General features: G+C 58.7%; 48 protein-coding genes (2 of these 48 cut by a window edge). 27 read left to right on the top strand and 21 right to left on the bottom strand.

All coding sequences use genetic code 11. The features are described from left to right. Window positions 1-1,300, top strand: partial view of a Si-specific NAD(P)(+) transhydrogenase gene (sthA, locus tag E7738_RS14625; RefSeq protein ID WP_021506825.1) — the 3' portion only. The gene continues 101 nt to the left of window position 1, outside the view; the window shows 1,300 of its 1,401 coding nt (coding positions 102-1,401); the start codon falls outside the window, past its left edge; the stop codon is at window positions 1,298-1,300. Here sthA and oxyR read toward each other — a convergent pair. From oxyR to argC, 6 genes are all read right to left on the bottom strand, one after another. After that, entirely contained in the window at window positions 1,283-2,200 is a 918-nt protein-coding gene (oxyR, locus tag E7738_RS14620) for a DNA-binding transcriptional regulator OxyR (protein WP_021506826.1), read from the bottom strand. The two genes, sthA and oxyR, sit on opposite strands and share 18 nt — an antisense overlap. A 294-nt stretch (window positions 2,201-2,494) precedes the next feature. Then, a complete protein-coding gene (locus tag E7738_RS14615) occupies window positions 2,495-3,370 on the bottom strand; it encodes an Ig-like domain-containing protein (RefSeq protein ID WP_058781920.1) in 876 nt (291 codons plus the stop codon). A gap of 100 nt (window positions 3,371-3,470) precedes the next feature. Then, the gene (gene argH, locus E7738_RS14610) at window positions 3,471-4,850 is read right to left on the bottom strand and encodes an argininosuccinate lyase (protein WP_058758137.1); all 1,380 of its coding nucleotides are present in this window, start codon (window positions 4,848-4,850) and stop codon (window positions 3,471-3,473) included. Between the two features lie 74 nt (window positions 4,851-4,924). After that, on the bottom strand, window positions 4,925-6,142 hold the full coding sequence (locus E7738_RS14605; protein ID WP_021506829.1) for an argininosuccinate synthase: 1,218 nt from the start codon (window positions 6,140-6,142) through the stop codon (window positions 4,925-4,927). A 14-nt stretch (window positions 6,143-6,156) separates the two neighbouring features. After that, entirely contained in the window at window positions 6,157-6,933 is a 777-nt protein-coding gene (gene argB / locus E7738_RS14600; RefSeq protein ID WP_021506830.1) for an acetylglutamate kinase, read from the bottom strand. A gap of 18 nt (window positions 6,934-6,951) precedes the next feature. Beyond that, window positions 6,952-7,956, bottom strand: a complete 1,005-nt coding sequence (gene argC, locus E7738_RS14595; RefSeq protein ID WP_141496797.1) for an N-acetyl-gamma-glutamyl-phosphate reductase — start codon at window positions 7,954-7,956, stop codon at window positions 6,952-6,954. 167 nt (window positions 7,957-8,123) lie between these two features. On the opposite strand from argC, the gene argE reads away from it, so the two are divergent. Both argE and ppc read left to right on the top strand, forming a co-directional pair. Next, window positions 8,124-9,272 carry an acetylornithine deacetylase gene (argE, locus tag E7738_RS14590; protein WP_021506832.1) on the top strand — a complete coding sequence of 383 codons (1,149 nt, stop codon included), beginning with the start codon at window positions 8,124-8,126 and terminating at the stop codon, window positions 9,270-9,272. A gap of 250 nt (window positions 9,273-9,522) precedes the next feature. Next, window positions 9,523-12,174 (top strand): phosphoenolpyruvate carboxylase, encoded by a 2,652-nt coding sequence (gene ppc / locus E7738_RS14585; protein ID WP_031279588.1) that lies wholly within the window; start codon window positions 9,523-9,525, stop codon window positions 12,172-12,174. Between the two features lie 76 nt (window positions 12,175-12,250). Here the strand turns inward: ppc and metF are convergent, their stop codons facing one another. The 3 genes from metF to metB all read right to left on the bottom strand — a co-directional run bounded on the left by metF (window position 12,251) and on the right by metB (window position 16,957). Beyond that, window positions 12,251-13,147 (bottom strand): methylenetetrahydrofolate reductase, encoded by an 897-nt coding sequence (gene metF, locus E7738_RS14580; protein ID WP_021506834.1) that lies wholly within the window; start codon window positions 13,145-13,147, stop codon window positions 12,251-12,253. A gap of 214 nt (window positions 13,148-13,361) precedes the next feature. Next, a complete protein-coding gene (locus tag E7738_RS14575) occupies window positions 13,362-15,794 on the bottom strand; it encodes a bifunctional aspartate kinase/homoserine dehydrogenase II (RefSeq protein ID WP_021506835.1) in 2,433 nt (810 codons plus the stop codon). A 2-nt stretch (window positions 15,795-15,796) separates the two neighbouring features. Continuing rightward, entirely contained in the window at window positions 15,797-16,957 is a 1,161-nt protein-coding gene (gene metB, locus E7738_RS14570; protein ID WP_021506836.1) for a cystathionine gamma-synthase, read from the bottom strand. A 279-nt stretch (window positions 16,958-17,236) separates the two neighbouring features. On the opposite strand from metB, the gene metJ reads away from it, so the two are divergent. Then, window positions 17,237-17,554, top strand: a complete 318-nt coding sequence (gene metJ, locus E7738_RS14565) for a met regulon transcriptional regulator MetJ (protein WP_007885403.1) — start codon at window positions 17,237-17,239, stop codon at window positions 17,552-17,554. A 77-nt stretch (window positions 17,555-17,631) separates the two neighbouring features. On the opposite strand, the gene rpmE is transcribed toward metJ, so the two are convergent. Next, window positions 17,632-17,847 carry a 50S ribosomal protein L31 gene (gene rpmE, locus E7738_RS14560; protein ID WP_021506837.1) on the bottom strand — a complete coding sequence of 72 codons (216 nt, stop codon included), beginning with the start codon at window positions 17,845-17,847 and terminating at the stop codon, window positions 17,632-17,634. Window positions 17,848-18,123: 276 nt separating this feature from the next. Here rpmE and priA point away from each other — a divergent pair, with 276 nt between their 5' ends. The 6 genes from priA to E7738_RS14530 all read left to right on the top strand — a co-directional run bounded on the left by priA (window position 18,124) and on the right by E7738_RS14530 (window position 25,113). After that, window positions 18,124-20,322, top strand: a complete 2,199-nt coding sequence (priA, locus tag E7738_RS14555; protein ID WP_394515742.1) for a primosomal protein N' — start codon at window positions 18,124-18,126, stop codon at window positions 20,320-20,322. Window positions 20,323-20,488: 166 nt separating this feature from the next. Beyond that, window positions 20,489-21,526, top strand: a complete 1,038-nt coding sequence (cytR, locus tag E7738_RS14550; RefSeq protein WP_021506839.1) for a DNA-binding transcriptional regulator CytR — start codon at window positions 20,489-20,491, stop codon at window positions 21,524-21,526. Window positions 21,527-21,679: 153 nt separating this feature from the next. Continuing rightward, complete coding sequence (ftsN, locus tag E7738_RS14545; protein ID WP_071813585.1) at window positions 21,680-22,582, top strand: cell division protein FtsN; 903 nt, start codon at window positions 21,680-21,682, stop codon at window positions 22,580-22,582. 142 nt (window positions 22,583-22,724) lie between these two features. Continuing rightward, window positions 22,725-23,255, top strand: a complete 531-nt coding sequence (gene hslV, locus E7738_RS14540) for an ATP-dependent protease subunit HslV (protein ID WP_031279590.1) — start codon at window positions 22,725-22,727, stop codon at window positions 23,253-23,255. An 11-nt stretch (window positions 23,256-23,266) separates the two neighbouring features. Continuing rightward, a complete protein-coding gene (gene hslU / locus E7738_RS14535) occupies window positions 23,267-24,601 on the top strand; it encodes an HslU--HslV peptidase ATPase subunit (protein ID WP_021506842.1) in 1,335 nt (444 codons plus the stop codon). Between the two features lie 149 nt (window positions 24,602-24,750). After that, window positions 24,751-25,113, top strand: coding sequence for a YibL family ribosome-associated protein (locus E7738_RS14530; protein WP_021506843.1), 363 nt, complete (start codon window positions 24,751-24,753; stop codon window positions 25,111-25,113). A gap of 6 nt (window positions 25,114-25,119) precedes the next feature. Here E7738_RS14530 and E7738_RS14525 read toward each other — a convergent pair whose 3' ends face one another. The 3 genes from E7738_RS14525 to E7738_RS14515 form a co-directional block, all read right to left on the bottom strand. Then, the gene (locus tag E7738_RS14525; protein ID WP_394515741.1) at window positions 25,120-26,082 is read right to left on the bottom strand and encodes a VirK/YbjX family protein; all 963 of its coding nucleotides are present in this window, start codon (window positions 26,080-26,082) and stop codon (window positions 25,120-25,122) included. Between the two features lie 177 nt (window positions 26,083-26,259). After that, the gene (sodA, locus tag E7738_RS14520; RefSeq protein WP_021506845.1) at window positions 26,260-26,877 is read right to left on the bottom strand and encodes a superoxide dismutase [Mn]; all 618 of its coding nucleotides are present in this window, start codon (window positions 26,875-26,877) and stop codon (window positions 26,260-26,262) included. Between the two features lie 158 nt (window positions 26,878-27,035). Beyond that, window positions 27,036-28,061 carry a LacI family DNA-binding transcriptional regulator gene (locus E7738_RS14515; RefSeq protein ID WP_021506846.1) on the bottom strand — a complete coding sequence of 342 codons (1,026 nt, stop codon included), beginning with the start codon at window positions 28,059-28,061 and terminating at the stop codon, window positions 27,036-27,038. Between the two features lie 312 nt (window positions 28,062-28,373). Between E7738_RS14515 and E7738_RS14510 the strand changes: the two genes are divergently transcribed. The 4 genes from E7738_RS14510 to alsE are packed head-to-tail and all read left to right on the top strand — an operon-like array spanning window position 28,374 to window position 31,128. Beyond that, window positions 28,374-28,814, top strand: a complete 441-nt coding sequence (locus E7738_RS14510; protein ID WP_021506847.1) for a PTS sugar transporter subunit IIA — start codon at window positions 28,374-28,376, stop codon at window positions 28,812-28,814. Window positions 28,815-28,833: 19 nt separating this feature from the next. Continuing rightward, the gene (locus E7738_RS14505; RefSeq protein ID WP_021313417.1) at window positions 28,834-29,100 is read left to right on the top strand and encodes a PTS sugar transporter subunit IIB; all 267 of its coding nucleotides are present in this window, start codon (window positions 28,834-28,836) and stop codon (window positions 29,098-29,100) included. A 35-nt stretch (window positions 29,101-29,135) separates the two neighbouring features. After that, entirely contained in the window at window positions 29,136-30,398 is a 1,263-nt protein-coding gene (locus E7738_RS14500; RefSeq protein ID WP_150361695.1) for a PTS ascorbate transporter subunit IIC, read from the top strand. 49 nt (window positions 30,399-30,447) lie between these two features. Continuing rightward, window positions 30,448-31,128 (top strand): D-allulose 6-phosphate 3-epimerase, encoded by a 681-nt coding sequence (gene alsE, locus E7738_RS14495; RefSeq protein WP_021506849.1) that lies wholly within the window; start codon window positions 30,448-30,450, stop codon window positions 31,126-31,128. A gap of 92 nt (window positions 31,129-31,220) precedes the next feature. Here alsE and E7738_RS14490 read toward each other — a convergent pair whose 3' ends face one another. After that, the gene (locus tag E7738_RS14490) at window positions 31,221-32,561 is read right to left on the bottom strand and encodes an aspartate aminotransferase family protein (protein WP_394515740.1); all 1,341 of its coding nucleotides are present in this window, start codon (window positions 32,559-32,561) and stop codon (window positions 31,221-31,223) included. 173 nt (window positions 32,562-32,734) lie between these two features. Between E7738_RS14490 and E7738_RS14485 the strand changes: the two genes are divergently transcribed. Beyond that, window positions 32,735-33,508, top strand: a complete 774-nt coding sequence (locus E7738_RS14485; RefSeq protein WP_088516188.1) for a DeoR/GlpR family DNA-binding transcription regulator — start codon at window positions 32,735-32,737, stop codon at window positions 33,506-33,508. A gap of 51 nt (window positions 33,509-33,559) precedes the next feature. On the opposite strand, the gene E7738_RS14480 is transcribed toward E7738_RS14485, so the two are convergent. Both E7738_RS14480 and fdhD read right to left on the bottom strand, forming a co-directional pair. Then, window positions 33,560-34,675: a glycosyltransferase family 9 protein gene (locus E7738_RS14480; protein WP_394515739.1), complete on the bottom strand. Its 1,116-nt coding sequence runs from the start codon at window positions 34,673-34,675 to the stop codon at window positions 33,560-33,562. Window positions 34,676-34,879: 204 nt separating this feature from the next. Further along, a complete protein-coding gene (fdhD, locus tag E7738_RS14475) occupies window positions 34,880-35,710 on the bottom strand; it encodes a formate dehydrogenase accessory sulfurtransferase FdhD (protein WP_058758153.1) in 831 nt (276 codons plus the stop codon). 143 nt (window positions 35,711-35,853) lie between these two features. Here fdhD and fdnG point away from each other — a divergent pair, with 143 nt between their 5' ends. The 7 genes from fdnG (at window position 35,854) to selB (ending at window position 45,361) form a co-directional block, all read left to right on the top strand. Then, window positions 35,854-38,901 carry a formate dehydrogenase-N subunit alpha gene (gene fdnG / locus E7738_RS14470; RefSeq protein ID WP_394515738.1) on the top strand — a complete coding sequence of 1,016 codons (3,048 nt, stop codon included), beginning with the start codon at window positions 35,854-35,856 and terminating at the stop codon, window positions 38,899-38,901. Window positions 38,902-38,913: 12 nt separating this feature from the next. After that, window positions 38,914-39,813 (top strand): formate dehydrogenase subunit beta, encoded by a 900-nt coding sequence (fdxH, locus tag E7738_RS14465; protein ID WP_021506856.1) that lies wholly within the window; start codon window positions 38,914-38,916, stop codon window positions 39,811-39,813. After that, window positions 39,813-40,454 (top strand): formate dehydrogenase cytochrome b556 subunit, encoded by a 642-nt coding sequence (gene fdoI, locus E7738_RS14460; RefSeq protein ID WP_394516346.1) that lies wholly within the window; start codon window positions 39,813-39,815, stop codon window positions 40,452-40,454. The genes fdxH and fdoI overlap by 1 nt, the downstream gene beginning before the upstream one ends. Beyond that, a complete protein-coding gene (gene fdhE, locus E7738_RS14455) occupies window positions 40,454-41,380 on the top strand; it encodes a formate dehydrogenase accessory protein FdhE (RefSeq protein ID WP_058770768.1) in 927 nt (308 codons plus the stop codon). Before fdoI ends, fdhE begins: the two co-directional genes overlap by 1 nt. A gap of 131 nt (window positions 41,381-41,511) precedes the next feature. Continuing rightward, window positions 41,512-42,123 carry a glutathione S-transferase gene (locus tag E7738_RS14450; RefSeq protein ID WP_021506859.1) on the top strand — a complete coding sequence of 204 codons (612 nt, stop codon included), beginning with the start codon at window positions 41,512-41,514 and terminating at the stop codon, window positions 42,121-42,123. An 8-nt stretch (window positions 42,124-42,131) separates the two neighbouring features. Then, on the top strand, window positions 42,132-43,511 hold the full coding sequence (gene selA, locus E7738_RS14445) for an L-seryl-tRNA(Sec) selenium transferase (protein ID WP_241798569.1): 1,380 nt from the start codon (window positions 42,132-42,134) through the stop codon (window positions 43,509-43,511). Continuing rightward, the gene (selB, locus tag E7738_RS14440) at window positions 43,508-45,361 is read left to right on the top strand and encodes a selenocysteine-specific translation elongation factor (RefSeq protein WP_394515737.1); all 1,854 of its coding nucleotides are present in this window, start codon (window positions 43,508-43,510) and stop codon (window positions 45,359-45,361) included. The genes selA and selB overlap by 4 nt, the downstream gene beginning before the upstream one ends. Window positions 45,362-45,412: 51 nt before the next feature. Here the strand turns inward: selB and glyS are convergent, their stop codons facing one another. Both glyS and glyQ read right to left on the bottom strand, forming a co-directional pair. Further along, a complete protein-coding gene (gene glyS, locus E7738_RS14435) occupies window positions 45,413-47,482 on the bottom strand; it encodes a glycine--tRNA ligase subunit beta (protein WP_058781907.1) in 2,070 nt (689 codons plus the stop codon). A 9-nt stretch (window positions 47,483-47,491) separates the two neighbouring features. Then, entirely contained in the window at window positions 47,492-48,403 is a 912-nt protein-coding gene (gene glyQ / locus E7738_RS14430) for a glycine--tRNA ligase subunit alpha (RefSeq protein WP_021506863.1), read from the bottom strand. A 204-nt stretch (window positions 48,404-48,607) separates the two neighbouring features. Between glyQ and E7738_RS14425 the strand changes: the two genes are divergently transcribed. Next, window positions 48,608-49,603: an acyltransferase gene (locus E7738_RS14425; protein ID WP_058775591.1), complete on the top strand. Its 996-nt coding sequence runs from the start codon at window positions 48,608-48,610 to the stop codon at window positions 49,601-49,603. Here E7738_RS14425 and E7738_RS14420 read toward each other — a convergent pair. The 3 genes from E7738_RS14420 to xylA form a co-directional block, all read right to left on the bottom strand. Next, on the bottom strand, window positions 49,588-50,520 hold the full coding sequence (locus E7738_RS14420; protein WP_260642156.1) for a GlxA family transcriptional regulator: 933 nt from the start codon (window positions 50,518-50,520) through the stop codon (window positions 49,588-49,590). The genes E7738_RS14425 and E7738_RS14420 overlap by 16 nt on opposite strands. Window positions 50,521-50,659: 139 nt before the next feature. Further along, complete coding sequence (gene xylB / locus E7738_RS14415) at window positions 50,660-52,102, bottom strand: xylulokinase (RefSeq protein ID WP_215786916.1); 1,443 nt, start codon at window positions 52,100-52,102, stop codon at window positions 50,660-50,662. 17 nt (window positions 52,103-52,119) lie between these two features. Beyond that, window positions 52,120-53,442: a xylose isomerase gene (gene xylA / locus E7738_RS14410; RefSeq protein ID WP_058775593.1), complete on the bottom strand. Its 1,323-nt coding sequence runs from the start codon at window positions 53,440-53,442 to the stop codon at window positions 52,120-52,122. Window positions 53,443-53,800: 358 nt separating this feature from the next. On the opposite strand from xylA, the gene xylF reads away from it, so the two are divergent. The 4 genes from xylF to xylR all read left to right on the top strand — a co-directional run. Continuing rightward, window positions 53,801-54,793, top strand: a complete 993-nt coding sequence (xylF, locus tag E7738_RS14405; protein ID WP_021506868.1) for a D-xylose ABC transporter substrate-binding protein — start codon at window positions 53,801-53,803, stop codon at window positions 54,791-54,793. A gap of 27 nt (window positions 54,794-54,820) precedes the next feature. Beyond that, window positions 54,821-56,341, top strand: a complete 1,521-nt coding sequence (locus E7738_RS14400) for a xylose ABC transporter ATP-binding protein (RefSeq protein ID WP_021506869.1) — start codon at window positions 54,821-54,823, stop codon at window positions 56,339-56,341. Then, complete coding sequence (gene xylH / locus E7738_RS14395; RefSeq protein ID WP_021506870.1) at window positions 56,334-57,515, top strand: xylose ABC transporter permease XylH; 1,182 nt, start codon at window positions 56,334-56,336, stop codon at window positions 57,513-57,515. Before E7738_RS14400 ends, xylH begins: the two co-directional genes overlap by 8 nt. Window positions 57,516-57,608: 93 nt before the next feature. Continuing rightward, window positions 57,609-57,671, top strand: partial view of a D-xylose utilization transcriptional activator XylR gene (xylR, locus tag E7738_RS14390; protein ID WP_021506871.1) — the beginning only. Its footprint extends 1,116 nt past the window's final position; only the first 63 of its 1,179 coding nucleotides appear in the window; its start codon is at window positions 57,609-57,611; the stop codon falls past the right edge of the window.

Below are 57,671 nucleotides of genomic sequence, written 5' to 3'. Positions count from 1 at the left end.
GATCGAACGCTACCACAACATCGGCGGCGGTTGTACTCACTGGGGAACCATCCCTTCCAAAGCTCTGCGTCACGCTGTCAGCCGTATCATCGAGTTCAATCAAAACCCTCTCTATAGCGATCACACCCGACTCCTGCGCTCCTCGTTCGCCGACATTCTGAATCATACTGAGAACGTCATCAGCCAGCAGACTGCCATGCGTCAGGGCTTTTACGAGCGTAACCGCTGTGAGCTTTATCAGGGCGACGCCCATTTTGTTGATGCCAACACCATCGAAGTGGAACAGCCAGACGGCACGCGCGAGCGCTTAACCGCAGAGAAGTTTGTCATCGCCTGTGGTTCCCGCCCGTATCACCCGGCGGACGTCGATTTTACCCATCCGCGCATTTACGACTCCGACTCCATTCTCAACCTGCATCATGAACCCGGCCACGTCATCATTTATGGTGCGGGCGTGATTGGCTGTGAATATGCGTCGATTTTCCGCGGCCTTAACGTCAAGGTTGACCTGATCAACACCCGCGATCGCCTGCTGGCGTTCCTCGATCAGGAGATGTCTGATTCGCTCTCTTATCACTTTTGGAACAGCGGCGTGGTGATTCGTCACAACGAAGAGTTTGAGAAGATTGAAGGTGTCAGCGATGGCGTCATCATGCACCTCAAGTCCGGCAAAAAGGTCAAAGCCGATTGCCTGCTGTACGCTAACGGCCGTACCGGTAATACCGATTCACTGGCGCTGGAAAACGTCGGGCTGGAAGCTGATGGCCGTGGACTGCTGAAAGTGAACAGTATGTATCAGACCGCGCAGCCGCATATCTATGCGGTGGGCGACGTGATTGGCTACCCGAGCCTGGCCTCTGCCGCTTACGATCAGGGCCGCATTGCCGCGCAGGCGATCATCAAAGGGGAAGCCACCGCGCACCTGATTGAAGATATCCCGACCGGGATTTACACCATTCCGGAAATCAGCTCCGTCGGCAAAACCGAACAGCAGCTGACGGCGATGAAAGTGCCGTATGAAGTGGGCCGTGCACAGTTTAAGCATCTGGCGCGCGCGCAGATTGTCGGCATGCACGTCGGCAGCCTGAAGATCCTGTTCCACCGCGAAACCAAAGAGATTCTGGGTATTCACTGCTTTGGCGAGCGTGCGGCGGAGATCATTCACATCGGCCAGGCCATCATGGAGCAGAAGAACGGCGGTAACACGATTGAGTATTTCGTGAACACTACCTTCAACTACCCCACCATGGCCGAAGCCTACCGCGTGGCGGCGTTAAACGGCTTAAACCGCCTGTTTTAACGAACGGTCCAGGTAACCCTGCATGTGGGTTTTAATTGCTTCTGCCAGCTGCTCATAGCGGCTGCGCAGAGGCGATCCCGGACGATACACCAGCGCGATGGTGCGCTGCGGCACCGGTTTGTAACACGGCAGATAGCACACGCCATCACGTACGCGCTCATTCGGTACCGCCAGCGACGGCAGCAAAGTGATACCGCTGCCGGCTGCTACCATGTTGCGCAGCGTTTCCAGGCTGGTCGCGCGGAAATGGGTATCTTCATCAGCGCCGGCTTCGAAACAGAAGCCCATCGCCTGATCGCGCAGACAGTGACCATCTTCCAGCATCAGCAATTTCTCACCGGCCAGATCCGACATCGGCACACGATCGCGATCGTGCCACGGGTGATCCTGGTAGATCGCCAGCTTCATCGGCTCATCAAACAGCGGCACTTCAATAAAAGCTTCGCTCTCTTTTACCAGCGCCAGAATGGCGCAGTCGAGCTTACCGCTGTCGAGCTGCGCCAGCAGCTGCTGCGTTTGCGCCTCGTGCAGATACATCTCGAGTTTCGGGAAGGTCTGATGCAGCATCGGAATAATATGCGGCAGCAGATAGGGACCGGTGGTCGGAATCAGACCAATGTGCAGCGGCCCGGACATGGTTTCGCCCTGCTGGCTGGCCATCTCCTTCAGTACCTTCACTTCACGCAGCACGGTTCGCGCCTGATCCACCAGCAGCAGTCCAGCCTGAGTAAACAGCACTTTACGGCTGGTCCGTTCCAGCAGCATCACACCCAGTTCATCTTCCAGCTTGCGAATCTGCCCGCTCAGGGTCGGCTGGCTGACATGACAGGCATCAGCGGCACGACGAAAGTGGCGATGTTCCGCCAGCGAAACCAGATATTCCAGATCACGAATGTTCATTGATAGCCTCCAAACCACGATAGCCCGTGGCGATAGATAGAATAGCAATGAACGATTAGCCCTATCAAGCGGTGAACAGGAATAATACCGGCCATCTGATTAAGACCACAGATTGTTAAAGCGGCTAATGCAGACACGCAACAACAACAATCTGGAGCAGCACCTGCAACCTGCTCACGAAATCACTGAGTTGGCCGGGAGTGCCAGCCCTTTGATGATGTGCCTATAACTATATGTAATTCCGAAGCTAGAGGTTGGCGGGCTACTTAAAGCCCGCTTTTTTTTGCCTCTGCATCACAGTGGCACATCACCCAGCAACTGCTGCAAATCCTGCTCCGTCAGCATCAGGGAGTGGCCGACGATACCGGACTGCGTCAGCTCCTGCTGCAGATCGTCATTATTCAGCACCAGCTCATACTGCTGCGTGGCCGGGTTAAGCTCCGCGTCCTGGAACAGGTTAACCGGCACGCTGGCCAGCAGATCATGCAGATGCAGGCCGCTGAGTGCCTCCGGCCGGGCCACATCTCCCGTAACATCATCCGCAACGATCAGGCTGACCGGCGCACTGACATTCCCTGCGCCGCATGTCACCACGATCTGATGCTCGCCAGCGGCCAGCGCATGAGACGGCGTAAAGGTCCATTTGTGATCGCTATCGACCAGCGCACTGCCGAGCGGCTCATCGTTATCAAACAGCTCAACCCGGCTGCCGGGCTGGCCTTTACCGGAAAAGGTCGGCTGGGTTTGCGTGGTGCTCTCTTCCGGCCAGATAAACTGCGCGCCGCTGTGCATCGCGGTTAGCGTGACCGGCACAAAACCGGCGTCTTCGACGATCAGCGTGAAAGGCGCGCTGGCGCTCTGCGGCATTGCCGCCACCTGTGCCATGAACTGATGACTCCCGCCCGCCAGCGCGGCAGGCAGCGTAAAACTGAAGTAGCCGGTCTGAGCATCGCTGAGCGTGCTGCCCACTAACTCGCCGTTATGGTAACACTCAAGCGTGACGCCACGGCCGGCATAGCCGTTCAGCGCAGGGCGCGTATCGCGGGTGATTTCGCCATCGACAATAAAACCGCCGTCATTCACCGAGGCGGAATCGAAGGTGACAGGAACCTGGTTTTCAACGGCCGGCTCCAGAGGAAAGAAAGGGTAGCCAAAGCGTGAAGTGCTCATTTATGTTCTCCAAATTAACTGCGAGCACACTTTAAGAACTCTTCACGCCAGGCCGATCAAGAATTGTCTCTTTTTTGCGAAAGAAATTTCCTGGCGCGCATTACGCCAGGTTTAAGCGCTGCTTCGCTTCGCCGATCGCCAGCGCCACCTGCTGTGGTGCCACGCCGCCGCGCGCGTTACGCTTATCGAGACAAGACTGCAGCGACAGCACCGGATAAACATCTTCCCCGATCGCCGCGCTAAACTGCTTAAGCTGCGCCAGACTTAATGCTTCCAGCGCGACGCCTTGTTTGATCGCTTCCACCACGGTTTCGCCGACGATATGGTGCGCTTCGCGGAACGGCACGCCTTTGGCTACCAGATAATCGGCCAGTTCGGTCGAGTTAGCGTAACCCTGCTCGGCGGCTTCCTGACAGCGCGGACGCTTCACCTGAATGCCATCCAGCACCAGCGCTGACATATGCAGGCAGTCAAGCCAGGTATCGAGCGCATCGAACAGCCCTTCTTTGTCTTCCTGCATATCTTTGTTGTACGCCAGCGGCAGCCCTTTCAGCGTCATCATCATGCCGGTCAGTGCGCCCTGCACGCGACCGCACTTGCCGCGGATCAGCTCCAGCGCGTCCGGATTTTTCTTCTGCGGCATCAGCGATGAGCCCGACGTCACTTTATCGGACAGCTCAATAAAGCCGGCTTCACCGGTGTTGAAGAAGATCATGTCTTCAGCGAAGCGCGACAGGTGCACCATGCCAATCGAGGCATCAGACAGCAGCTCCAGCACGTGATCGCGGTCGGACACGGTATCCAGGCTGTTACGCGTGGCAGAGGCGAAGCCGAGCCAGCCGGCCAGCTGCTCACGGTCGATCTCATAAGCAGTACCGGCCAGCGCGCCGCAGCCCAGCGGGCTGACGTCCAGCCGCTTCAGCGTATCCTGCAGACGGCTCTCGTCGCGCGCCAGCATCTCAACGTAGGCCAGACACCAGTGGGCAAACGTCACCGGCTGCGCCCGCTGCAGGTGGGTGTAGCCCGGCATCACGGCGTCCTGATTGGCTTCAGCCGTGGCCACCAGCGCCGACTGCAGCTCGCGCGTGGCTTCCAGCAGCAGTGCCACCTGCGTTTTACACCACAGTTTGAGATCGGTCGCCACCTGGTCGTTACGGCTGCGCCCGGTGTGCAGCTTTTTACCCAGCGCGCCGACTTTGTCGATCAGCTTGCCTTCCACCCAGCTGTGAATATCCTCGGCATCGCTCTGCAGAATCTGCTGCGGATTGGCGCGAACCTCTTCCAGCAGCGCATTCAGCGCGGCTTCCAGCTGCTGCTGCTCTTCACTGCTCAGCACGTTTACCGTTACCAGCGCTTTTGACCAGGCCACCGAACCGATGATGTCCTGCTCCGCCAGGCGGTAGTCAAACCGCAGTGAGTCGTTGAACTGTTTAAACCGTTGATCTGCCGCCTGCGAAAAACGTCCGCCCCAAAGTGCCATCTGTTTGCTCCTGAATCTGTTAAACAAAGGGCGGCCCGAAGCCGCCCCTGCAAAATATGTCGCCTGCCGCGGTGTTACTTCTTCTGCTCGTTCAGCGCGCGAATGCGTGAAGAGAGCGAGAACAGACGGATAAAGCCGCCCGCGTGACGGTGATCGTACACTTCGTCTTCGCCGAAGGTGGCAAACTCTTCTGAGTACAGGCTGTTCGCCGATTTTTTCTGGATCGCCGTGGCCTGGCCTTTGTACAGCTGCAGTACCACTTCACCGTTCACCAGCTCTGCCAGCGATGCGGCAGCGGCCTGGATTGACTGACGCAGCGGTGCGAACCAGCGGCCGTCATACACCACGTAAGACATCTCCTGACCCAGCTGCTCACGCCATTTGAAGCTGTCGCGATCCAGTACCAGCTGCTCAACCGCACGCAGCGCGTTGACCATGATGGTGCCGCCCGGGGTTTCGTAGCAGCCGCGTGATTTGATGCCCACCAGACGGTTTTCCACGATATCAATCCGGCCCACGCCGTGTTTCGCTCCCAGCGCATTGAGTTTTTCCAGACACTGGAACGGGCTCAGTTTCTCACCGTTCACCGCAACAACCTGGCCTTTCTCCACGCTGACGGTGACGTTTTCGGGCTGATCCGGCGCTTCCAGCGGATCGACGGTCCACACCCAGCAATCTTTGTTTGGCGCGTTCCACGGGCTCTCCAGCACGCCACCTTCGGTCGAGATGTGCCAGGCGTTCTCATCACGGCTGTAGATTTTTTCCAGCGACGCGGTGGTCGGGATATTGCGCTCTTTCAGGTAATCCAGCAGCGCTTCACGCGAACGCAGGTTCCACTCACGCCATGGCGCCACCACTTTAAGCTGCGGTGCCAGCGCGGTATAGGTGGTTTCGAAACGCACCTGATCGTTGCCTTTACCGGTTGCGCCGTGGCACAGCGCGTCTGCGCCCACTTTCAGCGCCAGTTCAACCTGCGCTTTGGCGATGATAGGACGCGCCATTGAGGTGCCCAGCAGATAGGTGCCTTCGTACAGCGCACCGGTCTGCAGCACCGGGTAAACGTATTCGCTGATAAACTCTTCACGCAGATCGACCACGTGGCACTCAGACGCGCCCGACTGCAGCGCTTTCTTCTCTACGCCTTCCAGATCGGCCGGATCCTGACCAATGTTGGCCACGAACGCCACCACTTCACAACCACCGTAGTTCTCTTTCAGCCAGGGAATGATGGCCGAGGTATCCAGACCGCCCGAGTAAGCCAGAACGATTTTTTTGATGTTTTGCGTGCTCATGTCGTAATCCTTGATTATGCGAGAATCCGGGTGCCAATCGACACGCCGTTGAAAAGGGTTGGCAGCTGTTCAGCATGACGCCAGCTGGCGATATCCACCGGGCGGCCCAGCGTACGCGCCGCGTCGAGCGCCGCATGCACTTTCACAATCATGCCATCGGTAATAATGCCCTGGGCAATCAGCTGCTCGGCTTTGGCTGCGGTCATCTCGGCGATGCGCTGACCTTTGCCGTCGAGAATACCGCTGACGTCCGACAGCAGCACCAGATCGGCACCGATCGTCGCCGCCAGCGCGGTCGCGGCCTGGTCGGCGTTGACGTTCATCAGTTCGCCGCCGTCGGTGATGCCAATCGAGCTGATCACCGGCATATAGCCTGCATCCAGCAGCGTATTGAGCAGCTGCGGATTGCCCGGCGTGGCGTTGCCGACATGCCCCAGCTCCTCATCGAACTGTGCCACGTTCACCAGCCCGGCATCGCCGAGGCATAAACCCACTGCGCCAATGCCGTACTTTTTCGCCCATGCCAGCAGCGTTTTGTTGGCGGTGCCGGCCAGCGCACCGGTAATAATGTCGATCTGATCGGCTGGCGTCACGCGCAAACCGTTCTTCTTTTTCACCGGCAGCGCCAGTTTCTTCATCAGCTCGTCCACCAGGCAGCCACCGCCGTGGACGATGATCAGCGGACGCTGATACTGCGTGCGGTACGCCAGCAGGGCATCAAACAGACGCGCCAGCGCTTCTTCGCTATCCAGCAGTACGCCGCCCAGCTTAATGATCAGAGGATTGCTCATGGTCAGGTTATCCGTCCGTTAAATCAGAGACAGCGTTTCGGGGAAGCCGAAACGAATATTGAGACACTGCACCGCCTGTGAGGAGGCGCCTTTCAGCAGGTTGTCTTCCGCTGCGACAACAATCAGGTGCTCGCCCTGCACGGCAAAGCCGATATCGCAGAACGGCAGGCCAACCACCGCTTTCAGCGCCGGTACGCCTTTGTCGTACAGCCGCACCAGCGGTTTGTCGTGGTAAGCGCTGTGGTACGCCGCCGCCACATCCTGCTGACTCACACCGGCGTTCAGACGACAGGTGATGGTTTCCAGAATGCCGCGCGGGAAATTACCGAGATGCGGCGTGAAGATCACCGGCGTGCCGAGATGGGCCACAATCTCCGGATGGTGACGGTGATTGAAAAGGCCGTACGGCTGCAGGCTGACTTCACAGAAGCTGGTGGTGACGCTGGCTTTACGTCCGGCACCGCTGACGCCGCTGGTGGCATTGATGACCGGCCACTGAGCCGGATTAAGCAGGCCAGCCTTAATCAGCGGCTTAAGCGCCAGCTGCGCGGCGGTCGGATAGCAACCCGGTACCGCCACCAGCTGCGCGTCTTTAATCTGCTCGTGGTTCCATTCGGCCAGGCCGTAAACGGCTTTGTCGAGCCACGCCTGGTGCTGATGGCTGAAACCGTAATACTGTTGATAAAAGCCGTCGTCATTAACGCGGAACGCGCCTGAGAGGTCGAACACCACGCAGCCGGCTTTCAGGAATTCCGGGGCCAGATCGTGGCTGACTTCGTGTGCGGTGGCGAGGAACACCACATCGACCTTGCCGGCCCACTCTGCGGCATCACCCAGCGGCTGCAATGGCAAATCGACCCTGCCTTTCAGCTGCGGATGGAGATCGGAGAGTAACTTTCCGGCATCCGGGCTTTGCGCTGAAACCGCCAAAGCGGTTATGTTCATATGCGGGTGGCGATTCAGGTAGGTGGCAAGCTCTACGCCAGCATAACCACTGGCACCAACGATCAGCGTATTCAACATCAGGCTGTATACCTTATTACAGTCACACGTATCGGGTCGCGGCATTGCCCCGTTGCCCACGATGCCGTTTGCAGCTTTTTTCAGTTCACATGCAGACGACGTTAATGTATTTTTATTCACTATTAATGCATTAATATTGATACATCCTAACCCAGGGACCGTCAACAGTGAAGACAAAAATTCCACCTTTTATCGAACTCTACCGCCAGCTGATTGCAACACCGTCGATCAGCGCCACCGACAGCGCGCTGGATCAGAGCAATGAAACTTTAATCAATTTGCTGGCGGGCTGGTTCCGCGATCTCGGCTTCAGCGTGGAAGTCCAGCCGGTGCCGGGTACACGCCACAAATTCAACCTGCTGGCGCGCAGCGGCAGCGGCGCAGGTGGCCTGCTGCTGGCGGGCCATACCGACACCGTGCCGTACGACGACGGCCGCTGGACGCGCGATCCCTTCACCCTGACCGAACACGACAACAAGCTGTACGGCTTAGGCACCGCCGACATGAAAGGCTTCTTTGCCTTTATTCTCGATGCGCTGCGTGACGTTGACGTGACGAAGCTCAGCAAACCGCTGTACATCCTCGCCACCGCCGATGAAGAGACCACGATGGCCGGCGCGAAATACTTCTCTGAATCGACCCAGCTGCGGCCGGACTGCGCCATCATCGGCGAACCGACGTCGCTGAAACCGGTGCGCGCCCACAAAGGCCATCTGTCGCACGCCATCCGCATTCAGGGTCAGTCCGGTCATTCCAGCGATCCGGCGCGCGGCGTGAACGCTATCGAGCTGATGCATGAATCCATTACTCAGCTGATGCAGCTGCGTAATACGCTGAAAGAGCGCTATCACCATGACGGCTTCGCCATTCCCTATCCGACCATGAACTTTGGCCATATCCACGGCGGCGACGCGGCGAACCGCATCTGCGCCTGCTGTGAGCTGCATATGGATATCCGTCCGCTGCCGGGACTGACGCTGAGCGATCTCGACGGTTTACTCAATGAAGCGCTGGCACCGGTGAGCGCGCGCTGGCCGGGCCGTCTGACTGTGGGTGAGCTGCATCCGCCGATTCCCGGTTACGAATGCCCGGCCGATCATGAACTGGTCAAAGTGGTGGAGAAGCTGCTGGGCGTGCCGACAGAAGTGGTGAATTACTGCACCGAAGCGCCGTTTATCCAGCAGTTGTGCCCGACGCTGGTGTTAGGGCCTGGATCCATCAATCAGGCGCATCAGCCGGACGAGTTTATTGATACCGCATTTATTAAGCCGACTCATGCGCTTATCACTCAGGTTGTGCAGCATTTTTGCCATTGATGATTAAAAGATGGGGCATTTCACTGCGAAATCAGCAAATTGCCCCGTCATTATCCGGGATTTGATAATAAGAATAACTTATCCCACCTCCTGTCAATTAAATTCGATGAATTTCCGATAGTTAGCAGCACGATACCGGCAATTTAAGTCAATTGACGAACAGGAAGAACCGTGGCTAGATAAAAGACGATGTTATGCCCGTTGGGTATATGAGGTTTTATATTTAAGACGATAAGGGTGTCAGGGTCACATGAACGAACAATATTCCGCAATGCGAAGTAATGTCAGTATGCTCGGCAAACTGCTCGGGGATACGATAAAGGATGCACTGGGAGAGAACATCCTCGATCGGGTGGAGACCATCCGCAAGCTCTCTAAGTCATCCCGTGCAGGAAATGACACTCATCGTAAGGAACTGCTCTCCACGCTGCAAAACCTGTCTAACGACGAGCTGCTGCCGGTGGCACGCGCGTTCAGCCAGTTCCTTAACCTCACCAACGTGGCAGAACAGTATCAAACCATTTCGCGCAGCGGCGACGGTGCTAACCATCCGGAGCTGCTGAAAAAGACCTTCGAGCGCCTGAAACAGCAGAGCGATCTCAGCGAGCCGGCCATCCGCCAGGCGATTGAGGAGCTGTCGCTGGAGCTGGTGCTCACCGCTCACCCGACCGAAATTACCCGCCGCACGCTGATCCACAAGCTGGGCGAAGTGAACAGCTGTCTGCAACAACTCGACCACAGCGACATCACCGACTACGAACGCAACCAGGTCATGCGCCGTCTGCGTCAGCTGGTGGCGCAGGCGTGGCACACCGATGAGATCCGTAAATATCGCCCGACGCCGGTAGATGAAGCCAAATGGGGCTTCGCGGTGGTGGAGAACAGCCTGTGGGAAGGCGTACCGGCGTTTCTGCGCGAGCTGAACCAGCAGGTGGAAGAGAGCTTCGGCATCCAGCTGCCGGTGGATTTCGTGCCAATCAAATTTACCTCGTGGATGGGCGGCGACCGTGACGGTAACCCGAACGTCACCGCACCGATTACCCGCCACGTGATGCAGCTAAGCCGCTGGAAAGCCGCCGACCTGTTCCTGCGCGACATCGGCGTGCTGGTGTCCGAGCTGTCGATGTCCGAGTGCAGCGACGAAGTGCGCGAACTGTGTGGCGATGCGGAGGCGCTGGAGCCCTATCGTGTAATTCTGAAACGTATCCGCAGCCAGCTGATGAGCACCCAGAGCTATCTGGAGCGCCGTCTGAAGGGTGAGCGCCTGCCGCGTCCGGCCGATCTGCTGGTTTCTAACGATCAGCTGTGGCAGCCACTGTTTGCTATTTACCAGTCGCTGCAGCAGTGCGGCATGGGCATCATCGCCAACGGCCAGCTGCTTGATACGCTGCGCCGCGTGAAGTGCTTCGGCGTGCCGCTGGTGCGTATCGATATCCGTCAGGAGAGCACCCGCCACACCGAAGCGATTGCCGAAGTGACGCGCTATCTCGGACTGGGCGACTACGAAAGCTGGTCAGAAGCCGACAAGCAGGCGTTCCTGATCCGTGAACTGAATTCCAAGCGGCCGCTGCTGCCGCGGCAGTGGGAGCCCAGCGACAACACGCGTGAAGTGCTGGATACCTGCAAAGTGGCGGCAGAAGCGCCGCAGGGCTCGATTGCCGCCTATGTGATTTCGATGGCCAAAACGCCGTCTGACGTGCTGGCGGTGCACCTGCTGCTGAAAGAGGCCGGCATCCCTTACGCAATGCCGGTGGCGCCGCTGTTTGAAACCCTCGACGACCTCAACAACGCCAATGACGTGATGAGCCAGCTGCTGAATATCGACTGGTATCGCGGCTTCATCAACGGCAAGCAGATGGTGATGATCGGCTATTCCGACTCGGCAAAAGATGCCGGCGTGATGGCAGCCAGCTGGGCGCAGTATCAGGCCCAGGATGCGCTAATTAAAACCTGCGATAAAGCCGGCATTACCCTGACGCTGTTCCACGGACGCGGCGGTTCGATTGGCCGCGGTGGCGCACCGGCGCATGCAGCCCTGCTGTCACAGCCGCCGGGCAGCCTGAAAGGCGGCCTGCGCGTGACCGAACAGGGCGAAATGATCCGCTTCAAATATGGCCTGCCGGAAGTCACCATCGCCAGCCTGTCGCTTTACACCGGGGCGATTCTGGAAGCCAACCTGCTGCCACCGCCAGAACCAAAACGCGAATGGCAGGAGATCATGAACGGCCTGTCAGCCTATTCGTGCGCCATGTACCGCGGCTACGTGCGTGAAAATCCGGATTTCGTTCCCTACTTCCGCTCGGCGACGCCAGAGCAGGAGCTGGGCAAACTGCCGCTCGGATCGCGCCCGGCGAAACGGCGTCCGACCGGCGGCGTTGAGTCGCTGCGCGCCATTCCGTGGATCTTCGCCTGGACGCAGAACCGCCTGATGCTGCCCGCGTGGCTGGGTGCCGGCGCGGCGCTGCAGAAAGCGATGGACGAAGGCCATCAGGATCAGCTGGAAACCATGTGCAGCGAATGGCCGTTCTTCGCCACGCGCCTCGGCATGCTGGAGATGGTGTTCTCGAAGGCTGACCTGTGGCTGGCGGAGTATTACGATCAGCGTCTGGTGGATAAATCGCTGTGGCCGCTCGGCAAACAGCTGCGCGATCAGCTCGATGCCGACATCAAAGCGGTGCTGACCATCGCGAATGATGCGCATCTGATGGCGGACCAGCCGTGGATCGCCGAATCCATCGCGCTGCGTAACGTCTACACCGATCCGCTCAACGTGCTGCAGGCGGAACTGCTGCAGCGTGCGCGTGCGCAGGAAGAGCGCGGCGATGAACCTGATGCGCGCGTAGAACAGGCGCTGATGGTCACTATCGCTGGCGTCGCGGCCGGCATGCGTAACACCGGCTAACGGCTGGCGGCGCATCACGCCTCGCACAGCAAAAAGGGGGCCCTGAGGCCCCCTTCTCTTTTTTATCCTTTCACGCTTATGCCGCCAGCGTCGGGCGAACACCCAGCGTGTGGCAGATGGCGTAGCTCATCTCTGCGCGGTTCAGCGTGTAGAAATGAAAGTCCTTCACCCCTTCGCGCGACAGGATTTTCACCATGTCCATGGCGATGTTGGCACCGACCATTTTGCGCGTCTCCGCATCATCATCCAGCCCGTCAAACATGGCGTTCATCCAGCCCGGTACGCGCACGTTGGTCATGGTGGCGAAACGCTGCAGCTGTTTAAAGTTGGAGACCGGCAGAATGCCCGGCACGATCTCCACGTCGATACCGGTGGCCACACAGCGATCGCGAAAGCGCAGATAGCTCTCCACATCGAAGAAAAACTGGGTAATCGCGCGACTGGCGCCGGCATCAATTTTTCGCTTCAGGTTGATCAAATCCGCCTGCGCACTCTTCGCTTCCGGATGCACTTCGGGATAGGCCGCTACCGAGATGTCGAAATCACCGACCTCTTTCAGCAGCGACACCAGATCGCTGCCGTACATGTCCGGTTTGCCGCCACCCGGTGGTAAATCGCCGCGCAGCGCCACGATATGGCGAATGCCGTTATTCCAGTAGTCACGCGCAATGGCGCGCAGTTCATCGCGCGTCGCATCAATACAGGTGAGATGCGGTGCCGCTTCCAGTCCGGTGCGCTCTTTAATGCCTTTGATGATGCTGTGAGTGCGGTCGCGCTCGCCGGAGTTGGCTCCGTAAGTTACCGAGACGAATTTGGGTTTCAGGCTGCTCAGGCGGTCGATGGAGTTCCACAGGGTTGCTTCCATTTCGCTGGTACGGGGCGGGAAAAACTCAAAAGAGACATTAATTTGCCCGTTCAGCTCAGCCAGGCTCTGGTTCAGCGCTTCGCGCTGATTGGCATGAAAGAAACTCATCCTGTTACCTCATCATCACATATCGATTAATTTGCGAACCGCGAACATCCATACGTTTAGACGTCCAGATGCACAAAATGAACGATCTTCAGCTTAGCGTCAACATAAAATTGCTTGCCGGGCGTGACAAATATTCAACCAAAGTGAAAGGGATTCACCTGACGGGGAAGCAGAGGGAAAAACGCAGACAGCGGACGCCGTCTGCGCAGCAGGTTTACAGCAGTTGGGCGAGACGATTGATATCAGACTGGAGCGCACCGGCGGTGACATCCCGGCCGGCGCCCGGCCCGCGGATCACCAGCGGATTGTCGCGATACCAGCGGCTTTCGATAGCAAACACGTTATCGCACGGCAGCAGCGCCGCCAGCGGATGCTCCGGACGCACCGCTTCCACGCCGACGCGCGCTTTACCGTTGGCATCGAAACGCGCCACGTAGCGCAGCACCAGCCCCATCTCCTGTGCGGCTTCGAAGCGCTGCAGCATCTGCTCGTTCAGCTCGTCGGCGTTTTCAAAGAAGTGGTCGATGGATTCGCCTTCGCACTGTGACGGCACCAGCGATTCAACCCGCACCTGATCCGGTTCGATGTCGTAACCGGCTTCGCGCGCCAGAATCACCAGTTTGCGCATCACGTCCTGACCGGAGAGATCAACGCGCGGATCGGGCTCGGTTAAGCCCTGCTGCCACGCCTGATCGACCAGCTCGCTGAATGGCACCGTGCCGTCAAACTGCAGGAACAGCCACGACAGCGTGCCGGAGAAGATACCGCTGATCGCCAGAATGCTGTCGCCGCTTTCGCGCAGATCGCGCACCGTATGATTGACCGGCAGTCCGGCACCCACGGTCGCGTTATACAGCCAGTGGCGACCGGTTTTGGCGAAGGCATCGCGTACCTGACGCCAGCTCTGGCCGCTGGCAGCGCCGGCCACTTTGTTGGCGCTGATGACGTGGAAGCCGTGGCTGGCAAAATCGTGATACTGCTGCGCCAGCGAATCACTGGCGGTGACGTCCAGCACCACCAGATCGTCAAACGGGTGCGCGCGCATCCACAGGAACAGCGACTCTTCGTCGCGCGCTTCGGCTTCATCATCAAAGAAGGCCAGCGCCCGACTGGCGTCGAGACCGTCGTAGCTCAGCAGGCTGCGGCTACTGTCCGCCACGCCCGCCAGCACAAATTCAAACCCGGTACGCGCCGACAGCGTCTCCTGCTCGCGCGCGAACAGCTCCAGCCAGCGTGAGCCGATATTGCCTTTGCCGAACAGAATCAGGCCGATGCGCTTCTCGGCGCGGAACAACGACTGGTGCAGTCCCTGAATCAGATGCTGGGTCGGGCCGACGCGCAGCACCGCTACCAGGCTGATGTGATCTTCTGACTGCCAGACGAATTCGACCGGCTGGTCTTTGATCTGCTGCCAGAAGCGATGGCTGTGCAGCGGATTACGCGTCACGCCAGCACCGACCAGCGCCACCAGCGCCAGACCGTCACGCAGCTGCAGATGACCAGGCAGCGCCGCGTCCTGCAGCAGGTTAAAGGCGCTGTTGACCACTTCCGAGGTGTAACACAGCTGCAGCAGGCGACGATCCGGATGGATACCCATCGCCAGCGGACGCAGCTGCGCGCGCTTCAGCAGCAGATCGATCTCTTTCTGCTGGGTAGCAAAATCGTGGCTATCGGGAATCTGAATCTCAACCAGGCAGACATCGTCGTGGCTGGTGACAATGCGCGCGCCGGTGCCGGACGCCAGCACGCGCTCAATGCGCGTTGAGCCCTGCTCCGGCTGATAGCTGCAGCGCAGCTGTAAATCGATGTCGCTATTGGAGACCGGCTGCAGCGTACGCGTGTGCAGCACCGGCGCCGCCAGACGCGCCAGCTCGCTGGCCTCATCCAGCCGCAGCAGCGGCAGCAGGCAGGCATCGGAGACCTTGCGCGGGTCCGCGCTGTAAACGCCAGCCACGTCGCTCCAGATGGTGACGCGGTTTACGCCCGCCAGCGCGCCAATCTGCGTTGCCGAGTAGTCAGAGCCGTTACGGCCGAGCAGCACGGTTTCGCCCGCTTCGCTGCGGCTGATAAAACCCGTCACCACCAGACGCTTATGCGGATGCTGCGCCAGCAGCGCCTGCAGCAGCGGCCAGGATTTGCCTTCATCTACCTGCGGCTGCGCCGCACGTTCGGCACGCAGGAAGTCGCGCGCATCCAGCCACGCCGCTTCGATATCGCGCTGGCTGAGCACCGCCGCCATCAGGCGCGCCGACCAGATTTCGCCGTGGCCAACCACTTCGGCGTACACCGCATCGGTGATGGCGCCGTCAAGCAGCGCCGCCAGGCGTTCAAGATCGCGGATGAAGGCTGCGGTCAGGGTTTCTGCATATTCAGCAGGCAGCAGTGCAGCGATCAGCTCGCTGTGAAAACGGCGTAACGCCTGTTGCACCTGATGGGCCGATAAGCGATCGCTCTGGCTCAGCTTGAGCCAGCTAATCAGCTGGTTAGTGGTGCTGCCTGCGGCAGAGACCACCATTAAGTCGCCCGGCTGGCTGTAATCGGCCATGATACCGGCGACGCGCTGATAACAGCGCGCGTCGGCCAGGCTACTGCCACCAAATTTATGCAACTGCTTGATCGGCGTTCCCGCGCCTGCTGAAATCGTCATGGTTACCCCTCGGCTGCGATCCTGAATGCATTATCCAGGTCGGCGATTAAATCTTCGTGATCTTCAATTCCGACAGAAATACGCAGCAGCGAGTCGGAAATGCCCGCTGCGGCACGCGCGTCCGCCGACATGCCGGCGTGCGTCATGGTGGCGGTGTGCGAAATCAGACTTTCCACGCCGCCCAGCGACTCCGCCAGCGTAAACAGCTGCAGCGCCTTCAGGAAGCGGCGCAGCCGCGCCTCATCGGCGTCGAGTTCAAAACTGAGCATGGCGCCAAAACCGCGCTGCTGACGCGCGGCAAACTGGTGTCCGGCATTCTCTGGCAGAGACGGATGATACAGCTTTTTCACCAGCGGTTGTTGCTTCAGGTAATCAACAATCGCCAGTGCGTTACGCTGCGCCGCCGCCATGCGCGGTGCCAGGGTGCGCAGGCCGCGCAGCAGCAGATAGCTGTCAAACGCCGCGCCGGTGACGCCAATGTTATTCGCCCACCAGGCGAGTTCCGTGACCAGCGCCGGATCTTTAGCGATAACCGCACCGGCCACCACGTCCGAGTGACCGTTCAGGTATTTGGTGCAGGAGTGGATCACCAGGTCGGCACCCAGCGCCAGCGGGTTCTGCAGCGCCGGGCTGAGGAAGGTGTTGTCCACTACGCTCACCGCACCGGCAGCACGCGCGGCGGCGCAGATGGCCGCAATATCCACCACGCGCAGCAGCGGATTGCTCGGGCTTTCGACCAGCACCAGCTTTGGTTTTTCCGCCAGCGCCGCCGCCAGCGCCGCTTCATCGCCCTGATCGACAAACTTCACGCGGTAAGCGCCGCGCTTGCTCAGGCTGTCAAACAGACGATAGCTGCCGCCGTAGCAGTCGTGCGGCGCCACCAGCAGATCGCCTGGCTTCAGGAACACCGTCGTCACCAGATGAATCGCCGACATCCCGGTGTTGGTCAGCACCGCGCCCGCGCCCCCTTCCAGCTCAGCCAGCGCGCGCTGGACCACATCGCGCGTCGGGTTACCACGGCGTGAATAGTCATGCGCGCGCGGCTCGTTGAAATCGAGGAAGTTATAGGTGCTGGAGAGGTGAATCGGTGGGACAACGCAGCCATATTGCTCGTCATCATTCAAACCGCTGCGTACTGCGATGGTTGCCTGTTTACGCGTCATGGTGCTTACTGTTCCTGAAGTGTAATAAAAAAGTGGCAACAGAATAACATTCCGCGACTGGACGTCAATACATCTGGACATCTAAATGTCTTTGCGTATAGATTGAGCAAAGCCGCAATACCCGCTAAAATTACGCGTCATCGCCTGGTGTTCAGCGCGCTTTCCTGTGAAACGCGATGTGTAAGCATAAAACCGGCAGTTTAAGCGGTCAGGCATCGAAAAATCGGGCATAATCAACGGATTTCCCCATATTCAACTTTTTATTGATTAAGGTAACCCATGGCTGAATGGAACGGCGAATATATCAGCCCTTACGCTGAACACGGTAAGAAGAGCGAGCAGGTTAAGAAGATTACAGTTTCTATCCCGCTGAAAGTGCTGAAGATTTTAACGGATGAGCGTACCCGCCGTCAGGTGAACAATCTGCGTCACGCCACCAACAGCGAACTGCTGTGCGAAGCCTTTTTGCATGCCTTCACCGGGCAACCGCTGCCGAATGATGTTGATCTGCGTAAAGAGCGCAGCGACGAGATTCCGGAAGAAGCAAAACAGATTATGCGAGAGATGGGCATCGATCCCGACAGCTGGGAATACTGAGGCCAGAAATAAAAAAACCCAGCCGAGGCTGGGTTTTTTCTTGCAACCGAATCGTGAAGATTCGCCGGCAAATAATCTTATTTCTTGCTGCCTGGGATGCTGAAACGCTTGTTGAAGCGATCAACACGACCACCAGAGTCAACAACACGCTGCTTACCGGTGTAGAACGGGTGGCATTTGCCGCACACGTCCAGGTTCAGGGTACCAGTCATGGTTGAACGGGTGTTGATCACGTTGCCGCAAGAGCAGGTGATGGTCACAGCTTCGTATTTCGGGTGAATACCTTGTTTCATGGGAGAACCTCATAAAAGGCCGTGTCGCTCTCCGTGCCAGGCGAACCTGCACAGCACCACACGCGGTTAATAAATGGTGTATCTTTGACGAGTCATCTCATCAAAGGCGGCATAGTATACAGAAAATGAGCGCATTGATCAAATCCGCGCAATGCGCCGCGCTCTGCCATGCCGGGGAAACGCCTGCAGCCAGCGCCGCCGCGCGCTGAAGTATGACGGGGGTGACGCCAGCGTGTACACTACTTCTCCTTTTTACAGAACCGGATAGAGATCGACATGCCCGTTGTTCAGGTTGCCCTGCCCGTTCCGCTGCCTCGCCTGTTTGACTACCTGCTGCCCGCCGATGCGCCGCAGCCGGTAACCGGCGCGCGCGTCAGCGTGCCGTTCGGCAACCGGAAAATGACTGGCATCGTGGTTAGCACGCGCGCCACCAGCGATCTCCCCCTTGCCCAGCTGAAACAGATTGATGCGTTACTCGATGACCGCTCGCTGTTTTCGCCGGCGCTGTGGCGCATCCTCAACTGGGCCGCCGGCTACTATCACTCTCCGCTCGGCGAAGTGCTCAGCCATGCGCTGCCGGTGCTGCTGCGTCAGGGCAAGCCGGCCCAGGAAGCGCCGCTGTGGCAGTGGGTGGTGAACGAAGCCGGGCGCGAAGTGGCGCTGGAAAGCCTGAAGCGCGCGCCGAAACAGCAGCAGGCGCTGGCGGCGTTGCGTCAGCGGCCGCTGTATCGTCACCAGATCGGCGAGCAGGATTTTACCGATGCCGCGCTGCAGGCACTGCGTGCCAAAGGGCTGTGCGACCTGCGTGAACATGCGCCACAGCAGCACGACTGGCGCGCCAGTTTTGCGGTGAAAGGTGAACGGCTGCGGCTGAATACCGATCAGGCGATGGCGGTGGGCGCCATTCGCAGCGAGGACGAGCATTACGCCGCGTGGCTGCTGGCAGGCATCACCGGATCGGGTAAAACCGAGGTCTATCTCAGCGTGCTGGAGAATGTGCTGGCGCGCGGCAAACAGGCGCTGGTGCTGGTGCCGGAAATTGGCCTGACGCCGCAAACCATCGCCCGTTTCCGTGAACGCTTCGATGCGCCGATTGATGTGCTGCACTCGGCGCTCAATGACAGCGAGCGTCTGGCGGTCTGGCTGCGCGCGCGCAGCGGCGAGACCGCCATTGTTATCGGCACACGATCCGCGCTGTTCACACCGCTGGCGCGGCCGGGCGTGATCATCATCGATGAAGAACACGACAGCTCCTACAAACAGCAGGAAGGCTGGCGCTACCAGGCGCGCGATCTGGCGGTATTCAGCGCTCACGAAGAAGATGTGCCGATTGTGATGGGATCGGCGACGCCGGCGCTGGAGACGCTGCACAACGTGCGTGTCGGTAAATATCGCCAGCTCAACCTGACCAAACGTGCCGGTAACGCCAAACCGGCGCTGCAGCAGCTAATCGATCTCAAGGGACAGCAACTGAAAGGCGGTCTTGCGCCGGCGCTGCTGGGCAAGATGCGCCAGCACCTGCAGGCGGATAATCAGGTTCTGCTGTTTCTCAATCGCCGCGGCTTTTCGCCGGCGCTGATGTGCCACGACTGCGGCTGGCTGGCGGAGTGTCAGCGCTGCGACAGTTATTACACGCTGCATCAGCAGCATCGTCAGCTGCGCTGTCACCACTGCGACAGCCAGCGTCCGCTGCCGCATCAGTGTCCGGGCTGCGGTTCCACCCATCTGCTGCCGGTCGGCGTGGGCACGGAACAGCTGGAGCAGCAGCTCAGCACGCTGTTTCCTGGCGTACCGGTGTCGCGCATCGATCGCGATACCACCAGCCGCAAAGGCGCGCTGGAACAGCATCTGGCCGATGTGCATCGCGGCGGGGCGCGCATTCTGGTCGGCACGCAGATGCTGGCCAAAGGCCATCACTTCCCGGACGTGACGCTGGTATCGCTGCTGGATGTTGATGGCGCGCTGTTTTCGGCGGATTTCCGTGCCGCCGAGCGCTTTGCCCAGCTCTACACACAGGTCGCCGGCCGCGCCGGCCGCGCCGGTAAGCAGGGCGAAGTGTTACTGCAGACGCACCATCCGGAGCATCCACTGCTGCAAACGCTGCTGCATCGCGGCTATTTTGCGTTTGCCGATCAGACGCTGCTGGAGCGTCAGTCAGTGCAGCTGCCACCGTGGACCAGCCACGCACTGTTTCGCGCTGAAGATCTGGATAACGCGCAGGCGGCGGAGTTCCTTACGCAGCTACGTAACCTGCTGGAAGCCAGCCCGCTCAAAGATGAGGCGATGTGGCTGATGGGGCCGGTGCCGGCGCTGGCACCGAAGCGCAGCGGACGCTGGCGCTGGCAACTGCTGCTACAGCATCCATCGCGCAAGCGGCTGCAGCAGTTGCTGAGCAGTTCACTGCCGCTGGTCACCACCCTGCCCGCCGCGCGCAAAGTCAAATGGACGCTGGATATCGACCCCACCGAGAGTTAAGCCGCGCCACATCTGCGAGCCAGATCGAAAAAAGTCGCACAAGTCACAATTTTTATGCAAATTAAGTAACAACCTCACACGGCGTTGGGTTAACAATAGTGCCCGTCCCGGCACTGGGCCGGCTATGTGTGAATATCTATGCGCTGTACCGCGTCAGGAGTTAACGTTGGATCAGAAGCAACCCTCATCGGCAGCCACCATGAAAGATGTGGCCGAGCAGGCTGGCGTCTCCACCGCCACGGTTTCGCGCGCGCTGATGAATCCGGAAAAAGTCTCCGCCGCGACCCGGCAGAAAGTGGAACAGGCGGTGCAGGCCGTCGGCTATGCGCCGCATGGTCTGGCGCGCAACGCCAAACGCGGCGACACGCAAACCATTCTGGTGATTGTGCCGGACATCTGTGACCCTTTCTTCAGCGAGATTATCCGCGGCGTGGAAGTGACCGCCGCGCAGGAAGGCTATCTGGTGCTGATTGGTGACTGCGCCCATCAGGATCAGCAGGAGAAAACCTTCCTTAACCTGATGCTGACGCGCCAGATTGACGGCATGGTACTGCTGGGTTCGCAGCTGCCGTTTGACGCCGGCATTGAAGATCAGCGCAATCTGCCGCCGATGGTGATGGGAAACGAGTTCGCGCCGGAGATGGCGCTGCCCACGGTGCATATCGATAACCTGACCGCGGCCTTTGAAGCGGTGAATCATCTGTTACAGCTGGGCCATCGGCAGATCGCCTGCATCACCGGACCGGAACATATCCCGCTCAGCCAGTATCGGCTGCAGGGCTACATCCAGGCGCTGCGCCGCAGCAATATCGCCATTGATCCCACGCTGATTGTGCACGGCGACTTCACCTTTGAAGCCGGTGCCAGCGCGCTGAAGCAGCTGATGAGCCTGCCGCAGCCGCCGAAAGCCCTGTTCTGCCATAGCGATCTGATGGCGCTTGGCGCGATGAACCAGGCGCGCAAGCTGGGAATGCGTATTCCGCAGGATCTGTCGGTGGTCGGCTTCGATGATATCGAGCTGGCGCAATACTACGATCCGCCCCTGACCACCGTGGCACAGCCGCGTTTTGCCATTGGCCGCGAAGCGATGCTGCTGCTGCTGGATGAGCTGCAGGGCAAACGGGTCAACAACGGTTCACGCCTGCTCGACGCCGAACTCCGCGTCCGCGGCAGTACTGCACCGGCAGCAAAACGCGAAAAATGAATGCGGGAACCCTGCATTTTCAGCAGATTCTGAAGGCAGACTGTGCTGGTCAAAGTTCCAGCCCTTGAGTAACATGACGCATTCCTTGCCGGGCAAAATTAACACCCCATTTACACGCCCAGTGGCATTTTTTTGAAGGGTATCAGAACGAAAGTGGCACAGAGAGATTACGTAGGCCGCGGGCGTTCAACAGGGACGCGTCGCAAAAAACCCGCAGGCCGCAGCAAGAAAAGCAAAGGCGGCTCCGGCACTTCAAAGCTGATGATAGTACTGGCCGTGGCAGTGCTGGTGACCTTTGCCGGTGGTTTATGGTTCATCTCGCATCACAAAAAAGAAGAAACACCGGTGATTCCGAATCATAAAGCCAACGGTAATGGCCTGCCGCCGAAGCCGGAAGAGCGCTGGAAGTACATCAAAGAGCTGGAAAATCGTCAGGTGACCGTGCCGTCGCCCACCGAGCCGTCTGCCGGGGGCGAAATCAAGTCGCAAACTCAGCTGACCGACGAACAGCGTCAGCTGCTGGAGCAGATGCAGGCCGATATGCGCCAGCAGCCAACCCAGCTGAATGAAGTGCCGTGGAACGAACAAACCCCGGCTCAGCGCCAGCAAACGCTGCAGCGTCAGCAGCAGGCACAACAGCAACAACAGCAGGTGCAGCGTCAGCAGCAGCAGTTACAGCAGCAGCAGCGCCAGCAACAGTTGCAGCAGCAGCGTCAGCAGGAATTGCAGCAGCAGGCGGCACGCCAGCAGCAGCAACAGGCCGCGCCGATCACTCGCGAGCCGGCGAAGCCGCAGGAGAGCGCCAAAGCCAAAACGGAAGAGAAAGCGAGCACCCAGCGCTGGATGGTGCAGTGTGGCTCGTTTAAAGGTACCGATCAGGCGGAATCGGTACGCGCCGGTCTGGCGTTTGAAGGTTTCGAAAGCCGCATCACGACTGGCGGCGGCTGGAATCGCGTGGTGATTGGGCCGTTTAAAGACCGCAGCAGCGCAGACAGCACCGTGAAGCGCCTGCACAGCTCCGGCCACAGCAGCTGTATTCCGCTCGCCCTGCCTTAACCCTCCCTGCTCGCCCCCGGCAATTTGCAGCATCAGATATTGCCGGGGGTTGAAACCCCACAGGATTACCCCATATCTGGTTGCATGATACGCCGCGCCCGCTGCGCGGTGTCTTTTTTCCACTGCAACAAGGGGTCTGCCCGTGACAACAATAGTAAGTGTACGACGCAACGGCCGGGTCGTGATCGGCGGTGATGGCCAGGCGACGCTCGGCAATACCGTAATGAAAGGCAATGTTAAAAAGGTGCGTCGTCTTTACAACGACAAAGTGATCGCGGGCTTTGCTGGCGGCACCGCAGATGCCTTTACCCTGTTTGAACTGTTCGAACGCAAACTGGAGATGCATCAGGGCCATCTGGTGAAAGCCGCGGTCGAACTGGCGAAAGACTGGCGTACTGACCGGATGCTGCGCCGCCTTGAAGCGCTGCTGGCGGTTGCCGATGAGAACTCCTCGCTGATCATCAGCGGTAACGGTGACGTGATTCAGCCGGAAAATGACCTGATTGCCATCGGTTCCGGCGGGCCTTACGCCCAGGCAGCCGCCCGCGCGCTGCTGGAGAACACGGAGATGGGTGCGCACGATATCGTAGCCAAAGCGCTGAATATCGCCGGTGATATCTGCATCTACACCAACCACAACATTAACTACGAAGAATTACCGTCTAAGGCGTAAGGACCAAAACCATGTCTGAGATGACTCCACGCGAGATTGTCAGCGAGCTTAACCGCTTCATCATCGGCCAGGACGGCGCCAAAAAAGCGGTCGCCATTGCGCTGCGTAACCGCTGGCGCCGCATGCAGCTTGACGAAGAGCTGCGCCATGAAGTGACCCCAAAAAACATCCTGATGATCGGCCCGACCGGCGTCGGTAAAACCGAAATCGCCCGCCGTCTGGCGAAGCTGGCCAATGCGCCGTTCATCAAAGTTGAAGCCACTAAATTCACCGAAGTGGGCTATGTCGGGAAAGAAGTGGATTCGATTATTCGCGATCTGACGGACTCCGCCATCAAGATGGTGCGCAGCCAGGCGATCGAGAAAAACAAATACCGCGCCGAAGAGATGGCAGAAGATCGCATTCTGGATGTGCTGATCCCGCCAGCGAAAAACAACTGGGGCCAGCCGGAGCAGAGCGCTGAGCCGTCCGCTGCGCGCCAGTCGTTCCGCAAAAAATTGCGCGAAGGCCAGCTCGATGACAAAGAGATTGAGATCGATCTGGCTGCTGCGCCGATGGGCGTTGAAATCATGGCGCCTCCGGGCATGGAAGAGATGACCAGCCAGCTGCAGTCGATGTTCCAGAACCTCGGCGGCCAGAAGCAGAAACCGCGTAAGCTGAAAATCAAAGACGCGATGAAGCTGCTGATTGAAGAAGAAGCGGCCAAGCTGGTGAACCCGGAAGAGCTGAAGCAGGACGCCATCGACGCGGTTGAACAGCACGGTATCGTGTTCATCGACGAAATCGACAAAATCTGTAAGCGCGGCGGCCAGTCGTCGGGCCCGGATGTGTCACGTGAAGGCGTACAGCGCGATCTGCTGCCGCTGGTGGAAGGCTGCACCGTGTCCACTAAACACGGCATGGTTAAAACCGACCATATCCTGTTTATCGCCTCCGGCGCGTTCCAGGTGGCCAGCCCGTCGGATCTGATTCCGGAGCTGCAGGGTCGTCTGCCGATTCGCGTTGAGCTGCAGGCGCTGACGGTCAATGATTTCGAACGCATCCTGACCGAGCCGAACGCGTCCGTGACCGTACAGTACAAAGCGCTGATGGGCACCGAAGGCGTTAACGTTGAATTCACCGAAGACGGCATTCGTCGCATCGCCGAAGCGGCGTGGCAGGTGAACGAAACCACCGAGAACATCGGTGCACGTCGTCTGCACACCGTGCTGGAGCGCCTGATGGAAGATATCTCCTACGACGCCAGCGATCGCCACGGCGAATCGATCACCATCGATGCCGAATACGTTGGTCAGCATCTGGATGAACTGGTGGCCGACGAAGATCTCAGCCGCTTCATTCTGTAATTCCAGTCAATACCCAGCCTTGCGCTGGGTATTTTTTTGCCCGCCCGCCGCGCTGTACCCGATTATCCCGTTGCCTCTGTTGTCGCTGCGCTGCAAAAGCGGGCGGATTTGATGTATCCTTTGCCTGTTTTCCTTAATGAGTTTTCCCAATGAAAGAACAAGAAAAAGCCGAGATTAAACGTCTCAGCGACCAGCTGGACGCGCTGAATCGCAAAGAACCGCAGCTGCTGGAAGCGGGCGATGCCGAAAAGCTTGGCGCGCTGCTGAAAGAGAAAGAGACGCTGGTGCAGGAGATAGAGCGTCTGCGCAACGTGCGCGAAGAGAAGCTGAGCAAAGAAGCCCAGCAGCTGAAAAAGCTGCCGTTCAGCCGTGAAATCACCAAAAAAGAGCAGGCGAACATGGGCGCGCTGAAGAAAAGCGTGCGCGGCCTGGTGGTGGTACACCCGATGACCGCGCTGGGACGCGAGATGGGGCTGAAGGTGATGACCGGCTACGCAAAGCAGCCGTTCTGATTGCCGTTACGCGGCGTGGACCACGTCGCGTTCTGCACCGGCAGCCTGCAGCACCTGCTGCGCCAGCGTATCCAGCAGGGCATAGCGGCGGCGATACTCCGCGCGCTTCTTGCTGGCAATCTCTTCCAGATCTTTACGTGCCATGCTCAGCGGCAGCGTAAACAGCTCATCACCCCGCATTTCCCCGCCCAGTGACAGCCAGAACTCGCTATAGCTGGCAAAGAATTTATCACCTTTGCTGTGACGGTAGCGCAGGCTGCGGAAAACATGGGTGGTATCACCGACGGCGGTAATGGCCTGTACGCCGCACTGTGCCGCCAGAATAAATACCGCTTCCATCAGCAGACGCTTAGGAAATACGCCGTGCGCGGCTTTGGTGGCATCGCGAATAACGTCACTGGAAATATGTTTCCGCGGCCCCTGCAAGCCCCCAATTAATAGCGTGCGCTGCTGCTGTTCCTGAATAATAGAGAATGACAGCGAGGCCAGCGTCATATCCTGATAATTAAGCAGCAGCGTAATTTCCCCTTCCCGGTCGTAATGGCCGGAGCAGCAATAAAGCGCAAATTGCTCCTCGTTTTTGCCGGTGAAACGGGCAAGGAGATTACCGCTCGGGCTCAGCAGCAACTGGCGCAGCTGATTATTCGCCAGCCGATCCATTAATTGATAATGATCGAGAATCGCCTGCGCACGCTGCGCCACGCTGAAACCGGCGCGCAAATACGGGCGATGCGGCTTAGCCGGCAGTAAGCCCTGGCTGCTTAACAGCTGCGGCAGAAAAGAGAGTTTGGCCAGCTGATGGAGATAATTAAAAGTGGTCAGTGGAAATACCGCTGACCTTAAGGCAAATTTCAGGCGAAATTGCTGGCTATTCCACAGCTTATTTGGCCGCAGCTTTCCACTGACTAAAGGTATAAACAGCGCGGCCGACGAAACGGAGTCCGGCTCAGAATGTGTAATAATAGACATGATTATTTTTACGTCGCGAGATAACTGAAGGCTACTGTATGCCCCAAATTATCAACGGCGCGTTAATAACCACTTTAGCCTGGTCATGACGTGGAGTTTGTTGAGCTGCGGTTTAGGATGGTGATAAAAAAACCGGTGCACGCAGGCACCGGTTATTCACATAGCGTAAGCCAGAACTTATTTTGCCGAGGCGAAACGTGCCGCTGCTTCGTCCCAGTTCACCACGTTCCAGAACGCTTTGATGTAGTCAGGGCGCTTGTTCTGATACTTCAGATAGTAAGCGTGCTCCCACACATCCAGACCGATGATTGGGAAACCAGACACGCCGGCGATGGCTTCACCCATCAGCGGGTTGTCCTGGTTAGCGGTTGAAACGACCGCCAGCTTATCGCCTTTTTTCACCAGCCACGCCCAGCCAGAGCCAAAACGGGTCGCAGCCGCTTTCTCGAACTCTTCCTGGAATTTCTCAACGCTACCGAAATCTTTTTCGATTGCCGCTTTCAGGTCGCCCTGCAGCGTGGTGCCGGTTTTCAGGCCTTTCCAAAACAGGCTGTGGTTAGCGTGGCCGCCAGCGTTGTTACGCAGTGGGCCTTTTTTGTCTGCTGGCAGCTGATCCAGTTTGGTGATCAGTTCATCAACCGGCAGGTTTGCGAATTCGGTACCTTCCAGCGCCGCGTTGGCGTTGTTAACGTAGGTCTGGTGATGTTTAGTGTGATGGATTTCCATCGTCTGCTTGTCGAAGTGCGGTTCCAGTGCGTCGTAGGCGTACGGCAGGGATGGCAGTGAATAACTCATGTTCTTCCTCTCCATTTAGTGTTTGGCAGCACAACCTTGCTGGTGTGCCGCATAAGCAGTCGGATCATTATAGTTAAAATCATGATCCGGAAAAGGGTTATCAATGCCTTAGTAATGATAAGGATTTGATCAATCTGGCAAAAGGTGCGCACACACGGCTACACCTTGTGCGTACTGGCGCGCAGCTTAAGCTGCACTGGCAGCTCATTGATGGCAGGCGGCTCGTCGCCGTTGAGCGCCGCCAGCAGGCGTTTACCGGCCATGCGTCCCATCTCCTCGTACGGCAGCACAATGCTGGTCAGCGGCGGCGAACATACCGCCGCCAGCGGGCCACCGCCGATGCTGGCAATCGCCAGCTGGCTGGGCACCGAGACGCCGGCTGCGTGACAGGCCATGATGGCGCCGCACGCCACTTCATCGCTGGTACAGATCAGGACGTCCAGTTCCGGCCAGGTGAGACGGATCTCTGCCAGCAGGCTGTGGCCAGCGGCAAAGGTGGGCATTTTTGGTGAGGTCACTACGCGGTGCGGTGCCAGATTCAGCGCCAGCATCCCGCTGTGCCAGCCATTGAGCAGCTGACGGAAAATAGTGCTATGCGTTTGTGTGCACAGCAGGCCGGGATGGCGATAGCCGCGCTCTACCAGGCTGTTTACCAGCTGACGAATGGCTTTCGCATAGTCCACGCCGATGCTGATGCCGGCAGAATCCTGATGCACGCCACCGATGTCCATCACCGGCAGGCCGGAGTTGCTCAGCAGGCGCTGCGCTTCGGCGGCATTGTCGAAATTGAAGTGCACCATCGCGGCCGGGTTGTAAGAGAGCAGCATCTCGATCAGCTCGCTCTCCTCCGCCGCCGAATGATTGGCTTCGGCCAGCATCATGTTATAGCCCTGCGGCCGCAGCACCTCCTGCAGCGCCTCTGACACAATCGCGCTGCCCGGCGTAGCAAAAGAAGGTACCACCATGGTGATCAGCCGCGACGAGGCTGACGCCAGGTTACGCGCCTGCACGTTGGGCACATAGGCCAGTTCCGCGACGGCCGCGTCGATCCTTGCGCGAATTTCGGGCGACACTTTCTCCGGCATACGCAAAGCGCGCGACGCCGTCATGGCGCTGACACCGACCAAACGGGCAACATCGGCCAGCGTGCTTTTGCCGGTACTGCGCCGTCGTTTTTCTGTCATGCGTTCTCCTGTCTCTACCCTGCTGGTTCCGGGTAGCGCTCGATTTATCCGCACGCAGCTTAAAACCAAAAGCAAATTGGTGCCATGTTAAAAACCACAGAATCGGGCATGTCTCATTGGCTGCGTGATTTTCGCTGGCCTGAGCATGTCACCCCGGCCTCAGCGTGACAAACCGCGCGCGCAAAAATGTTATCGCTAACACACTTTTTAACATCATTCGTGTTAGCGCTAACTTTTGCGAGCAACATCACAGAACCCAGGCGATAAAATCACCTACAGTGCACCGCATCGACGAATAAACAGGAATTACTGATGCTCACTCAATGGCTGACACCGCAACATATCCGGGTAATAGACGACGTTAGCGACTGGCAGGAAGCGGTGCGTTTATCGGCCGAGCCGCTGCTGGCGGAGGGGGCAATTACCCCGGCTTATCTGGATGCGATCTTTACCTCGCATGCTGAGCTGGGTCCCTATTATGTGCTGGCGCCGGGTCTGGCGATGCCGCATGCGCGTCCGGAACAGGGTGCGCGCAAAAACGGCCTGTCGCTGCTGCATGTAAAACAAGGCGTGAATTTTGCCGCCGATGAAAACGACCCGGTATTTGTCGTTATTATGCTGTGCGCCCTGTCTGGCGACGATCATATTCAGATGATCACCGCGCTGGCTGAGGTGTTCAGCGACGAATCCCGCCTGCAGCAGTTGCTGTCGGCATCGACCCTGCCAGCGATTGAAGCTGTCATTAAAGATTAATCACCAGAGAAACCTGAAAATGAAAAAAGTACTGATTGTGTGTGGAAACGGTTTAGGCAGCAGCTTCATTGTGGAAATGAACGTGAAGAAAATTATTAAGGAGCTGGGTAAAGAGGCTGAAGTGGGTCATACCGATTTAACCTCTGCCAAATCTGAGCAGGCCGATATTATCATCAGCGCTAAAGATATCGCTGACCAGCTGTCGAGCCACAGCGCACAGGTATTTGGCCTGAGCAATTTACTGGATAACGCCAGAATCAAAGAAATTCTCGCCGACAACCTGTAATTGACCCGACGAAATTTACTCACACGGAGTAATTTATGCTGCAGTTTATAATTAAGGATGTTCTTGGAACACCCGCTATACTTGTCGGCCTTTTTTCCCTGATTGGTTTATTACTGCAAAAGAAACCGGTATCCGATGTGATTTCCGGTACGCTAAAAACCATCATGGGTTTTGTTATTCTTATCGCCGGGGCCAACTTAATTGCGGCCACCCTGACCATCTTCAGCCAGCTATTCGAGCACTCGTTCAATATTCAGGGCGTAGTGCCGAATACTGATGCAATGGCCGCGCTGGCACAGAAAAACTACGGTACCGAAACCGCGATGATCATGGTGTTCGGTATGCTGGTGAATATTGTGCTGGCGCGCATCACGCCGCTGAAATACATCTTCCTGACCGGGCACCATACGCTGTATATGTCGGCGATGCTGGCGGTGATCCTGTCAGTGGGCGGCGTGCACGGCTTCTGGCTGGTGCTGATCGGCTCGCTGATTCTCGGCACCATGATGGTGGTATGTCCGGCGATTCTGCAGCCGTTCACCCGCAAAATCACCAACTCGGACGACCTGGCGCTGGGCCACTTTGGCTCCACCGGCTACCTGTTGTCAGCGCTGGTTGGCAAAGCGGTGGGCAAAGGCAGCCCGTCAATTGAAGAGCTGAAAGTACCGAAAACCCTCAACTTCCTGCGCGACTCGTCCGTGGCAATTTCGCTGACCATGATGATTCTGTTTATCGCGCTGGTACTGGTCGCCGGTAAAGAGTTTACCGAAAGCCAGGTGAGCGGCGGCCAGAACTTCATCGTCTTTGCCATTATCCAGTCAATCACCTTTGCTGCGGGTGTTTACATCATTCTTGCCGGTGTACGCATGGTGATTGCCGAGATCGTCCCGGCGTTCAAAGGCATCGCCGATAAACTGGTGCCGAACGCAAAACCAGCGCTGGATTGCCCGACGGTCTTCCCGTTCGCGCCGAACGCCGTGATCATCGGCTTCCTGTGCAGCTTCGCCGCCGGTCTGATCAGCATGTTCCTGTGCCCGCTGTTCGGTCTGAGCGTGATTGTGCCGGGCCTGGTGCCGCACTTCTTCTGCGGCGCGACCGCTGGCGTCTACGGCAACATCACCGGCGGACGGCGCGGTGCCATCATCGGTTCCTTTGTCCAGGGGCTGCTGATCTCCTTCCTGCCCGCCATTCTGCTGCCGCTGATGGGTGACCTTGGCTTCGCGTCCACCACCTTTGGTGATGCGGACTTCGGTATCGTCGGCATTGTGCTCGGCCACATTATTTCGTTCTTCCATTGATGTCACAGACAGCGCCTGCGGGCGCTGTTTGCGTAATGAGGAAATCAGCATGAACGCCCGCTTTTCACCGTCCCTGATGTGCATGGATTTGACCCGCTTCCGCGAGCAGATCGAAGCGATGAACGCCAGCGCCTCGTTCTATCATGTCGATATTATGGATGGCAGCTATGTTAAGAATATTACGCTGTCGCCGTTCTTTATTGAGAACCTGCGTAAAATTACCGATGTGCCGATTGATGTGCATTTAATGGTGAACCACCCGGAAGATATTATTCCGATGTGCATTGATGCCGGCGCGGATATTATCAGTTTCCATCCGGAGACGGCGAATAACAAAATTTTTCGTCTGCTGACACAAATTAAAGAGGCTGGCCGTCGCTGCGGCGTGGTGCTGAATCCGGCTACGCCAGCCGATAGCATTCGTGAATATGCGCATCTGCTGGATAAAGTGACGGTGATGTCAGTCGATCCCGGTTTCGCCGGACAGAAATTTATTCCGGAAACGCTGAACAAAATTCGCCAGCTGATCGCCATGCGGGAAACGCACGGTTATCACTATCTGACCGAAATCGATGGGTCGTGCAACGCGCGCACCTTTAAGCAGATTGCCGCCTCGGGCGTCGACGTGTTTATTGTCGGCACCTCCGGCCTGTTCAATCTCGACGATGATGTGGCACAGGCGTGGCAGAAGATGGAGCAGATTTTTGCGCAGGAAACTGCCGCGGCGTGATGTCCTTTCGCGCCCTGCCAGATGCGCATCAACGCGCATCTGGCACATTATGCTGACGGGTTGCCATTCATGGCGACCTGATATCTGAGTAATTAACGCCCCAGCTCGGTCAGCGACTTATCCAGCGCTCCCACCAGCCAGTCGATATCACCGCTCTGGAACGCCAGCGGCGGACGCAGTTTCAGCACGTTGCCGTACGGCCCGGCCACCGACGTCAGCACATGGTGATCGCGCAGCTTCTCGATCAAATCCAGCGCCAGCGCTTTGTCCGGCGTCTTACTGCTGCGATCCTGCACCAGCTCAAACCCAATAAACAGCCCGGCACCGCGCACATCACCAATGCAGTCATGGCGATCCATCAGCTTCTGCAGCTCCGCCAGCAGCTGTGCGCCGACCACGCGGCTATGCTCCTGCAGCCCCTCTTCCTGAATCACCGTCAGCACCGCCTGCGCAGCGGCCATCGCCACCGGATTGCCGCCGAAAGTATTGAAATAAGGGATCTCGTCGCTGAACGCGGCCAGCACGTCGCTTTTCGCCAGCAGGCCGGAAACCGGAATACCGTTGCCCATCGGCTTACCGGTGGTGACCACATCCGGCACCACGCCGTGACGGGCAAAGCCCCAGAAGGCATCGCCGGTGCGGGCAAAGCCGGGCTGCACTTCATCAGCGATAAAAATGCCGCCGTTAGCATGCACCACATCCACCGCTTGCTGCAGGAATCCGCGCGGATTAGGCAGCACGCCGTCGGAGGAGAAGATCGAGTCGGCGAGGAAACCGGCGAATTTAATGCCGTGCGCTTTCATGTCATCAATCTGCTGCTGAATCTGATCGGCGAACCATGCACCAAGGTCGGGCGCATCGACACGATAAGCATCTGGCGGTGGCACCAGGCGGGTGGTCGCGGCCAGCGGCTGACCGCTACCCAGCGCCGGTGACGCGCCAGAGGTCAAATCACTGGTACCGTGGTACGCCTCCTGCGAGACAATAATGCCGGTGCCGCCGCTCCAGGCGCGCGCCACGCGAATCGCCAAATCGTTGGCTTCTGAGCCGGTACACATATACATGGCGCGGTCGATGGCTTCCGGCGTGGTCGCCAGCAACGCTTCGCTGTAGTCAAGAATGCGCTCGTGCAGATAACGCGTGTGCGTGTTCAGCATCTTCATCTGCTGATTCACCGCCTCAATGACCGCCGGATGGCAGTGGCCGATACTCGCCACATTGTTATACACATCCAGATATTTGTTACCCGCCGCATCCCACAAATACTGCCCTTCGCCGCGCACCAGATGCACCGGCTTGCGATAAAACAGACGATACGATTCGCCCAGCATTTTGCTGCGCTTATCCGTCAGAGTGCGGGTGGCCGGATCCAGCGCGTCGGCGTGTTCGGCGCGAAAACTGTTGGTATCCATGATGGTGGAACGTGTAACCATGGTAACTCCCGTTGCGAAGGTGAAAGGGGTGTTTGCAGCCTGATCTCTGCGAACATCATGCCTGCTTTAGTGAAAAATGCAACCAAATACACAAATACAACCAAATACACATGACGCCACGATGACACTCAGGTAAGCTTAGGCCCAGCTTCGCTCTGCCACAGGGAAACGTCATGCTGCAGGAAACCCGTTTACATCGCATCCGCGCGCTGCTGAGCACGCAACATCAGCTCAGCACTGAACGCATCATCAAAGAGCTGGGCATTTCGCGGGAAACGGCACGGCGCGATATCATTTCGCTTGAGGCGCAGGGGCTGGCGCGCCGCGTACATGGCGGTCTGGTGGCGCTGGAGAGCCCGCCGGAGCCACCGCTGCAGGTGCGCCGTAACGCACAGGCGAGAGAGAAACGCGCGATTGCCGCCGCGGCGGTACAACATCTGCAGCCCGGCCAGACGCTGTTCCTCGATGCCGGCACCACCACCACGCTGCTGGCTGAAGAGCTGCGCACCATGTCCGGCCTGACCATCATCACCAACAGTCTGCAGGCGGCACTGGCGCTCAGCGCGGCCGAAGAGCATGAAACCCTGAATAACCAGGTGCTGCTGCTGGGCGGCATGATGATGGCCGGCGCGCAGCAGACGCGGGGAGAAATGACGGTGGGGGAAATTTATCGATATCGCGCCGACGTGGCGCTGCTGTCACCGGTCGGCATCGATGCCCGAAACGGCGCCAGCAGCTTCCATCCGCATGAAGCCGCCATCGCGCACGCCATGGTACAGCAGGCCAGCCGCACCCTGCTGCTGGCGGATCACAGCAAACTCGGCGTGATCAGCCGTACCCAGTACGCCCCTGTCGGCGATATCGATCTGTTGATTTGCGACGGCGGCGCGGCAAAGCCCGGTGCGCTCAGCGCTCTGCAGCAGGCGTTAGCGGTGCAGGTGGTGTAAGGAACTGCCCGATGCACGGTCACCGTACTGACGGCACAGTGACCTCATCGATTATGGCTGAACCAGCGTGTGGATTTTTTGGCTTATTTTCTCAACCAGCCGTCCGTCATTTTTAAAAACAAACTCATCGGAAAATATCTGATGGCCGTTACTGTAGCCAGGCGACCACAGCTGATTATTTTTCAATGAGTCCTGATAGATGCCAACCAGGGCTTTGTTATAAGCCGCCGAGATATGCACCACGGCGGTATCGGGAGTAATCACGCAATCACTTTGCTTAACCGCAGCGAAAGCGTGATACAGCGAGGGAACGCGGTATAACTTCGCGGGGTGCAGCGACGCCTGTTCCAGCGCGCCTTTGTGATCGAGCACCACGATATTGGTGGCCGCATTGTGCCTGACAATCGCCCCGATTAGCTCATTCAGCTGCTGCTCAGAGAGGTCACGATCGGCATGACTGGCATAAATATTGATTAAAATATTGTGCTCATCAGCGGAAAACATGCCGGACTGGTGAATTTCGGCATCAATGCGCTCAGGGTAAAATATTTCATAATTCAGCCCATCAACCGTCTCAACCTGAAGATAGTCAAGAACCGCACGATAGATATTTTTAACGTGGTTATTAAGGTGATCGAACTGAATGTTAATATCGTAGGGTTTAAGCCAGCCAGGCTTGTTGAAACCCAGCGTCATTTTAGGATTGATATCGGCAATCATTTTGGGCATATACAGCGCGGTTTGCCAGATAGCCGTATCGATCAATAAATCGTAAGCATTGTCTCTCAGGAGGGTAACGACCTCACTCCCAATGGCGGTGTCATATTTATCGCGCTGATGACAATCGCTGAAACTCTCCGAGAGATAGATGTTGTGAATATACGGATTATGTCGGAAAAGGCTCTCATTCTCCTTTACCGCCAGAATATCTACACGATACCCGGCTTCAAACAGCGCTCTGAGAAAACACGTAGAAACGATGGCATCGCCGATTTTACCTTCATTGCGAACCAGCAGAATGGATTTGATATCCTGTCTATTCGGTTTGTGGCATGAAGACTTTTTCCATTTCCTTGCTGCAAAATAAAGATCAAGAGAGTATTTAATCTCTTTCTTTAAATAATTACGCCTGCGATTCAGCTGTCGCAGCTTTTTAATTAAAGCCATAATGAGTATATTATTATTGATTGAGACGTTAATGATAGCGCATCAACTTCTTCATTCCTATCAAAAGAATGTCACATTAAAAACTATTGCATGCATATTATTTAGCAGGCTAACCAGAAAAAGCGCAGCGTAATAAAAGATTGCCTGACACCTCCCGGTACGCCGCATGCCGCGAACGGTGAGATTCCCGGCATATATCGCACATCAACCGTTGATCAGACGCTGCGGATGGCTGTACACCGTGGCGCGTCCCGGTTTAGAAAAACCCACCAGCGTCAGGTTACAGCGCTCGGCCACCTCAACCGCCAGCTGGGTGGCGGCCGAGACGGCAAACAGGATCTCTACGCCGCACATGGCAGATTTTTGCACCATCTCATAGCTGGCGCGGCTGGAAACCAGCACCGCGCCCTGCTGCCAGTGCTGCTGGCTGCGCTGACCCAGCAGCTTATCCAGCGCCACATGGCGACCCACGTCTTCGCAGCCGCCCTGCAGTTCGCCCTGCGGCGACATCCACGCGGCGGCGTGCGTACAGCCGGTCAGATTGCCGATGGGCTGGAAATCGCGCAGCTGTGCCAGGCCGTTATCGAGGCAGGCCAGATCGAAGGTCTGCGTAAACGGCAGCGGCTGCACCGGCTTGCCGATTTGATCCAGCTGCTCCACCCCACATACGCCGCAACCGGTGCGGCCCGCCATGGCGCGACGCTGCGCCTTCAGCGCCATAAAACGCCTACTGGAGAGTTCGATCTGCACTTCGAACCCATTGCAGCCCGGCACCACATCCATGCCATAGATCTCGCCGGGTTGCTCAATAATGCCTTCGGAGAGCGAAAAACCGAGCGCAAAAGCCTGCAGATTATCCGGCGTTGCCATCATCACCACGTGTGAAATGCCGTTGTAGACCAGCGCCACCGGCACTTCCTGCGCCAGCCAGTCGCTTTCCGCTTCAGTAATCGCGTGGCGCTGCCATACGGTAGTCTGGCTCAGTCCTGCGATCTCATTCACATTCTGGTTACTTTTTTGCTGTTTCGCTTTCACTTCTCTCGTCTCGCATAACAACCACATTAAAGTAGTGGTAATATCAGGTCGCTTTTGACGCAATCCTGCGTGGAGCCATTCTGAACCCCGGCTTCATCCAGCGCAAAAAAATTATTACAGCAATGTCGACTCAAGGATTACCCATGAACGTCAGCCGAAGAAAATTCTTCAAGATCTGCGCTGGCGGTATGGCAGGAACCACGGCAGCCCTGCTCGGCTTTACGCCGGAAGCCGCGCTGGCGGAAACACGGCAGTATAAGTTGCTGCGTGCCCGCGAAACCCGTAATACCTGCACTTACTGCTCAGTCGGCTGTGGCCTGTTAATGTACAGCCTCGGCGATGGCGCGAAAAACGCCAAAGAGACCATTTTCCACATCGAAGGGGATCCGGACCATCCGGTGAGCCGCGGCGCGCTCTGTCCGAAAGGCGCGGGCCTGCTTGATTTTGTCCACAGCGACAGCCGTCTGAAATATCCGGAATACCGTGCGCCAGGCTCCGACAAATGGCAGCGCATCAGCTGGGATGACGCCTTTACGCGCATCGCGCAGCTGATGAAAGCCGATCGCGACGCCAACTTTATCGCGCAGAACGCCGCCGGCGTGACGGTAAACCGCTGGCTCTCCACCGGCATGCTGTGCGCTTCGGCCTCCAGCAACGAAACCGGCTACTTAACGCAAAAATTTACCCGATCGCTCGGTATGCTGGCGGTCGACAACCAGGCACGCGTCTGACACGGACCAACGGTAGCAAGTCTTGCTCCAACATTTGGTCGCGGTGCGATGACCAACCACTGGGTCGACATCCGTAATGCCAATCTGGTTGTGGTGATGGGCGGAAACGCTGCTGAGGCGCATCCGGTCGGTTTCCGCTGGGCGATGGAAGCCAAAATTCACAACAAAGCCAAACTGATTGTTATCGATCCGCGCTTCACGCGCACGGCATCGGTGGCAGATTTTTACACGCCGATTCGCTCCGGTACCGACATTGCCTTCCTGTCGGGCGTACTGCTGTGGCTGCTGCAGAATGACAAAATCCAGCATGAATATGTACAGGCGTACACTAACGCCAGCCTGATCGTGCGGGAGGATTATCATTTTGATGACGGCCTGTTCAGCGGCTACGACGAAGCCAACCGCAAATATGACAAAACCAGCTGGAACTACGAGCTGGGCGACGACGGCTTTGCCAAACGCGATGACAGCCTGAGCCATCCGCGCTGCGTGTGGAACCTGCTGAAGCAGCACGTCAGCCGCTACACGCCGGAAATGGTCGAACGCATCTGCGGCACGCCAAAGGCGGATTTCCTGCACGTCTGTGAGCTGATTGGCGAAACCAGCGCGCGCGACCGCACCACCTCGTTCCTGTATGCGCTAGGCTGGACACAGCACTCCGTCGGGGCGCAGAACATCCGCACCATGGCGATGATCCAGCTGCTGCTGGGCAATATGGGGATGGCCGGCGGCGGCGTCAATGCGCTGCGCGGACACTCCAATATTCAGGGTCTGACCGATCTCGGCCTGCTGTCGCAAAGCCTGCCGGGCTATATGACGCTGCCGTCGGAAAAACAGACCGATCTCACCAGCTATCTGGCGGCGAACACGCCGAAGCCGACGCTGCCGGGCCAGGTGAATTACTGGGGCAACTACCCGAAATTCTTCGTCAGCATGATGAAAGCCTTCTTTGGCGATAAAGCGCAGGCGGAGAACAGCTGGGGCTTTGACTGGCTGCCGAAGTGGGACAAAGGCTACGACGTGCTGCAGTACTTCGAGATGATGTCGCAGGGCAAGGTCAACGGCTATCTGTGCCAGGGCTTTAACCCGGTGGCGTCGTTCCCGAACAAGCGCAAAGTGATCGATTCGCTGTCGAAGCTGAAGTTCCTCGTCACCATCGACCCGCTCAACACCGAAACTTCGACCTTCTGGCAAAACCACGGCGAGTTTAACGATGTCGATCCGGCGCAGATTCAGACCGAAGTGTTCCGTCTGCCGTCGACCTGCTTTGCCGAGGAGAACGGCTCAATCGTCAACTCCGGCCGCTGGCTGCAGTGGCACTGGAAAGGTCAGGATGCGCCGGGCGAAGCGCTCAATGACGGTGAAATTCTCTCCGGTATCTATCTGCGCCTGCGTGAGATGTATGCGCGTGAAGGCGGTGCACAGCCAGAGCCGGTGCTGAACATGACCTGGAACTACCTGACGCCCGACAATCCGGCCTCGGAAGAGGTGGCGATGGAGAGCAACGGCAAGGCGCTGGCGGATATCTACGATGACAAAGGCACGCTGCTGGTGAAAAAAGGCCAGCAGCTCAGCACTTTTGCCCATCTGAAAGATGACGGCAGCACCAGCAGCGGCTGCTGGATTTTCGCCGGTAGCTGGACACCCGACGGTAACCAGATGGCACGCCGCGATAACACCGATCCGAGCGGGCTGGGCAATACGCTGAACTGGAGCTGGGCGTGGCCGCTGAACCGCCGCATCCTGTATAACCGCGCCTCCGCCGACCCGCAGGGCAACCCGTGGGATCCGAAACGCCAGATCCTCAAATGGGATGGCAGCAAGTGGGGCGGTATGGATATTCCGGACTACAGCACGGCCGCGCCGGGCAGTAACGTCGGGCCGTTTATCATGCAGCCGGAAGGCATGGGCCGCCTGTTCGCCATCGACAAAATGGCAGAAGGACCGTTCCCGGAGCACTACGAGCCGTTTGAAACGCCGCTCGGCACCAATCCGCTGCATCCTGACGTGGTCTCCAACCCGGCCGCGCGCGTGTTCAAAGACGATCTGGCGGCGATGGGCAAAGCGGAGCAGTTCCCGTATGTCGGCACCACGTATCGTCTGACCGAGCATTTCCACTACTGGACCAAACACGCGTTGCTCAACGCCATCGCGCAGCCGGAACAGTTTGTGGAGATTGGCGAGAAGCTGGCGAACAAGCTCGGCATCGCCCAGGGCGATACGGTGAAGGTGAGTTCCAACCGCGGCTATATCAAAGCCAAAGCGGTGGTCACCAAGCGCCTGCGTCCGCTCAACGTCGATGGCAAAACTGTCGATACCATTGGCATCCCGATTCACTGGGGCTATCAGGGCGTGGCGAAAAAAGGCTTTATCGCCAATACCCTGACGCCGTTTGTCGGTGACGCCAACACGCAAACGCCGGAGTTTAAGGCGTTCCTGGTTAACGTCGAGAAGGTGTAACGGAGAACGAAGATGGCTTATCAATCGCAAGACATTATCCGCCGCTCCGCCACCAATGGTTTCACGCCTGCCCCGCAGGCGCGTGACCATCAGCAGGAAGTGGCGAAACTGATCGACGTCACCACCTGCATCGGCTGTAAGGCGTGTCAGGTCGCGTGTTCAGAGTGGAACGACATCCGCGACGAGGTCGGTCATAACGTCGGGGTGTATGACAACCCGGCGGATTTGACCGCCAAATCCTGGACGGTGATGCGTTTCTCGGAAGTCGAGGAGAACGGCAAGCTGGAGTGGCTGATCCGCAAGGATGGCTGTATGCACTGCGCCGACCCCGGCTGTCTGAAAGCCTGCCCGTCGGAAGGCGCGATTATTCAGTACGCGAACGGGATCGTCGATTTTCAGTCGGAACAGTGCATTGGCTGCGGCTACTGCATCGCCGGCTGTCCGTTTGACGTGCCGCGGCTGAATAAAGACGACAACCGCGTGTATAAATGCACGCTGTGCGTCGATCGCGTTAACGTCGGTCAGGAACCGGCGTGCGTGAAAACCTGTCCGACCGGGGCGATTCACTTCGGCAGCAAAAGCGATATGCAGCAGCTGGCTGCCGATCGCGTCGCTGAGCTGAACACGCGCGGCTATGCCAACGCCGGGCTGTACGATCCGGCTGGCGTCGGCGGCACCCACGTCATGTACGTGCTGCACCACGCCGACAAACCGCAGCTGTATCACGGCCTGCCGGCCAACCCGAGCATCAGCCCGGCGGTCACCTTCTGGAAAGGCGTCTGGAAACCGCTGGCTGCTATCGGCTTTGCCGCCACCTTCGCCGCCGCGGTGTTCCACTACGTTGGTGTCGGTCCGAACCGGGTGGAAGAGGACGACGACGAAAACCTGCATGAAAAAGAGGAGCGCGAATGATGAAAAAGCGCGATCGTCTGGTGCGCTACAGCGCGCCGGAACGCATCAATCACTGGATTGTCGCGTTCTGTTTTGTGTTTGCCGCGCTCAGCGGAATGGGTTTCTTTTTCCCGTCGTTTAACTGGCTGATGCACGTGCTCGGCACGCCACAGCTGGCGCGTATTCTGCACCCGTTCGTCGGCGTGGTGATGTTTGCAGCCTTTATTATCATGTTCTTACGCTACTGGAAGCACAATCTTATCCAGCGCGACGATCTGGTATGGGCGAAAAATATCCGCAAAATCGTGCGTAATGAAGAGGTGGGCGATACCGGGAAATACAACTTCGGGCAGAAGTGTGTGTTCTGGGCTGCTATCATCAGCTTAGTCTTGCTGCTGGCGAGCGGAATTGTCATTTGGCGCCCCTGGTTCGCCGGGTACTTCACCATTCCGCTGATTCGCGCCGCGCTGGTGGTGCATTCGGTCTCGGCTGTGGCACTGATCATGACGATTATGGTGCATATTTATGCCGCCCTGTGGGTGAAAGGCACCATTACCGCCATGGTTGAGGGCTGGGTACCGGCCGCGTGGGCGAAGAAACATCACCCACGCTGGTATCGCGAGCAGCGCCAACGCCAAACACAACAGGAAAAACGTCCCTGATGAGTATTCGCATCATCCCGCAGGAGCAGCTGGAGAAGAGCGAAAAGAACACGGCGGAGCAAGTTCCGCCGTTACTTTTCCCCCGGCTGAAAAATCTCTACAGCCGCCGTGCGGCGCGGTTGCGTGATCTGGCGGCGAAAAATCCGCTGGGCGACTACCTGCGTTTTGCCGCGGTGATCGCGCAGGCCCAGGAAATCGTGCTGTATGACCATCCGCTGCAGATCGATCTGCATCAGCGGCTGGCCGAGAGCGCGCAGCAGGGCAAACCGCCGCTGGATATCCACACTTACCCGCGCGATGTGCACTGGCAGCGGCTGCTGCATTCGCTGATCGCCGAGCTGAAGCCAGAGATGAGCGGCCAGGCGCTGGCGGTGCTGGAGAATCTGGAGAAGGCCTCGTCCACCGAGCTGGAAACCCTTGCCAGCGCGCTGCTGGAAGGCGAATTCGCCCAGGTCAGCAGTGATAAAGCCCCGTTCATCTGGGCGGCGCTGTCAATTTACTGGGCGCAGATGGCGGCGATGATCCCCGGCAAAGCGCGGGCCGAATATGGCGAGCACCGTCAGTTCTGCCCGGTGTGTGCCAGCGTGCCGGTCGCCAGCGTGGTGCACATGGACGTTGGCCAGCAGGGTCTGCGCTATCTGCACTGTAATCTGTGCGAAAGCGAGTGGTACGTGGTGCGCAGCAAGTGCTCGAACTGCGAGCAAACGCGCGATCTGCATTACTGGTCGCTGGACAGCGAGCAGGCTGCCGTGAAAGCCGAAAGCTGCGGCGACTGCGGTACCTATCTGAAGATGCTATACCAGGAGAAAGATCCGGCGCTGGAACCGGTGGCCGACGATCTCGCCTCGCTGGTGCTGGATGCCCGTATGGAGCAGGAAGGATTCGCGCGCAGCAGCCTGAATCCGTTTATGTTTCCCGGGGATTGATGCAGTAAATTTACTCATTCTGCGATTTGTAGCGGCGCGATTTATCGCGCGGTTTTGCACCATCAAACCCTGCGCGATAAATCGCGCCGCTACAATGTGGAGCCTGGCATTTATCGCAACGGAGACATCTGATGAAACTGATTGGCAGCTATACCAGCCCGTTTGTGCGCAAAATCTCAGTGATCCTGCTGGAAAAGGGCCTGGTGTTTGAATTCGTCAACCACTCTCCGTGGGAGCCTGACAGCCACGTCCCGCAGTACAATCCGCTGGGTAAAGTGCCGGCCTTCATTGATGACCAGCAGCTGACCTGGTTTGACTCCTCGATCATTGCTCAGGTGATTGAACTGCGTGGCGATGCCCCTGCCCTGCTGCCCGACGACGCACTGCGCGCCCTGCAGATCCGCCAGCTGGAGAAGCTGGCCGACGGCATCAATGATGCGGCGGTGATGATCGTGCGCGAACAGATGCGTCCCGGCGATCGGCAATCGGAAGAGGTGCTGCTGCGTAATCGCGAGAAAATCGCGCGCGGCCTCGACGCGCTGGAAACCGCTGCCGCGCAGGGCGAGTTGCTCAACAGCGGCACGCTCAACCTCGCCGATATCGCCACCGGCTGCACCCTGGGCTATCTCAATTTTCGCCGCGTGCTGCCCAACTGGTGCGTCAATCGCCCGGCGCTGGTTAAACTGGCAGAAACGCTGTTCGAGCGGGAAAGCTTTGCCCGTACGGTTCCGCCCACCCACTAAGTGATGTGATGAAAGCCCTCTACAGTCAGCTCCCTGCCATCGACAGCCTGCTGCGCGATCCGGCGCTGCAGCCGCTGCTGGAACAATCCGGTACCGCCTTTATCACGCGCCAGCTTCGCGGCATGCAGCAGGAGGCGCGCGACCACATTCAGCAACATCAATCGTTACCGCACTGGCACGCCAGCTGGCCGGATGAAGCGCTGCGCCGCGCGCAGCAGCAGCAGCAAAGCGCGCTGCGCCCGGTGTTTAACCTGACCGGCACCGTGCTGCACACCAATCTCGGGCGCGCGCAGCTCAGCGATCGCGCAATCGCGGCGGTCAGCGCCTGTTTGCGCCAGCCGGTAACGCTGGAGTATGCGCTGGACGACGCGGCGCGCGGCCATCGCGATCGCGCAGTCAGCGCACTGCTGTGCGAACTAACCGGCGCCGAAGCTGCCTGTATCGTCAATAACAACGCCGCTGCGGTGCTGCTGATGCTGGCCAGCCTGGCAGCGGGCCGCGACGTGATTATGTCTCGCGGCGAACTGGTGGAGATCGGCGGCGCATTCCGTATCCCTGACGTGATGCGCCAGGCGGGCTGCCGATTGGTGGAGGTCGGCACCACCAATCGCACCCATCTGAAGGATTATCGCGGCGCCATCGGCGGGGATAGCGGCCTGCTGATGAAGGTACATACCAGTAATTACCAGATTCAGGGCTTTACCCATGCCGTGCCTGAAGCCGAGCTGGTGCAGTTAGGCGACGCGCACGGCCTGCCGGTGATCAGCGATCTCGGCAGCGGTTCGCTGGTGGATATGACGACGTACGGATTGCCGCCTGAACCGATGCCGCAGCAGCTGATTGCGGCCGGCGTGAGCCTGGTGAGTTTCTCCGGTGACAAACTACTGGGTGGCCCGCAGGCCGGGATTATCGTCGGCAAAAAAGCGCTGATTGACCAGCTGCAACAGCATCCGCTGAAGCGCGCACTGCGCGTCGATAAAATGACGCTGGCGGCGCTGGAAGCGACACTGCAGCTCTACCGTCAGCCGGAAACCCTGCATGAGGCGCTGCCGACACTGCGCCTGCTGACGCGTAGCGCGCACGATATTCTGCAACAGGCCGAACGTCTGATGCCGGCGCTGGAGCACGCCTTCAGCGCCGATTTTTCGCTGGCGATCGCCGCCTGTTCCTCGCAAATTGGCAGCGGTTCGCTGCCGGTCGAACGGCTGCCCAGCTTTGCTATCACCTTCACGCCACGCGACGGTCACGGCAGCCAGCTCAACGCCCTGGCGCAGCGCTGGCGCCAGCTGGCACGCCCGGTGATTGGCCGCCTGCAGGAGGGCAAACTGTGGCTGGATTTACGCTGCCTTGATGACGAAGCCGCCCTGATACGGACCTTAGTACCATGATTATTGCCACGGCCGGACATGTCGATCACGGTAAAACTGCGCTGTTGCAGGCCCTGACCGGTGTTGATGCCGATCGCCTGCCGGAAGAGAAACGGCGCGGCATGACCATCGATCTCGGTTATGCCTACTGGCCGCAGCCCGATGGCCGCACGCTGGGCTTCATTGATGTGCCTGGCCATGAAAAATTTCTCGCCAACATGCTGGCCGGCATCGGCGGCATCCATCATGCGCTGCTGGTGGTGGCCTGTGACGATGGCGTGATGCCGCAGACGCGTGAGCATTTACAGCTGCTGAGCCTCGCCGCACAGCCGCCGCTGAGCGTGGCGCTGACCAAAGCCGACCGCGTTGACGCCGCACGCATCGCAGAGGTGCAGCAGCAGGTCGCACAGCTCACGCAGCAGCTCGGCTGGCCAGCGGCAGCGCAGTTTGTTACCAGCAGCCATACGCTGCAGGGCATTGAAACGCTGCGCCAGCACCTCAGCAGCCTGTATGCACCGGCGTTTGAGCCTGGCCGCCGTTTCCGGCTCGCCATCGACCGCGCTTTCACGCTGAAAGGCACCGGGCTGGTGGTCACCGGCACCGCGCTGAGCGGTGAAGTCAGGGTGGGCGACACGCTGTGGCTCAGCAGCCTGAACCTGCCGCTGCGCGTGCGGGCGCTGCATGCGCAGAACCAGCCAGTGACGCGCGCCCAGGCGGGCGAGCGCATCGCGCTGAATATCGTCGGTGACGTGGAGAAGGCACAGATTACGCGCGGCGACTGGCTGCTGGCGCAGCCACGTCCCGCCGGCACGCAGCGGCTGATCGTTGCACTGCGCCTGCTGCAACCGCTGAAAACGGCCTCACAGCCGGTGCATCTGCATCACGCGGCCAGCCACGTCACCGGCCGCTTAACGCAGCTCACGGACGATGTGGCTGAACTGGTGCTCAGCCAGCCGCTGTGGCTGGCGGAAAACGATCGGATAATTATCCGCGACAGCAATGCGCAGCACACGCTGGGCGGCGGACGCGTACTGCTGTGCGACAGCAAAAAGCGCGGTAAACGCCAGCCGGACTATCTGCAGTGGCTACAGCAGCTGGCCGCGGCGCGCGATGACAGCGCCAGCCTGCAGGCGCATCTGGCGTATCAACCGGCCGCGTATGACGAGCTCGGCTGGGCGCGCCAGCTTACTGCGCCGGCGCTGGACGCGCTGCTGCTGCCGCTGAATCCGGTACGGCTGGGGACCAGCCTGATGAGCGACACCATGGCCAGCGCCTGGCAGCAGCGTTTACGGGAAGCGCTGAGCGCCTTTCACCAGCAGCACCCGGAGCTGCCGGGCATCGGCCACGATCGCCTGCGTCGTGTGGCGCTGCCGCATGCGCCGGCACCGCTGGTGCCGGGATTAATTGACCAAATGCTGGCACAAGGCGAGCTGCGGCAGAAACAGGGCTGGCTGCACCTGCCCGACTTCGCGCCGCGCTTTAATCCGCAGGAAGCCACGCTGTGGCAGCAGGTCGAGCCGCTGTTCAGCGACCAGCCGCTGTGGGTGCGCGACATTGCCGATGCGCTGCAGCAGGATGAAGAGCAGATTCGCGGTTTATTGCTCACCGCGGCGCGTCTCGGCCATATCACGGCGATCGTGCGCGATCGCTACTACCGCAGCGCGCAGATCCAGATCTTCGCCGATCTGATTCGTCAGCGCGCAGCCGCCGGAGGCAGCACCAGCGCCGCCGACTTCCGCAACCAGCTGGGTACCGGCCGCAAAGTCGCGGTGCAGATTCTGGAATTCTTTGACCGCAGCGGCTTTACCCGCCGTCGCGGTAACGATCACCTGCTGCGCGACGCGCGCCTGTTCACCCCTTCTGCCGCCTGAAACAAAAAAAGGGACGATTGCTCGTCCCTTCAGTTCACTTCTGCCCATCGCTTACTGCAGCAGCGAAATGTCCGCCACCTGCAGGAACAGCTCGCGCAGTTGCGCCAGCAGCGTCAGGCGATTGATACGCACCGCTTCGTCATCGGCATTCACCATGACGTTGTCGAAGAAGTTATCCACCGCTTCGCGCAGCTGTGCCAGCTCCACCAGGGCATCCTGATAGCGGCCTTCCGCAAAGTACGGCTGCAGCTTGTCGCCCAGCGCGGTGACAAAGGTCGCCAGCTGAATTTCAGCGTTCTCTTTCAGCAGGGACGCCTGCACGCTGTCGTTCAGGGTTTCGGTGGCTTTCGCCAGGATATTCGACACGCGCTTGTTAGCCGCCGCCAGCGCCGAAGCCGCTTCCAGCGTACGGAAGTGCGAAACCGCCTTCATACGTGCATCGAAATCGGCCGGACGGGTTGGACGACGCGCCAGCACCGCCTGAATGGTGTCAACGCTGTGGCCCTCTTCCTGATACCAGGCGCGGAAACGACCCAGCATGAAGTCGATGACATCATCGACCACATTGGCGTTGCTCAGCTTGCTGCCGTACAGGCGCACCGCTTCTTCCGTCAGGGTTTGCAGATCGAGCGGCAGGTTCTTCTCCACGATGATACGCAGCACGCCCAGCGCGGCACGACGCAGCGCAAACGGGTCTTTATCGCCTTTCGGATGCTGTCCGATGCCGAAGATACCGGCCAGGGTATCCATTTTGTCGGCAATCGCCACAGCACAGGCCACCGGGCTGGACGGCAGATCGTCACCGGCGAAACGCGGCTGGTACTGCTCGTTAAGTGCGACCGCCACATCTTCCGCTTCGCCATCGTGGCGCGCGTAGTGCATGCCCATCACACCCTGGGTGTCGGTGAACTCGAACACCATATTGGTCATCAGGTCGCACTTCGACAGCAGACCAGCGCGCGTGGCGTGATTGACATCAGCTCCAATCTGCGCGGCAATCCAGCCGGCCAGCGCCTGAATACGGTCGGTTTTGTCACGCAGCGTACCCAGCTCTTTCTGGAACAGCACGGTTTCCAGACGCGGCAGGTTATCTTCCAGACGCTTTTTACGGTCGGTGTTGAAGAAGAACTCGGCATCGGCCAGACGCGGACGCACCACTTTTTCATTACCGGCAATGATCTGCTGCGGATCGCGCGATTCAATGTTGGTGACGAAGATGAAGTTGGGCAGCAGCTGGCCATCTTCCGCGTAAACCGGGAAGTACTTCTGATCCCCTTTCATGGTGTACACCAGCGCTTCAGCCGGTACCGCGAGGAACTTCTCTTCAAACTTCGCCGTCAGCACCACCGGCCACTCCACCAGCGAAGCCACCTCTTCCAGCAGGCTGTCGCTCAGGTCGGCTTTACCGCCCAGCTGCTGCGCGGCGGCTTCGGCATCGGCTTTGATTTTGGCTTTACGCGTGGCGTAATCGGCGATCACTTTACCGCGCTCCTGCAGCAGCTGCGGATACTGATCGGCGTTGTCCAGCGTCAACTCCGGCTCGCCCATGAAGCGGTGGCCGCGAATAACGCGATCGGACTGAATACCGAGGATGGTGGCCGGAATCAGCTCATCACCCAGCAGCAGCGTCACGGTGTGCACCGGACGCACGAACTGCACGTCGCTGGCACCCCAGCGCATCAGTTTTGGAATCGGCAGCTTGCTCAGCGCGGTCGCGACCATCGCCGGCAGCAGCGCCTGCGCGCTTTCGCCTTTTACCGCAGCACGATGCACCAGCCACTCGCCTTTGTCAGTGCTGAGACGCTCAGCCTGCTCTACGGTAATGCCGTTGCCACGTGCCCAGCCTTCTGCCGCTTTAGTCGGCTTGCCTTCGGCATCAAACGCCGCAGCGACGGCCGGGCCGCGCTTTTCTACTTCGCGATCGGGCTGCGCGGCCGCCAACTGTGCCACCTTCAGCGCCAGACGACGCGGTGCCGCAAACCAGCTGACGTCGCCATGCGCCAGACCGGCGCTGTCGAGCTCAGCGGTAAAGTGCGCAGCAAAGGCTTCTGCCAGGCTGCGCAGGGCTTTCGGAGGCAACTCTTCGGTGCCAATTTCCACCAGGAAAGTTTTATCGGTCATGGCTGCCTCTTACTTATTACGGTTGCACATAGGGAAGCCGAGCGCCTCGCGGGAGGCATAATAGGCTTCCGCCACGGCTTTCGTCAGGGTGCGAATACGCAGGATATAGCGCTGGCGCTCGGTTACCGAGATCGCTTTGCGCGCATCAAGCAGGTTGAAGCTGTGCGCGGCTTTGAGAATGCGCTCATAGGCCGGCAGCGGCAGCGGTTTTTCCAGCGCCAGCAGCTGCTGTGCCTCTTTTTCATACTGCTCGAAGCAGCTGAACAGGAAATCGACGTCGGCGTACTCAAAGTTGTAGGTCGACTGCTCCACTTCGTTCTGGTGGAACACGTCACCGTAGGTGGTTTTGCCGAACGCGCCGTCGCTCCAGGTGAGATCGTACACGCTGTCCACGCCCTGGATGTACATCGCCAGGCGCTCCAGACCATAGGTGATCTCGCCGGTCACCGGCTTACACTCCAGGCCGCCGACCTGCTGGAAGTAGGTGAACTGCGTGACTTCCATGCCGTTCAGCCACACTTCCCAGCCGAGTCCCCAGGCGCCCAGCGTTGGGTTTTCCCAGTTATCTTCGACGAAGCGAATGTCATGCACGCCAGGGTCGATACCGAGCTCTTTCAGCGATCCGAGGTACAGCTCCTGAAGGTTGTCCGGGTTCGGCTTAATCACCACCTGGAACTGGTAGTAGTGCTGTAAACGGTTCGGGTTTTCACCGTAGCGGCCATCGGTGGGACGACGCGATGGCTGCACGTAGGCGCTCGCCATCGGCTCTGGCCCGAGAGCACGCAGGCAAGTCATAGGGTGAGAAGTGCCAGCGCCCACTTCCATGTCCAGCGGCTGGACGATGGTGCAGCCCTGACGCGCCCAGTAATCCTGCAAGGTCAGGATCAGGCCCTGAAAGGTCTTGGTATCAAACTTTTGCATGTTGAATTCGCACGCGATACGGGTGGATTTAAAAAGAGTGCGACAGTATACCCTTTGACCGCGCATTGTGCAGCCGGAAATCCTGGCGCAGGCGGGTGCGGTTATGCGGCGGTTAACAGAGAGCTCCGAAATCCAGGCTGCGGGGGTTGTTGGCCCGCTGTGCACTGGCTACCCTTCTTCGCACGGAGTACGCACGAGGAAGCCATGTCGCAAAAAATCTGCTGGATTGATAACTTACGCGCGGTCGCCTGTCTGATGGTGATCGTCATTCACACCACCACCTGGTACATTACCGGACCGATGGCAGTCACCGGACCCAGCTGGGACGTCGCCAATCTGCTTAACTCGGCTTCGCGCGTCTGCGTGCCGCTGTTCTTCATGATTTCCGGTTATCTGTTCTTTGGCGAACGCAGCGCACAGGGCCGCCATCTGCTGCGCATTGTGCTGTGCCTGCTGTTCTACAGCGCCGTCGCGCTGGCCTACATCACCTGGCTGACGCCGATCAGCGAAGGCCGATCGCTGCTGAAGCTGTTGCAGAAGCCGGTGTTCTACCATCTGTGGTTCTTCTTCGCCATTATCGGCATCTACCTGCTGTCTCCGCTGATTCAGGTGAAAAACGTGCCGCCGCGCTATGTGGCGCTGCTGGTGCTGATCCTCGCGGTAATCGCCAATCCGAACACCGTCAGCCAGTCGCTGGGGCCGTTCCACTGGCTGCCGGTCAATCTGTATGTCAGCGGCGACTCGATTTACTACCTGCTGTACGCGCTGCTTGGACGGGCAATTGGCGTGATGGATACCGACAGGCGCGGCATTAGCTGGCTGGCCGGGCTGAGTTTTATCGCCTGCGTCATCGGTATCGCACTTGGCACCAGACAAATGCTGAAGATTAACGGCGCGTTTAATGACACCTGGTATCTTTACTGTGGCCCACTGGTTTTTATCGCGGCGATAAGCCTGCTGGTGCTGTTTAAAAATGTGCTGAACCACCGGCCGCTGCCGCTGCTGGCAACCATTTCACGCTATTCGCTGCCGATTTATGGTTTCCATGCGCTGTTCATTCACTATCTGCGTACCCATCATTACGACGATATGTCGCGGCCGTGGCTGGATCTGCCGTGGGTCTTTGGCGTAACCCTGCTGGGCAGCCTGCTGCTGGCGATGCTGCTGAAACGCGTGGACAAGCATCATCTGGTGAGCTGATCGTCCCAGCGCTGCCGGGCGCGGCGCAGCTGGCGTGCCGAGGAGAAGCCGGCGGCCAGCGCCGCTTTTTCCGCCGCTTCCCCCTGCTGCTGGCGCTGGCGCGCAATCACCAGCCGCAGCTGCTCGTGGTATTCCCGCACGCTGATACCCAAATGCTGGCGAAACAGGCGCGTCAGATGGCGCTCGCTGACGTGGGCGCGTTCGGCCAGCGCGCTCAGCGACCAGTCATGTTCCGGATGTGCAATCATCGCGTCCTGCGCGCGATGTATCGCCGGATGCAGATGATTACGATAACGCAGCCACGGCGACAGTTGCGGATCGTCACCCGAGCGGCGGAACCACACCACCATCTCCCGCGCCACCGTTAGCGCCTGCCGCGCGCCGCACAGACGGTTGATCAGGTGCAGCGCCAGATCGATACCGGCAGTAATCCCCGCGCTGGTCCAGATGCCGGCATCTTCCACAAACACGCGGTTGTCTTTCACCAGCGCAGCCGGCGCGGCAGCTTTCAGGCGCGGCAACACATCATGGTGCGTGGTGCACTGTACGCCATCCAGCAGACCAGCCTGCGCGGAGAGCAGCGCGCCGGAGCAAATACACACGAGGGTAATGCGCCGCGTATGAATCGCGCCGTGTTGCTGGCGCAGCCAGTCACGCGCCTGCCCGGCTGCCCCGGTATCGAACCAGATGCGGGAATCGAACACGCCGGGCACAATCAGCAGACTGTTATCGGGTAGCGTGGCGGGCAGCGGTGCAATATCAGCAATGGTCATGCCGGTCGAGCAGGTGACGCTCGCCTGTGGGCCGATGTAGTGCAGCGCAAAATGTCCGCCCGCCAGCTGCAGCGTCTCTGCCGGCCCGGTGAGGTCGAGCGCCATGACGCCCGGCAGGACAAGAAAATAGACGGGCTGCGGCATGGTGGGTTCCTCAGGCGATGAAGGGTAACGATGGGCGAAGATGCGCAGCCAAATCCGGCCACGTATCTTCATCGATTCTTCCCATCATACCCGACTCTGTTCACGCCTTGCGACCTCATCCGGCCATGCGTCAGCCAAATCAGGACATCAGTGGTAACAGCTGCTGATATAGCTGCGCAAAGCGCGCACGGCGCGGCTGATAGGCCTGATGCTGCGCGGCGTCCGGCTGATGGCGCTGCACTAACGCCGGTGCCGGCCATTCGCTGGCCGGGTCCACCGCCAGCTGCGCCAGACGTGCGGCACCGAGCGCCGGCCCCACCTCGCCGCCGTGACAATAATCCAGCGTCAGTCCACTGATGTCCGCCAGCATCTGCCGCCAGTACGCGCTGCGCGCACCGCCGCCAATCAGCATCACCGCGTTGGGCAGTACGCCACACTCATGCACCGCATCCATGCCTTCCGCCAGCGCAAAGCCCACACCTTCCAGCACCGCGCGCGCCAGTTCCGGCCGGCCGTGCTGGTGCGTCAGGCCAAAGAAAGCCCCCTGTGCCTGCGGATTATTGTGCGGCGTGCGCTCGCCGGAAAGATAAGGCAAAAACCACACCGGCGTGGCCTGCGCGCTGGCGCGTTCAGCTTCGGCCAGCAGGTGCGGCACATCATCGCAGCCGGTCAGCGCAGCGGCCCAGTCCAGACAGGCGGCGGCACTCAGCATCACCGACATCAGATGCCAGCGCTGCGGCAGCGCATGACAGAAACTGTGCACGGCGCGTTGCGGATTGCTGAGATAGCCTTCGCTCACCAGAAAATAGACGCCGGAGGTGCCGAGCGACAGCATGCCCTGTCCTGGCTCAACCATGCCAACGCCCACAGCGCCAGCCGCATTGTCGCCGCCGCCGGCCACCAGCGGCACCGGCTCCATCCCCCAGCGCGCCGCAATTTCCGGCAGCAGCGTGCCGGTAATCTGGTTGCCTTCAAACAGCTGCGGCATGTGGCTGCGGTTCAGTCCGCACGCCGCCAGCATTGCATCGCTCCAGTCGCGCTGTGCCACATCCAGCCACATCGTTCCCGCCGCATCTGACATATCGGTGGCGAAATCGCCGCTCATCCGCCAGCGCAGATAATCTTTCGGCAGCAGCACTTTTGCTACCTGCGCAAATATCGCCGGTTCATGCTGCTGCACCCACAACAATTTGGGCGCGGTAAAACCCGGCATCATCAGGTTGCCGGTAATCTGACGCGACGACGGTACGCGCTGCTCCAGCTCGTGGCACTGCGCGCTACTGCGCCCGTCGTTCCACAATATCGCCGGACGCAGCACCTGATGCGCGGCGTCCAGCAGCGTCGCGCCGTGCATCTGGCCGCTAAAGCCGATGGCGCTGACGTGGCGTAAATCGTGCTGCTGCGCCAGCGCCTGCATGGCACTATCGGTGGCCTGCCACCAGCTTTCGGGATCCTGTTCGCTCCATAGCGGCTGCGGACGCGTCACCTGCAGCGGCGCGCTGGCCGTTGCCTGAACCTGGCCGTGCGCATCCAGCAGCGCCACTTTAACGCCGGAGGTGCCTAAATCGATCCCGATAACCATGCTTCGCTCCCGATGGATTAGAAATTATACAGATAGTGATTCACCAGATTTTCCAGCTGCTCCTGGCGTCCGCTGCGATGCTGCGGATTGAGTTGCTGCTGCTGAGCATGCGCCGCCAGCGAGGCAAGAGAAAACTCACCTTTCAGAATTTGCTGGCCGAACTCACCATTCCAGCCGCTATAGCGCTGCGCCACGCGCTTATCCAGCTCGCCATCGCTCACCATACGCGCCGCCACTTTCAGCGCCAGCGCCATGGTATCCATCGCGCCGATGTGGCCATAAAACAGATCGTATTTGTCGGTGCTCTGGCGCCGTACTTTGGCATCAAAGTTTAAGCCGCCGGTGGTGAACCCGCCCGCTTTGAGGATTTCGTACATCACCAGCGCGTTTTCTTCGACGCTGTTCGGGAACTGATCGGTATCCCAGCCGCACTGGCTGTCACCGCGGTTGGCATCGACCGAACCGAAGATGCCCAGTGCAATCGCCGTCGCAATTTCATGATGGAAAGAGTGACCCGCCAGCGTGGCATGGTTGGCTTCCACATTCACTTTGATCTCTTTTTCCAGGCCAAACTGCCGGAGGAAACCGTAGACCGTCGCGACATCAAAGTCGTACTGGTGTTTAGTCGGCTCCTGCGGCTTCGGCTCAATCAGCAGCATCCCCTGGAAACCGATTTTATGCTTGTGCTCTACCACCATCTGCATGAAGCGCCCGATCTGCTCGCGCTCCTGCCGCAAATCGGTATTCAGCAGCGTTTCGTACCCTTCGCGTCCGCCCCACAGCACATAGTTTTCACCGCCCAGCGTCTGCGTCGCCTGCATCGCGCTGCACACCTGGCTGGCTGCCCAGGCGAAAATTTCCGGATCCGGGCTGGTCGCCGCGCCGGCCGCATAGCGGGGATGCGTAAAGCAGTTCGCGGTGCCCCACAGCAATCTGACGCCGGTTTCCTGCTGTTTTTCCAGCAGCTTATCTGTCATTACCGCCAGGTTTTCCTGGTAGCTGCGCAGCGAATCACCTTCCGGTGACACATCGACATCATGGAAGCAGTAATAAGGCACGTTGAGTTTGTAAAAGAACTCGAACGCGACATCTGCCTTGAGCTTCGCCAGCTGCAGCGCATCGCCATTTTTCTGCCACGGGCGATCAAAGGCACCCACGCCGAACATATCCGCCCCGTTCCAGCAGAACGTGTGCCAGTAACAGGCGGCAAAACGCAGGTGTTCCGCCATGGTTTTACCCAGAATCACTTCCTGCGGATTGTAATGACGAAACGCCAGTGCGTTAGTGGTATTGGCCCCTTCATAACCAACGCGCTCAAGCTGGTCGAAATAAGCGTGCATGTTGTGCTCCTTAGCATCAGACCCGAATGGTCAGCAGTGAAGCGTTATTTTGCGGAGGCGTAACCGTTCAGCTCAATTACGATATTTCACACTGAACTTAAGATAATTATTATTTGTGCGGCAGCTCGCAAATCCATGTATTTAATTACATCGCGTGCCGGCGCGCAGCGCCGCTGCAAGATTTAACAGATGGCCGCGTAAAATTTCGATCGCGCTCAAAGAATCACAAATAAACAAAAAAACGTAATAGCAGGATAAAAATCAGTAATTGATGTTGTTCACGTCGCGGGGCAACAATTCATCCGCCCTGGTTCATAGCCTTACAACGACAATAGCCTCAACCTACAGGATGACCATGATGAAAATGAGACACACGCTGTTAGCCCTCAGCGCTGCACTGGCCCTGTTCAGCCACGCCGGGCTGGCGAAAGAAGTGAAAATCGGTATGGCGATCGATGATTTACGTCTGGAACGCTGGCAGAAAGACCGGGACATTTTTGTCAGCCAGGCGGAAAAGTCTGGGGCCAAAGTATTTGTCCAGTCGGCCAACGGCAATGAAGAGACGCAAATCTCACAGATTGAAAATATGATCAACCGCGGTGTCGATGTGCTGGTCATCATTCCTTATAACGGTCAGGTATTGAGTAATGTGGTGGCTGAAGCGAAACGCGAAGGCATAAAAGTCCTCGCTTATGACCGCATGATTAATAATGCCGACATCGATTTTTATATCTCGTTTGATAATGAAAAAGTCGGCGAACTGCAGGCTGAAAGTCTGGTTAAACAGGTACCTAAAGGGAACTACTTTTTGATGGGCGGATCGCCGGTGGATAATAACGCGCGTCTGTTCCGTGCCGGCCAGATGAAAGTGTTAAAACCTTACATCGATAACGGCAGCATCAAAGTGGTGGGCGATCAGTGGGTTGATGCCTGGCTGCCAGAAAATGCGCTGAAAATCATGGAAAACGCGCTGACCGCTAACAGCAACCACATTGATGCCGTCGTTGCCTCCAACGATGCCACCGCCGGTGGGGCCATTCAGGCGCTAAGCGCGCAGGGACTGGCGGGCAAAGTCGCCATTTCCGGTCAGGATGCCGATCTCGCCGCCATCAAACGCATCATGAACGGCACGCAAACCATGACGGTATACAAACCCATCACCGAACTTGCCACCGAAGCGGCAAAAATTGCGGTGGAACTGGGCGATGGCAAAACCCCCGCCAGCAACAGCAAGCTGAATAATGGCCTGAAAGATGTCCCGTCGCGCCTGCTGAAGCCGATTCCGGTCAACAAAGACAACATTGAAAGCACCGTGGTGAAAGACGGCTTCCACAAACAGAGCGAACTCTAAGCGCCTGAAACGCGAAGGAGCAGATCGATGCTGCTGGAAATGAACAACATCACCAAGCGCTTCGGCGCGGTGAAAGCGCTGGATGCCGTCAGCCTGCGGCTCGAAGCCGGTGAAGTCATGTCGCTGTGCGGTGAGAACGGCTCGGGCAAATCGACGCTGATGAAAGTGCTGTGCGGGCTTTACCCGCACGGCGAATTTGACGGCGAAATTCGCTTTGCCGGCGATCGCATCGAGGCACAAACCATCCGCGACACCGAGCGCAAAGGCATTGTGATTATTCATCAGGAACTGGCGCTGGTGCGGCAGCTTACGGTCATGGAGAACATATTCCTCGGTGCCGAGCTCGGTCGCTTCGGTATGGTCGATGATGAAACCATGACGCTGCGCTGCCAGCAGCTGCTGGAGCGGGTCAAACTTAACGTTTCGCCTGCCACTAAAGTTGGCGAGCTCGGCCTCGGCCAGCAGCAGCTGGTAGAGATCGCGCGGGCGCTGAATAAGCAGGTGCGATTGCTGATCCTTGATGAGCCGACCTCGTCGCTCACCGAACAGGAAACCGAAGTGCTGCTTGGGATTATCACTAACCTGCGCGAGCACGGTATTGCCTGCATCTACATCTCCCACAAGCTTAATGAGGTCAAAGCAATTTCGGATACCATCTGTGTGATTCGCGATGGCCAGCACATCGCCACACGGCCAGCGGCCGGGCTGAGTGAAGATGACATCATCACGATGATGGTGGGCCGCGAACTCACCGCACTCTATCCGCACCAGCCACACGAGATCGGCGAAACGGTACTGAAAGTGGAAAACCTCACCGCCTGGCATCCGGTCAACCGCCACGTGCGCCGCGTCAATAATGTGTCGTTCAGCCTGAAGCGCGGCGAAATTCTCGGTATTGCCGGGCTGGTGGGTGCAGGACGCACCGAAACGGTCCAGTGCCTGTTTGGTGTCTGGCCCGGTCGCTGGCAGGGCGAAATCTGGATTGATGGCCACCAGGTGAAGATCGACGATTGCCGGGCCGCGATTGCGCACGGCATCGCCATGGTGCCGGAGGACCGGAAAAAAGATGGCATCGTGCCACTGATGGGCGTGGGGAAAAACATCACGCTGGCCGCGCTGGATCAATACAGCCATCGCTTCTCCACGCTGGATGAAGCACAGGAGCAGCAGGCGATCAATGATGCTATCCGCCGTCTGCGTGTCAAAACCTCCTCACCCGAGCTGGCGATTGGCCGCCTCAGCGGTGGTAATCAGCAAAAAGCGATCCTCGCCAAATGCCTGCTGCTCAATCCGCGCATTTTGATTCTGGACGAACCGACGCGCGGCATCGACGTCGGCGCTCGCCAGGAGATCTATCTGCTGATTAACGCGCTGGTGCAGCAGGGCATCGCGGTGATTGTTATCTCCTCCGAACTGCCTGAAGTGCTGGGTCTGAGTGACCGCGTATTGGTGATGCACGAAGGGCAAATCAAAGCCGATCTGATTAACGACAACCTGACTCAGGAGCAGGTCATGGAAGCTGCCCTGCGGAGCGAACATTATGCTTAAAACTGAAAGTAGCCAGAGCCTGCCCGGTACCCCGGGCAAGCCAGCGCCGGGCAAGTTTCCGCGCTTCAATCTGCAGGTGCTGGTGATGCTGGGAGCGATTGTGCTTATCGCTCTGTTCTTCACCTGGACCACCGACGGTGCCTGGCTTAGCCCACGCAACGTCTCTAACCTGCTGCGCCAGACCGCCATCACCGGCATCCTCGCGGTGGGCATGGTGTTTGTCATTATCTCGGCGGAGATCGACCTTTCCGTCGGTTCGATGATGGGCCTGCTGGGCGGTGCCGCGGCCATCTTTGACGTCTGGCTCGGCTGGCCGCTGCCGCTGACCATCGTGGTAACGCTGGTGCTTGGCCTGTTATTGGGCACCTGGAATGGCTGGTGGGTCGCGTACCGTAAAGTGCCTTCGTTCATCGTCACGCTGGCGGGCATGCTGGCGTTTCGCGGCATTCTGGTTGGTATTACCGATGGCACCACCGTTGCGCCAACGACGCCAGCAATGTCGCAGATCGGGCAAAGCTATTTGCCGGGCGGCGTTGGCTTTGGCTTCGGCTTCGCCGGTCTGGCACTGTTTATTCTCTGGCAATGGCGGCTGCGGCTGCGTCGCCAGCAGCTGGGGTTATCACAACCAGCTGCCAGCGGCACGGTGGCACGCCAGGCGATTACCGCTGTTCTGGTGCTGGGTGCCATCTGGTTACTGAACGATTACCGCGGCGTGCCGACACCGGTCCTGCTGCTGGCACTGCTGCTGCTCGGCGGCATGTTTATGGCCACGCGCACCGCCTTCGGACGACGGATTTACGCCATCGGCGGTAACATTGATGCGGCGCGCCTGTCGGGTATCAACGTGGCGCGCACCAAGCTGGCGGTGTTCGCCATCAACGGCGTCATGGTGGCTATCGCCGGCCTGATCCTCAGCTCACGTCTTGGTGCTGGCTCGCCCTCGGCGGGCAATATTGCCGAACTGGACGCCATCGCTGCCTGCGTGATTGGCGGCACCAGCCTGGCGGGCGGCGTCGGTTCGGTGGCCGGCGCGGTGATGGGCGCCTTCATCATGGCGTCTCTGGATAACGGCATGAGCATGATGGACGTGCCGACCTTCTGGCAGTACATCGTTAAAGGGGCGATTTTACTGCTGGCGGTGTGGATGGATACGGCCACGCGCCGCCGGGTGTAATCGCGTGGGCGATCACAATGTGGCGCAAACAATTTCTGCTGCCTTTTCCGCCGTGCTATGCAATGCGCAACAGGTTTAAGGGAGCGCGCCACGATGCACGAAAAACGTTACCGTATTACGCTGCTGTTTAACGCCAACAAAGTGTATGACCGCCAG

This window comes from Pantoea sp. SGAir0430 (genome assembly GCF_043549295.1).
The sequence above is the reverse complement of the archived record's forward strand: the minus strand, read 5'-3'. Positions and strand labels throughout refer to the sequence as shown.

Excerpts from the sequence above, each read along its gene's own strand:
- oxyR (WP_021506826.1), bottom strand. The coding sequence starts at position 2,200 with ATGAACATTCGTGATCTGGAATATCTGGTTTCGCTGGCGGAACATCGC.
- E7738_RS14615 (WP_058781920.1), bottom strand. The coding sequence starts at position 3,370 with ATGAGCACTTCACGCTTTGGCTACCCTTTCTTTCCTCTGGAGCCGGCC.
- argH (WP_058758137.1), bottom strand. The coding sequence starts at position 4,850 with ATGGCACTTTGGGGCGGACGTTTTTCGCAGGCGGCAGATCAACGGTTT.
- E7738_RS14605 (WP_021506829.1), bottom strand. The coding sequence starts at position 6,142 with ATGAGCACGCAAAACATCAAAAAAATCGTTCTGGCTTACTCGGGCGGT.
- argB (WP_021506830.1), bottom strand. The coding sequence starts at position 6,933 with ATGAGCAATCCTCTGATCATTAAGCTGGGCGGCGTACTGCTGGATAGC.
- argC (WP_141496797.1), bottom strand. The coding sequence starts at position 7,956 with ATGTTGAATACGCTGATCGTTGGTGCCAGTGGTTATGCTGGCGTAGAG.
- ppc (WP_031279588.1), top strand. The coding sequence starts at position 9,523 with ATGAACGAACAATATTCCGCAATGCGAAGTAATGTCAGTATGCTCGGC.
- metF (WP_021506834.1), bottom strand. The coding sequence starts at position 13,147 with ATGAGTTTCTTTCATGCCAATCAGCGCGAAGCGCTGAACCAGAGCCTG.
- E7738_RS14575 (WP_021506835.1), bottom strand. The coding sequence starts at position 15,794 with ATGACGATTTCAGCAGGCGCGGGAACGCCGATCAAGCAGTTGCATAAA.
- metB (WP_021506836.1), bottom strand. The coding sequence starts at position 16,957 with ATGACGCGTAAACAGGCAACCATCGCAGTACGCAGCGGTTTGAATGAT.
- metJ (WP_007885403.1), top strand. The coding sequence starts at position 17,237 with ATGGCTGAATGGAACGGCGAATATATCAGCCCTTACGCTGAACACGGT.
- rpmE (WP_021506837.1), bottom strand. The coding sequence starts at position 17,847 with ATGAAACAAGGTATTCACCCGAAATACGAAGCTGTGACCATCACCTGC.
- priA (WP_394515742.1), top strand. The coding sequence starts at position 18,124 with ATGCCCGTTGTTCAGGTTGCCCTGCCCGTTCCGCTGCCTCGCCTGTTT.
- hslU (WP_021506842.1), top strand. The coding sequence starts at position 23,267 with ATGTCTGAGATGACTCCACGCGAGATTGTCAGCGAGCTTAACCGCTTC.
- E7738_RS14530 (WP_021506843.1), top strand. The coding sequence starts at position 24,751 with ATGAAAGAACAAGAAAAAGCCGAGATTAAACGTCTCAGCGACCAGCTG.
- E7738_RS14525 (WP_394515741.1), bottom strand. The coding sequence starts at position 26,082 with ATGTCTATTATTACACATTCTGAGCCGGACTCCGTTTCGTCGGCCGCG.
- sodA (WP_021506845.1), bottom strand. The coding sequence starts at position 26,877 with ATGAGTTATTCACTGCCATCCCTGCCGTACGCCTACGACGCACTGGAA.
- E7738_RS14515 (WP_021506846.1), bottom strand. The coding sequence starts at position 28,061 with ATGACAGAAAAACGACGGCGCAGTACCGGCAAAAGCACGCTGGCCGAT.
- E7738_RS14510 (WP_021506847.1), top strand. The coding sequence starts at position 28,374 with ATGCTCACTCAATGGCTGACACCGCAACATATCCGGGTAATAGACGAC.
- E7738_RS14505 (WP_021313417.1), top strand. The coding sequence starts at position 28,834 with ATGAAAAAAGTACTGATTGTGTGTGGAAACGGTTTAGGCAGCAGCTTC.
- E7738_RS14500 (WP_150361695.1), top strand. The coding sequence starts at position 29,136 with ATGCTGCAGTTTATAATTAAGGATGTTCTTGGAACACCCGCTATACTT.
- alsE (WP_021506849.1), top strand. The coding sequence starts at position 30,448 with ATGAACGCCCGCTTTTCACCGTCCCTGATGTGCATGGATTTGACCCGC.
- E7738_RS14490 (WP_394515740.1), bottom strand. The coding sequence starts at position 32,561 with ATGGTTACACGTTCCACCATCATGGATACCAACAGTTTTCGCGCCGAA.
- E7738_RS14485 (WP_088516188.1), top strand. The coding sequence starts at position 32,735 with ATGCTGCAGGAAACCCGTTTACATCGCATCCGCGCGCTGCTGAGCACG.
- E7738_RS14480 (WP_394515739.1), bottom strand. The coding sequence starts at position 34,675 with ATGGCTTTAATTAAAAAGCTGCGACAGCTGAATCGCAGGCGTAATTAT.
- fdxH (WP_021506856.1), top strand. The coding sequence starts at position 38,914 with ATGGCTTATCAATCGCAAGACATTATCCGCCGCTCCGCCACCAATGGT.
- fdoI (WP_394516346.1), top strand. The coding sequence starts at position 39,813 with ATGAAAAAGCGCGATCGTCTGGTGCGCTACAGCGCGCCGGAACGCATC.
- fdhE (WP_058770768.1), top strand. The coding sequence starts at position 40,454 with ATGAGTATTCGCATCATCCCGCAGGAGCAGCTGGAGAAGAGCGAAAAG.
- E7738_RS14450 (WP_021506859.1), top strand. The coding sequence starts at position 41,512 with ATGAAACTGATTGGCAGCTATACCAGCCCGTTTGTGCGCAAAATCTCA.
- selA (WP_241798569.1), top strand. The coding sequence starts at position 42,132 with ATGAAAGCCCTCTACAGTCAGCTCCCTGCCATCGACAGCCTGCTGCGC.
- selB (WP_394515737.1), top strand. The coding sequence starts at position 43,508 with ATGATTATTGCCACGGCCGGACATGTCGATCACGGTAAAACTGCGCTG.
- glyS (WP_058781907.1), bottom strand. The coding sequence starts at position 47,482 with ATGACCGATAAAACTTTCCTGGTGGAAATTGGCACCGAAGAGTTGCCT.
- glyQ (WP_021506863.1), bottom strand. The coding sequence starts at position 48,403 with ATGCAAAAGTTTGATACCAAGACCTTTCAGGGCCTGATCCTGACCTTG.
- E7738_RS14425 (WP_058775591.1), top strand. The coding sequence starts at position 48,608 with ATGTCGCAAAAAATCTGCTGGATTGATAACTTACGCGCGGTCGCCTGT.
- E7738_RS14420 (WP_260642156.1), bottom strand. The coding sequence starts at position 50,520 with ATGCCGCAGCCCGTCTATTTTCTTGTCCTGCCGGGCGTCATGGCGCTC.
- xylB (WP_215786916.1), bottom strand. The coding sequence starts at position 52,102 with ATGGTTATCGGGATCGATTTAGGCACCTCCGGCGTTAAAGTGGCGCTG.
- xylA (WP_058775593.1), bottom strand. The coding sequence starts at position 53,442 with ATGCACGCTTATTTCGACCAGCTTGAGCGCGTTGGTTATGAAGGGGCC.
- xylF (WP_021506868.1), top strand. The coding sequence starts at position 53,801 with ATGAAAATGAGACACACGCTGTTAGCCCTCAGCGCTGCACTGGCCCTG.
- E7738_RS14400 (WP_021506869.1), top strand. The coding sequence starts at position 54,821 with ATGCTGCTGGAAATGAACAACATCACCAAGCGCTTCGGCGCGGTGAAA.
- xylH (WP_021506870.1), top strand. The coding sequence starts at position 56,334 with ATGCTTAAAACTGAAAGTAGCCAGAGCCTGCCCGGTACCCCGGGCAAG.